This window comes from Ciceribacter azotifigens (genome assembly GCF_048159625.1).
Lineage (GTDB): Bacteria > Pseudomonadota > Alphaproteobacteria > Rhizobiales > Rhizobiaceae > Allorhizobium > Allorhizobium azotifigens.
This window is the reverse complement of the sequence record NZ_JBLQTA010000014.1, coordinates 56656-111665: the sequence shown is the minus strand read 5'-3', so window position 1 is coordinate 111665 and position 55010 is coordinate 56656. Positions and strand designations below refer to the sequence as shown.

Genomic DNA, 55010 nt, shown 5'->3' with positions numbered 1-55010 from the left:
ATCCGCGCGCAAACACGTTGCGCCAGATGCGTGTCGTTCGGCGGGCCGACAGGCGGGAGGCGAACATAGGCGCCGGTCTCGACGACACGGCCGGGCAGATGAGGGAGGCTGTCATAGCCGGGCTCGGAGCAGAGGTGCTTGACGACGTCGGCATCGTCCCTGCCGGTCAGCGGGTCCGGACGGCGACCGGTGAAGGTGCGGTCGTGTTCGACATCGCGCAGCATCGCCGCGCAAACCGTTCCCAGCACGGGGGCATCGGTCTCGTGCGTGACGCCGAGCGCTGCCGCCGCCGCCGTGAGCCGCTCTGCCGGCAACGAGAGATGCGTGCGGTCGACCTTGCCGGCCTTGACCTTCGCGATGATTTCCTGCGAAGCGGCAAGTGCATCGCGGAGATGCCTGCCGGCGGACGCAGCCAGCGCGACCGGCAGGGGCGCCGGCCACTGGAGAATGAGTGCTCGCAGGGTCTCGAATATGCGTTCGGCGAGCAGGCCCAACCCTGCGCCGATCCGCTCCTCGTCGCTCATCGAGCGATCCGTGGCGTTGAGGATGGCGAGGCGGGCGGCCACCGACTGGGCAAAGCCGCAGAGCGAAAAGACCTGGCCTGCAAGCAACGGCGCCTCGTCGGCCATGCGGCCTAGAAACATGCGCGTTAGGCCCTGCGGGCGGCTCGCCGCGACCGCGACCGAGCAGGCGAGGCCGCGCGACACCGCCACTTGGATCCTGATCGTACCGGCACCCAGAAGGAAGGTCATTCCGCCATCTCCTCACGCTTCCGGATCTGGCCGCGTAGCAGGTCGCGCCGATTTACCGCGACGGGCGGGGCCGGCGGAGGCTCGAGCGTGGAGGGATCGAAAAGGGCACGCATCGCCCCTTCGGCGGTGGCGAGCGCCGCCTCCATCGTGGTGAATTCGAAGACAGGCGAGAACAGGGAGCAGGAATCGATCCGGCCGATGCCGTCGAGTTCGCCGGTGATGAACTCGACCTCTCCGGCGGGCAGGCCAACCCGCAGCGTCGTGCCGGAAACGGCCGCGGTCGGCGGCGCGCCATCCGGCAGGTCGACCGCGACGAGGTTCATGAACCATGGCGTGGTGACGATGCCGAAGGCACGCCCGCCAAAGGTGCGGAAACCGGTCGCGGCGACGCCGAGCGCCGGGTTGCAGATTGGCACATCCGCCATGGCGGTCACATGGACTTGCCGATAGCAATCCTCGAGCCGCTGCCCGAGCTGATGGGCGGGGTCAGGCCCGACCGGTTCCGCAGGCTCAGCATCCATCACCGAGCCTCATGAACTTCGATTGCGGCGCGTCGCAGTTCGGACAGCGCCAGTCTTCCGGCAGGTCGGAGAACGCCGTGCCCGGCGGGATCTGCCAGACGGCGTCGCCCTCGGCGGGATCGTAGACATGCCAGCAGATGCCACATTCCATCCGGTCGTCGATAAGCGTCTCGCGCTTGCCGAAATTCTCGAAGGCGCTCATTTGAAATAGGCCTCCTCGATCTCGCGCAGCCGGGTCGCGGAATCGCGGAAATCCTCCTCGGCGGCGACGGCGACCGAGGGAATGTCGCAGATCTCCAGCGTGTCGAGGATGATCGTGTCCATGGCGTTGAAGAACTGCACCGACCAGACATTGCGCGCGCCGGTCGCCACGACGCGGCAGGTGCCGTAGCCGCGCGAGGTCAGCTGCACCGGCCCGGCGCCGAGGGTGGTCTGGAGGAAGGCCATGTCCTCGGGGCTCATCGGGAAGAGCGAGAAGGTGATGACATGGGCCGGATCGCCCTCGCGGTAACGGGCGACGCGGTCCTGGATCTCGGTGAGGACGGGCATGACGTTCATCGCGCCGGCGGGCGCCGGTCCGTGCTCGATCGCCGCGGGCAGGGCCGAACAGGCCTGGCGGACGGCAGCGGGTATGCTCGCGACCTCGACATAGTCGGCCACGAGGCGGTCCTCGGCGTCGGTGAAGCGGATGCGCCAGACGCCCGCCATCACGGCTTCCTGCATCTGGGCGGTGATGCCGTTGCCGAGCGCGGCGATGCCCGCGACCTCGCCCTCTCCGAGCGTTTCCGTGATCAGGGTCCGGTCGTCGTCGGGAAAATCGGTGATGTCGAACAGCCGGCCCGGCGCGTCCGCCCGCTGCACGTCGAGCGCGTCGGCGATCTCCGGCAGCAGCATCGCCGTGGCGCAACAGCGGCGGATCATCTCCTCGGCGCTGCTCGTGGCGAGGAAGTTGAGCTTGCGCGCGCGGAGCGGCGGCTCGGCGCCGATCGGCATCACGGTCATCGCCGCGTCCTCGCCCTCGGGGGCGACCCAGAAACCCGCCTTCATCGTGCGATCTCCTTGCCGGCATGGGTGATGGCAACCTTGGGTCCGCCCGAGGGCACCATGATCGGGGCGTCGGGCGCCAGCCAGGCGCCGATCTTCTGCATGTATTCCGACCAGTCGCGGATCTTGCCCAGCACGCCGACCGGCTGGTCGCGCCGCGTCACCACCAGGCTCGGCATCACCGCCACGTTGAAGCGGGCCTTGAGCTTGTCCTCGACCGAGCGCCGCACCACGGCGCCGCGGAGACGGCCCTGGAAGGCCTGCAGGATCTCGGGAAGAACGACCGCGACGTCGTCCGCTTCGGGCCGCTGCGCCGGATCGCCTGTGAAGAACAGCAACGTGTTGTCGGCCTCACCCGCCGCGGGTACCAGGAAGGCGTCGATATTGGTCTCGTCGACCACTGGCAGGTGTTGCCGCTCGCTCAGCGCGCGGACCAGATGAGATGGCATTGTCTCCTCCCCAATTCCCATGCAGACCATTGTCAAAAACAGGTTTGCAAGGGGCGTGCCAGATCGAGGAAAGTTGGATTCCATTGATCTGGAAGGGAAATTTTCGCCCGGGAGGATTATCGTCCGCAATTTGCCGGAAAGTCAATTTCCAGCATGGAAGTTTTCTTTTCACTCGCCGCGCAAATGGGCCGGCAGTTCCGGCTCGCGATCCAGGAGGTCGGCGAAGAGGGAATCGAAGTCGCGGCCTTCGACGGCTTCGGCGAGGCCGGCGAGCGCATCGTCGATCGCGCGCGCCTCCTCGTCGTCGAGCACGCGGATCGCCGAGCCGAGATGGGTGAGGACATGCGTGCCCGGCGGCTGGACCCCGACCAGCATCATCGAGATCGAGGCGATCGCGCCGTGGCGTTCGCACTGCGCGACGAAATCATTGCCTGTGACGACCCGCATCGGGATGCCTATGCACATGACGTCTTCTCCTCGATCCTTGATCCATGGCGGAGCCGCCGGACGCGGCGCCCGGCGGCTCCTCTGAGGCCTGAGCCCTGGGAGAGATCAGCCGGCCAGCAGCGCCGCGCCGGCAAGCGCGACAGCCGCGCCGGCGAGCCGTCCGACAACCTGTCCGGCCTTGCCGAAGCGCAGATAGGCGAGGCCGATGCCGATCAGGTGCAGGAGAATGGTCGCGGCCATGAAGCCCGCGACATAGCCCGCAGCGCTCGACATACCCGGCAGTTCGGTGCCGTGGGCGTGGCCGTGGAAGAGGGCGCAGACGCCGACGATCGCGGCGGCGACCGGTGTCGGCACCTTGATGTCGAAGGCGACCAGCAGGCCGAGCGCCGCCACGGTGAGCGCGATCCCGGTCTCGACCATCGGCAATCCGATTCCGTAGATCCCCATCACGCCACCGAGCGCCATGACGGCGACGAAGGCCGACGGCACGATCCAGCGCGCGCTGCCGCCGAGCGTCGATGCCCAGAAGCCAACCGCGACCATGGCGAGGATGTGGTCCAGCCCGCTGAAGGGATGGCCGAGGCCGGCGAGCGTGCCGTCGGCGTGAAGGCCGATATGGGCTTCGGCGATGCCCGGCAGCGCCAGGAGAGCGAGGGCGATCGCCGTTCTGCGATAATTCATGGTTTCCTCCTCAGAGATTGAGTGTGGCGGATTCGCTGCGCCGTTCGTAGTTTTCGAAATCGATGTCATTCTCCAGCAGAGGAGGAACTTCGGCCCCCTCCGATCTGGGCGTGACGGTGACGCCCCAGGCCCGAAGGATCCGGACCGCTGTTTCGACCGCCGCGGGTATGACCGCCTTGACCGGTTCGGTAAGCGGCCCGCCCCAGTCCTCGAGGTCGAGCGGCTGGCAGCCGATCAGCGCCAGGCGCTCGGGATAGTGGCCCATCAGGTCGGCGGCGCTCAGCACCTCCTGAAAGCCGGTCTGATGCAGGCTCATCTTCTTGGCGCCGGTGAATTTCGGCACCTCGTCGTCCTCGACGATCTTCATCGTGCCCGGCACAAGGCCGTAGTCGATGGCGTCGAAGACGATCAGCCGGTCATGATCGTTGACGAACTGCACGAGGTAGAGCCCCTGCGTGCCGCCATCGAGGATGGTGACGTTGTCGGGCACCTCGTAGGCCTTGTGAAAGGCCTCCACCGCGCGCACGCCAAAACCTTCGTCGGCCCAGAGGATGTTGCCGATGCCGAGCACGAGGATGCGCGGCGAAGGCGAGGACGGGATGGCCATCTAGTCCTCCCTGTCCTTGAACAGCCGCTCCCCCGAGATCATCGACGAGATGATGCTCTGCCGGCTCATGATGTCCTCGCGAACCGCCACATAGATGTGGATCATGACGAAGACGAGGATCACCCACATGCCGAGATGGTGGAAGGTGTGGATGTCCTGGCTGTTCGGCCAGATCGAGAACACCCAGCCGAACAACTGGTACTCCCAGCTGTCGCGCCCGGCGCCTTCGCTATAGAGCGCAAACCCGGTGATCACCATGAAGAACAGCGGCAGGGTGAACATCAGGAACATCGTGAACTGGGCGAGCGGATTGTGGCCGACATACTTCTTCGGCTGCCGCGCCAGGAACGTGTACCAGCGCACCTCGTGCAGCCATTCCTTCCAGAACCGCCCGCTCCAGAACGGCACGTAGAATATCTGCCGCGCATGGACGTTGCCGACGAAGATCCAGTAGACGCGCAGGATCAGGAACACGGCGAGGATCTGGCCCGCCGCGAAATGGGTGAAGCGGATATAGCCCATCAGGAAGTTGGCGCTCGCCTCGCCCGGCACCGAAGGCAGCGGCGAGCCGATGAAATAGCCGGTCAGCGCCAAGGTCAGGATCGCCAGGGCATTGACCCAGTGCCAGATGCGGACGGGCGCCTCGTAGACATAGACGCTCTGCCGTTCGATCGCCTTTTCGCCATGCGCGTCGGCGGCGGCGAAGGTTTCATGGACCGTCATGACCGTGCCTCCTCACCTGACCTGAACCTTGGCCATTTCCTGTCCGTCCGGGCTCATGACATGCGTCGAGCAGGCCAGGCACGGGTCGAAGGAATGGATGGTTCTGAGGATTTCGAGCGGCTGGGTTGGGTCGGACATCGGCGTGTCCATCAGCGACGCCTCGAAAGCGCCGATATTGCCGGCCGGATCGCGCGGGCTGCCGTTCCAGGTGGTGGGAACGACGCACTGGTAGTTGTCGATCTTGCCGTCCTTGATCTTGATCCAGTGGGCGAGCGCACCGCGCGGCGCCTCGGTGAAGCCGACGCCCTTGACCTCCTTCGGCCATGTCTCGGGCTTCCACTTGTCGACATGGGCGGTGGAGGAATCGCCGGCCTTGATGGTGGCGATCAGCTTGTTCTGGAAATGGCGCATCTGGTAGCCGGCCCATTGCGATTCCAGCGCCCGCGCCGCCGTGCGGCCGAGCGTCGAGAACAGCGCCGTGACCGGCAGGCCGAGATCCTTCAGCACCTTGTCGACGGGGTCCTTGAACTCCGCCTTGTTCTGGGCGTAGCCGACGACCCAGCGGGCGAGCGGGCCGACTTCCATGGCGTTGCCGCGCCAGCGCGGCGCCTTGATCCAGGAGTATTTTGCCGCCTCGTCGAGCTCGACGATATTGGTCTTGGTGCCCTTGGCGTTGGGGCCGAGCTCGTAATGCGGCTCGGTGACGCCGTCCCAGGGGTGGAGGCCCTTGGTCTCGTCGGGATACTTGTACCAGGAGTGGGTGACGAATTCCTGGATCTGCTCGGGATCGGCATGGTCGACGGGGAAGACTTCCGCGAGATTGCCGTTGATGATCGCGCCGCGCGGCAGCTTGAGGCTCGCCTCGGAATAGTCGTTGGCATGTTCGGGCACGTCGCCATAGGCAAGCACGTTCTTGCCCGACAGCCCGCCGCCATAGAGCCAGTCCTTGTAGAAGGAGCCGATGGCCATGATGTCGGGAATATAGACCTTGTCGTTGAACTCGATCAGCCGGTCGATGATCGAGGTGACCATGTTCAGCCGTTCCATGTTGATCGCACCGACGGCGCCGGTGCCGTCGATGTTGATCGGGCAGGGCACGCCGCCGACCAGCCAGTTCGGATGCGGGTTCTTGCCGCCGAAGATGGTGTGGATCTTGACGATATCCTTCTGGAAGTCGAGCGCCTCGAGATAGTGCGCCACCGCCATCAGGTTGGCTTCCGGCGGCAGCTTGTAGGAGGCGTTGCCCCAGTAGCCGTTCTTGAACGGGCCGAGCTGGCCGGACTCGACGAACTTCTTGAGCCGCGCCTGGATGTCCTTGAAATAGCCGGGCGACGAGAGCGGCCAGTCGGAGACCGACTGCGCCAGCGCCGAGGTCGCCTTCGGATCGGCCGAGAGCGCCGAGACGACGTCGACCCAGTCGAGGGCATGGAGGTGATAGAAGTGGACGATGTGGTCGTGCACCTGGAGCGCGAGCTGCATCAGGTTGCGGATCGAGTTGGCGTTCTCCGGAATGGTGATGCCGAGCGCGTTCTCGACGGCGCGAACCGAGGTCAGCGCATGGGTGCCGGTGCAGACGCCGCAGATCCGCTCGGTGAAGGCCCAGGCGTCGCGCGGATCGCGGTTCTTGAGGATGACCTCGATGCCGCGCCACATCGTGCCGGTCGACACCGCGTTGCGGATGATGTTGTTCTCGTCGACATTGACCTCGACCCGCATGTGTCCCTCGATGCGGGTGACGGGATCGACGACGATGCGCTTGCCGGAATTGTCGAGCGTGAAGCCGTTCGGAGTCTGGATGGTCATGATGGTGTTTCCTGCCCTGAAGGTTAAGCGTCGGCCTTTTCGCGCTTGGTGGTCACGCGCTTGACGGCGGTCACCGCCGCATGCGCGGCGATCGCGCCGCCGACGACGCCCGCGGCCGTCATGCCGGCCGTGTCGGCATTGGCCTCGATGCCGAACTGGTTGATCGTGGTCAGCCGGTCGTAGAAGCTGCCCTTGTCCCAGAAGCCCTCTTCCGAGCAGCCGATGCAGCCGTGACCCGACTGGATCGGGAAGGAGACGCCCTCGTTCCAGCGCACGGTGGAGCAGGCATTGTAGGTGGTCGGGCCCTTGCAGCCCATCTTGTAGAGGCAGTAGCCCTTGCGCGCGCCTTCGTCGTCCCATTCCTCGACGAACTGGCCGGCGTCGAAATGCGGACGGCGATAGCACTTGTCGTGGATGCGCTGGGAATAGAACATCTTCGGCCGGCCCTGCCGGTCGAGCTCGGGCAGCTTGCCGAAGGTGGTGATGAAGGTGACGACGCCGGTCATGACCTCGGCGATGGGGGGACAGCCCGGGACCTTGATGATCGGCTTGTCGAGGATGACCTTGTCGATCGGAGTGGCCTGGGTCGGGTTGGGCTTGGCCGCCTGCACGCAGCCCCAGGAGGCGCAGGCGCCCCAGGCGATGACGGCCATGGCGTCCTCGGCCATCCATTTCAGCTTCTCGACGAAGGGCTTGCCGCCGTCGATGCAGAACATGCCGTCCTCGTTGAGCGGCGGATTGCCCTCGACGGCGAGGATGTATTTGCCCTTGTACTTCTCCTTGGTCTCCTCGAGGATCGCCTCGGCCTGATGGCCGGCGGCGGCCATGATCGTGTCGTCATAGTCGAGCGAGATCATCGACAGCACGACGTCCTTGACCAGCGGATGGGCCGAGCGGATGAAGCTCTCCGAACAGCAGGTGCATTCGAGCCCGTGCATCCAGATCACGGGCACGCGCTCCTTGGTCTCGAGCGCCTCGGCCATCGCGGTCGCCGCACCCGGGCCGAAGCCGAGGCTCGCCGCCGTCAGGCTGCAGAACTTGGTGAAACTGCGCCGGGTAATCCCCTGGCGGCGAATGACGTCATAGAAGGTTTCGGCAGTTGCCATGTTGCTCCTCCAGCAATTTCCATCCCCATCGCATCGCCGGACGGAACACCGGCTCTGTGATGAACAGTGCTGCAAGAAGCGGACCAGTTCGGATTCCGGCGCCTACGTTCCTTCTACGTATCTGAAATCAATGATCTATCTTGGCTGCATCGACTGCCGGGCCATTCGGGCTGGGGACCGTGGGCGGAAAGCTGGCTTTCAGCGGTGACAACCGCCTGACCGCCATGGGAAGTCCGTCAATGGGCGGTGCAGACCATGCAGGGATCGAAGGAGCGGATCACGTGTTGCAGGGCCGCGGACTTCGCGCCCATTCCGCCGGTGTCGAGGCCGGCAAGGGCGGATTCCAGCGGTCCCGGCACGCCGGCCGCATCGCGCGGCGAGAAGTTCCAGGTGGTGGGCGCGATGATCTGGTAGCGCTCTATCCGGTCGTCGCGGATGCTCACCCAGTGGCCGAGCGCCCCTCGCGCCGCTTCGACGAGGCCGGCCCCCGAGGCGTTCTCAGGCAGGGCGAAGTGGCTGGAGAATTCATCCTTGAGCCGCAGCTCCCGCAGCCATCCGCGCATGGAATGGACGAGAAGCGCGGTCTCGACCAGCCGGGCGACGATGCGGGTGCGGACCGAGGTGCCGCCGTCGCGCGCGATGAGCGAGAGGATGAGCGGATGGCCGGCCACGGCGAGACGCGCGACCGCGCCTGCCTCGGCCGGAGCCTTGGCGAGACGCGGCGCCTTGGCCCAGGAATAGGCCTGTTCCTTCTCGGCGGTCGGCACGGTCTCGGCATTCCATGGGCGGTCGCCGGTCTCCATGAACCAGGAATGGGCCACGTCCTCCGATATGCCGCCGACATCGAGCGGCGCGATGCTGCCATCCGCCTGCGCGACGCCTGAGGGCAGGAGTGATCCTTCAGCCGTGTGATAGGCGCCGTAGGACAGCAGCCGGCCCGGACCTTTGCCGAGACGCGAGAGCGCAAGATCCTCGGCCAGCCGGAGGAAGAAACGGAAGTCGCCCGTCATGCCCTCGGCATAGGCCGCGAGTTCCTCCTCCGTCTCCATCGACAGGACCGTATCGAGCGAGGCGCCATAGAGCGCCTGCTCGAGGAAGACCTGGAAGTCGCCGAGCAGGGTCGCGAGCTGCACCCGCTCGCCGACATCGATGGCGCGCGTCGTGCCGCCGGGCTGGAAAGCGAGCGAATGCGGCCATTTGCCGGCGATCACGCCCATGACCTCGAGCAGCCGCTTGCGCATCGGCAGGAACTGGGCCGAGCCGCTGCCGCTGACGGCCTTGAAGCGTGGGACCGCCTCGCCGAACCAGGACCGCCCGGCATATTCGTCGCGGGCGAAATCCGGCATGAAGAACAGATAGAAATGGGTGAGGTGGTCGGCGATGTTCTCGGCGGCATGCGCCAGATTGGCGGCGATGTAACCGTTTGGCGCGGCGCGGCCGCCGGCCAGATTTCGCAGCGCCGTGGCGGCGGCGATCGATTGCGACACCGAACAGATGCCGCAGATGCGCGGCGCGACCACCAGCGCGTCGAGGCCCGGGCGGCCGCTCAGCATCTGCTCGAATCCGCGATAGAGCGTCGTGGTGACCTCGGCCCGCTCGATGATGCCATCCCTGATGTCGAGGGCGACTTCGAGATCCCCCTCCACCCGATTGAACGGCCCGGCGATGACGCGGTTCATTCGCCCGTGTTCCTGCTGCGTCTGATATCGAGGACGACGCGGTCGGAGGTGGCGTTCTCCCGCACGCGGTCCGGCGTCGCCGACTTTGACAAAGCGGCCAGCGCCACGAACCAGGCCTTGGGCATGTCGAGCGGCAGGCCGACGGGGATGCCGCCGACCTTGGTCGTCTCGAGGAAGCCGGTCGTGTCCTCGAAGCCCGGCTCGGTGCAGGCAACACAGGAAAAGCCGCCATGGGTGCAGGAGCCGCCGCCGTTCCAGCCGCGCTGGTTGCAATCGCCGGCGGCCTGGGTCGCCTTGCAGCCGAGATGCTCCATCATGCAGCCGAGGTCAGAGAACTTTTCCGCGCTGGCCTTGAACTCGTAATATTCGTTGCGCTCGCAGCCATGGTGGGCGAGCGTCTTGGCGTAGAACTTCGGCCGGCCGAGGCGATCGAGATCGCGCTGGTCGAAGTCACCCATCGAGAGCGCGACGATCGTTTCCATGATCCAGCCGGGATGCGGCGCGCAGCCCGCTACATTGATGACAGGGAGACCCGACAGCGAGCGATAGTCGCCGCCCAGCGCGCCACCCGCCTCGGAGCCCTCATATTGCAGGCCGCAGGCTTCCGTCGGATCGGGCGCCGCGGCATGGATGCCGCCATAGGACGCGCAGGTGCCGACCGCGAGACAGTGCCGCGCCCGGGGCGCCAGCCGCTTGACCCAGTCGAACATCGTCCGGCCCGTGCCGGCGAGCCGGTTGAACAGGCCGCTGCCATTCGGCCCGCGCAGGACGGAACCCTCGATACAGAGGAAATCGAGTGGGGTCCGCCCCTCGGCGACGGCCTCCAGGATATCGACGGCCTCGGCGCCGCTTTCCTCGCTGAGCGAAGGATGCCAGAGCAGTTCGATTCCGAAGGAGCCGAGCTCGCGCGCCCACCCCAGCGCACCATTTTCCAGCACCGACATGGTGCACCCGCCGCAACTGCCGGCCTGCATCCAGAGCAGTGTCATCGGTGGGTCGGATCTGGTCATGCCGCTGAACATCGTCGCCGAATCTCGCATCTTGGGACGAGGCGGTCAACCGGGCGGCGCGCTTTCCGTAGCCGGTTGCCGCCTGCCATTTCATGCGACCATCCCTGGCGATCGTCGCAATGTGATCATCCCTCTGGTCCGGTGGGCCTGTGTCGCCAGTTTCCACGGCGGTGCCCCGTGGCGGGATGATCACCTTCGCATTTTCGCTGTGTCGCAGCACCGCCCTGTAGGTCGGTTTGCCGTCATAGGCGCCGTCCGCGGTGAACTGTCCGATCCCGCCATCAATCTGGTCGAGCAGAGAAGCAACCTGTGAGGCATCGCCATCATCCTGACCGGTCAGGCATTGAGCGATGATCTCTCCGCTATCGGCATCCACAGCCAGATGCAGTTTGCGCCCAGGAACGTCTGGATTTCGCACCGTGCCTGTCTTCATGCCTGTCTTCCAGCCATTGGCCGGCGCCGAATATCTTCAGTCCGGTGCTGTCGATAATCACGTGCCGGGCTTCCTTCGGCAGAGACTTAAACTGCGGCTTCCATGACTGCGCCCTGCGGCTGAGAGTGGTGTGATCGGGAACGGGCAGATGGGCAAGGCCCATCAGATCGAATACGGACCTCACCAGTCCCTCGGTCTGGCCCAGCCGCAGGCCGAAGACGCAGCCCAGCGTCAGAACCGTCTCGATGGCAAGGTCGGAATATTTCGGCTGGCCACCACGTGACTTTCGGCGTGGTGCCCACCATGCCGCGAGCGTCTGGGGCGTTATCCATAATGTCATGCTGCCACGTCGTCTCAGGCCGGCTTCATATTCCGGCCAGTTCGTCACACGGTATTTCCGCTTCGGTATCCGCTGGCCACGGGGCGCGTTGTGCTTGAACGGCATCGGGTAAAGATCGAAATCGTTGCGGACCTACGTCACCTACCGACAGATCCTTAATATCGATCCATGCGCCAAAGCCCACATGAATGTCTCCCGACAGAGACCGGCAGTTCAAGTCAGGACTGATGTCCGGGTCAACGCGAACTTTGTATCGGACGGAGTTTTGGAGGTCGGCACGCCGATCGGCACTACACCGCCAGGGCATTGTCGATCCGGTATTCGGCGCCGACGCTTTCCTGTACGACGAAGCGGCCGTTGGGCAGGTCTACTTCCTCGATCTTGCGCCTCACCTCCGATGCCGGGAGACCATAAAACTCCCATCTCTTCGCCAGCCGTTGCCGCAGAATGGTCTCAGGTGTGAGCACCATGACGGTGTGATCGAAGAAGGGCCTCAACGCGGACCAAGGCGGCTGGCGGAGCAGCAGGTAATTGCCTTCGACCACAACGATCTCAACCGCCGCCGGAATGAGGCGCGCGCCCGCCCGCGCTGTCTCGATTTCGCGGTCAAAGACGGGGACGGCGATTGCTTCATCGGCGTTCTCCCGCAAGCGCCGAAGCATATGGCACAGTCCGTCGACGTCAAAGGTGTCCGGCGCTCCCTTCCGGGCGTGGCGACCAAGCTGCTTCAGCAGTGCATCGTCATAGTGATAGCCGTCCATCGGCAGGATAGCGGCGCGTCCCGGCTGGCTCTGCTCCAGCCTTTCTACCAGTTCCTCCGACAGTCTGGATTTGCCGGATGCCGGCGCCCCCGCCACCGCGACGAGCAGGCGCCGGCCGCGTGGACGCGAGGTGAGAAGATCGGCGAAGTCCGGCAAAGTTATCGTCTGCATGGATGCCCCGTGAGAAATGCCGCCGCGCGAGCCTGCAGCCAAACGTTCAGATCAGCCTGTACTGCCTGGCCTTGTTGCGGAGGAAGGGCAGCCCGTTCCCCATCACCTCCGCCTCGTCCCTGGCGACCGGCCGCCACACCGAAAGGCCGAACGCCAATTCCTGCGGCATGTTGATGAAACTCTCCATGGCCAGGCCACCCTTGAAGCCGATGGCCGCAAGCGTCGCGAAGATCTCGTCCCAGTCGCAGGTACCGCAACCGGGCGTGCCTCGGTCGCTCTCCGAAAGATGGATGTATCTCAGGTGGTCTCGCGCATCGAGAATCCCGTTTGCCGCGCCCTTTTCCTCGATGTTCATGTGGTAGGTATCGAGGTGGATGAAGATATTGTCCGCGCCGACCCGCTCGATCATCTCGACCGCCTGCCAGCCCGTGTTGATGAGATGGGTTTCGTAACGATTGACCGGCTCGATACCGAGATCGATGCCGAGAGACTTCGCGCGCCTGGCAGCGGCTCCGAGAACACGAGCAACATTGTCGAGTTCGGCCTTCGTCGGCGAGACGCCTGTCCTTTCTCCGATGCCGCCATAGGTCACGCCGGTCAACGCCAGCGCCCCCATTTCAGCGGTTTTCTCCATCGCCGCCTCCAGATGGGCAATGGCAGCCTCAGGGCGCTGCGAAGCCCAGGCCGGTTCAGGCAGACCGAGCGAACATACGGCCCGAAGACCATGCTTTTCCAGCAGCGCACGTGTGTGACCGGCGTCGACCGAAGGGGCGTCGAGAAGTGCAATCTCGATGAAGTCCATCTTGTAGTCGACCGCCGCAGCAATCGCCTTTTCAGCGCCAGCGCGATCCCAGTTCATGGTCCACATGCTGGTGTGCACACCAAATCCTTGCATGATCCTAGCCTTTCCTATTGCTGAAGAGTTTTGTTTTCCCGGCGAGCCAGCGCAGGACCATCACCGCGATCAGGAAGATGCCCCAGACCGCAGTCGACAGATGCTGGTTGGCGCCGAGCAGATTGAGACCGGACGACAGCACCTGGAGTATGACGAGGGCCAACACGACCGGGACTACGCGACCGAAGCCTCCGAAGGGGTCGACCCCGCCCAGGAAGCACGCAAGGACGGTGACGAGAAGCAGCGCTTCTCCGTGGCCAACCCGGACCGAATTGAACCGGGCCAGCATCAGGATACCGGCGACGGCGCACATGAGCCCCGACAAGGTATAGATCAGTGTCAATGTTCGCTTGGTATGGACGCCGGAATAGGCCGTCGCCCTGACGTTCGACCCGATCATGTAGACCGAGAAGCCGTGACGGGAACGACCGAGCAGTATGTGCCAGACAAGCGCCGCCAAGGCGAATATCAGGAGCGGAACTGGTATGCCGAGGACAAATCCGTGTCCGATGGGGTGCAGATAGGAGGGGAAGTTGGAGATATCGCCGCCCTTGGTCAGGAATTCGCCGAGCCCCCGCAGAAAGATCATCATGGCAAGGGACACGAGGATGGGGTGGGCACCGATATAGGCGATGACCAAGCCCATGAAGCATCCGGCAGCCGCACCGACGATGAGTGCCGCACCGCCCCCGAGAATGAAGGCCCACATCGGCGCATCCGGGCCGCCGTGGATCTGCAGCACATAGGCCAGCGTCAAGCCGCAGATATTGGCCGTGTAGATGATCGCCAGGTTGAAGCCGCCAGAAATGATCGGCATCAGCATCGCCAGGGTCAGCAGGCCCAGTTCCGGCAGCTGGAACGCGATGGATCCGAAATTTGCCATCGTCAGGAATTGCGGCGACGCCAGTCCGAAGATGACGATGACGGCGAACAGGAAGACGAAGAGCCCTGCAATCTCGGCACCGAGATGTTTGTTCAGCCATGCAACGAGCGTGTTCATGCTAGTCCTTGCGGTGTCTGCTTGCGGCAACGCCCGCAAGATTGAGATTCGAGGTCGAAATGGCGATCAAAATGATCGCGCCGACCACCATCTTGAAGGCGAAGGGTGAAATACCCAGCAGGTTCAGTCCGTTCTGGGTGACGGCGACCAGCAAGACACCGAGGACGCAGCCGAGCACCGATCCCCGTCCACCTCCAAGTCGCGCACCGCCCAGCACTACGGCCGCCAGGACATCCAGCTCGCGGCCTATCAGTGCGTTTGGCACGACTTCTTGGACGATGTGCGCCTGCATCAACCCGCCGATCCCCGCCATCAACCCGCACCAGCCAAAGGCAATGAACTGCATGAGGCCGATGTTGATGCCGAGCCGGCGCGCGCCCTCCGGGTTGTCGCCGAACGCATAGAGCTGACGCCCCGTGGTGGTGTGGCGGATCAGAACCCAGGTCGCCGCGAGCGCTGCCACCATGACGGCAACCGGAAGGGTGATTTCGGCCCAGGTCCCATCCGCCACCTGCCGTTCGAAGAGAACGACCCGTCCCGTCCACCAGTCGGGCAAATTGTAGAGGTACTTTCCGCTGGTGAAGAACATCAACAACCCGAAGAAGGCGTTGAACGTCGAGATGGTCACGACGATGGAGATGATGCGGAAATGATGAATGAGGGTGGCGTTTATGAAGCCAAGCCCGATCCCGAGCCCTCCGGCGACCAAGAACCCGATGAGCCAATTGCCGCCGCCGATCGCGGAAAATACGTAGATCGCCAGATACTGGACGATCGATGCGGCGACCGCGAACGAGATGTCGATCCCGCCCGCGATCAGTACCACGAGCAACCCGGCAGCCCAGATGAGATTGACCGCACTATTGTTCAAAAGTGCCGTGAGGTTCGGCAGCGTGAAGAAACTTCCCGATGCGAAAGACAGGCCGACGCAAAGCGAGATCAGCACGATCGACAGCCGTATTTCTGTCGGATGATTGCGGATGAACTTAGCCATAGACAGCCTCTTCCATCGCTCGGAGATCAATCCTGTTCGGATCGAATTCGTTGACGATGCGACCGGCAGCCATGTGCAGGACCCGGTCAGCATTCAGATAGACCTCGGGCACCTCGTCGGAGATCAGCAGGATAGCCAGGCCCTGTTCGGCCAGTCGCCGGACAATCGAGAAAATTCCCGCCCGCGCACCGACATCCACCCCGACCGTCGGCGCATCGAGGATGAGAACCTTCGGTTCGGTCGCCAGCCATTTGGCGAGCACGACCCGCTGCTGGTTGCCGCCGGACAACGTCGAAACGGGATCCGTCGGCTGCCCGATCTTGATCGCCAGGTCCGCCAGCCATTTCGACACCAGTTGCTGTTTCCGACGCCGCGAGATCAGCCCATCCGGGCCTGAAATCCGCGGCAGGACCGCCAGTGCGATGTTGTCTGCGATCGACTGCTGCTGCACCAGCCCCAGCGACAGGCGATCTTCCGACACGTAGGCGATGCCTGCAGCGACGGCATCACGGTTGGACCTGAGATCGAGGGTCTTGCCGTTCAGGCGGATCACGCCGCTGTCAGGCCTCGTCATGCCGAACAAGGTGTGCCCGAGTTCGGTGCGTCCGGCTCCGATGAGCCCGGTCAGGCCGACGATCTCGCCTGCACGAATCTTGAGACTGACGTCGTCGAACTCGCTGCGACGGCTGAGGTTCTCAACCTCCAGAACATCGCGTTCACCCGCCTTGTCCCGTGCGGTTACCTTGGTCTCGAACATCTTGCCGGTCATCAATTCGGTCAGGCGTGACTGGCTCATGCCTTCGGTCGGATAGACGCCGACCAGACGTCCATCGCGCAGGACCGTCACGCGGCTCGAAATCGCAAGAACTTCTGCGAGACGATGGCTCACAAAGACGATGGCCACGCCACGCGCCGACAAGGTGCGGACGATTTCGAGCAGCCGGTTTGTCTCCGATTGGGTGAGCGATGCCGTCGGCTCGTCCATGAATATGAGCCGGGCATCTCCGACCAACGCGCGGGCAATCGCCACCACCTGCCGGCCGGCAATCGGCAGTGTATTCAACCGGGCGTCGAGGTCCAGTTCCACTCCCAGCTGTGCCAGGGCCGCGGCGGCCTTTTCCTTCACGGCGCGGTGGTTGACGAGACGTGGACGCGAACCCAGAAGCGTCTCGAACGCGATGTTCTCTGCAACGCTCATCTCCGGGAAAAGCGCCAGATCCTGCCAGATCACGGCAATGCCGCGATTGCGGGCGATGCCCGGCGAGACGGCCGTTTCCACCTCGCCGAAATACTCCATCCGGGCCCCGGGTTCGGGCGTGTAGGCGCCTGCGATAATCTTGATCAGCGTGCTCTTTCCGCAGCCGTTTTCTCCGGCGAGGCAATGCACCTCGCCCTGATTGACGGTGAAGGAGACATCATCCAGGGCCTGTACGCCGCCGAATGTCTTCGAGACGTGCTCGAGGCGGATCGCCGCAGGCTTTGAAGTGGTTGTTTCAACCAAGGTCATCGGTGCCAGCTATTCGAGATTGGTGTGGTTGGCGCGCATCGCCTCCGGGGTGATGCCGAGCGTGTCGATCAACTTGAGGACCATCACCTCGAACAGGATGAAGAGAGCGCCTTCGTAAAGCGAGCCCATCGGCAGAACAGAGGTCTTCTTCTCCCCTTGGTCATCGGCCATCGTCTGAGCCGGAAGATGCAGGACGAAATCCGCGTATTTGGCGGCACGTCCCTGAGGCTGGGCCGTCAGCACGAGAATGCTCGCACCCGCCGCCTTCGCTACACCGAGAAGCGCGAGCGCAGTCGAGATTTCGCCGGGGCCGACACTGACGATGAAGAGATCGCCCTTGCCGACCGGCGGCGTAGTCATGTCTCCTTCGACCGCGACGGCCAGCCCCATATGAAAGAGACGCATTGCGAAGCCCATGATCTGGAGTTTCTCGCGTCCTCCTGCGAAGACCACGATCTTTCGGGCAGCGGCGATCATCCCGACCGCCTTGTCGACCTCGGCGTCATCCAGACGATTGAACGTATTCTCAAGTTCGGACAAGGCCGCCTTGTACAAGGTGCTCATGGTAAAACCCTGATTGTGATTTGGACACGGCCAAACGGAAAGGTCTGGCGAGGTAAGGAGGGGCACTTTTGCGGCCCCTCCCTGCGCAACTGCGGTCAGAGTCCGAGGTCTGCCAGGCCCTGAACCGTCTCTGCATTGATCGGAATCAGGTTGTCGGTGATGATGTCGTGACCTTCGACGTCCGGCTTCACCACACCCAGGCCCTCGATCTCGGTGCCGTCCTTGATCTCCGTACCGTCCACGAGCATCTTGCCCATGCTCACGAAAACCCTACCGGCCTCGGCGGGGTTCCACATGAAGCCGCCAGTGATCGCTCCCTCTTTCACGAGCTTCAGTCCCTGGCCGGGCGAGAACGGCCCGAGGACATGCACCTTGCCGATCAGCCGGCGCTCCTCGAAGGCACGCCCCGCGCCGATCGGACCCTGGCTGCCGAAGGCCAGGATACCGGTCATGTTGGGATGCGCCGCCAGCAGGTCGAGTGTCGTCTTGCGGCTGTCGTCAACGCTTTCGGCGACCCCGTAGCGCTCGCCGACGAGCGTCATCTCCGGGTATTTTTCCTTGAGGTAGGCGATCGCAGCGTCGGCCCAGGCGTTATGCAACGGCACGGTGAGCGACCCGACATAGACCGCATACTCGCCCTTGCCGCCCATCTTCTGCGCCAGCAACTCGGCATGGGTCTCGCCGAAGCCCTTGACCGAAGCCAGCTCGAAATCCCAGTCGACATTCTTGAGGCCGGGCCCTTCATGGGCAACAACCTTGATCCCTGCCGCGCGCGCCTTCTCGAGCACAGGCTCGAGCGCCGCCTCGTCGTTGGGAACAACGCCGATGACATCCACCCCCTTGGCGATCAGGTCTTCGATCGCGCGAACCTGAAGCGCCGGATCGGCGCTGGTCGGTCCGACCATTGTAGCATCCACACCGAGCTTCTCGCCCCGTTCCTTGATGCCCATTTCCATCGCGTTGAACCAGGGGATACCGCCGATCTTCACGACGATCCCCATGGTTGGCTTGTCCTGCGCATGCGCACCGGCCGCCAGTAATGCGGCGAATGCAACGCCCGCCAGAGCTGCGGTTACTGCCTTGATCATGTCACTCCTCCCAGAGCGCCGCCCCAATGGGCGAACTTGTTTGAGCAATCGATTGTGCAGAGCGGCAACTTGAAGCCGCCTTGAGCCCCTGTGGAGACAGAACATCAAAGCCGCATTCACGCGAACTGCCGGAATAGCGCTTGCACAATCGATCGTGCTATGACATCAAGAAACGAGCTCCTCGTCAAGAGCAATTGTCAGCCCCGTCCATCGAGACCGTTTCGCCCCATGCCCGATACCAGGCAAAAACTCACGATCTACGACATCGCGCAGCTCAGCGGATCCTCGCCTTCGACCGTCAGTGCGGTGCTGAATGGGACGTGGAAGAAGCGTCGGGTCGGGGAGGCAACCGCGCGGAAGATCCAGGAAATCGCAGCCGAGCACGGGTACACGACGAACCTGCAGGCGCGGGGGTTGAGGCGCGCGCAATCCGGTCTCGTCGGTCTCATTCTTCCGGTCCACGACAACCGCTTCTTTGCGTCGATGAGCCAGAGTTTCGAGGCGCAGGCACGTGAGCGCGGCTGGTGTCCGGTGATCGTATCCACCTTGCGCAATCCGGTCGAGGAGATCCGAACGGTCGAAACGCTGATTTCTTACGCCGTCGACTATCTGTTCATTGCGGGCGTGACCGATCCGGCCGCCCTCAGCGAAATCTGCAGAGCGGCACAAGTGCCGCATATCTATGTCGACCTTCCGGGAAAGGATGCCCCCTCTGTCGTCAGCAACAACTATCTCGGCGCCGAGTTGTTGACGCGGAAGCTCCTGGAGCTCATGCCACAGGTCGACGACCCAACCAGGGCAAAGCCGTATCTGATCGGCGGCCTGGAAACCGACTTTGCCTCTGCGCATCGAATTTCGGCCTTCCGATCGACGGTTCTGGAGCTTCGCGGATCGTTCGATGAGGACCAGATCATTACCTGCGGATACGCACCCGGGAGCGCCGCTCGCGAGGTATCGGCACTCTGCGACCGAATCGGCGGATTGCCGGCCGGATTGTTTATCAACTCGATAAGGGCGTTCGAGGGTATCGTCAGCGAATTTGTCCACCTTCCCTCGGAATCATTCGAGCAAAGTGTCTTCGGGTGCTACGACTATGATCCATTTGCGGCGTTCCTGCAGTTTCCCGTGCACATGGTGCGGCAGAACTCGAACCAACTCATCGCTACCGCTTTCGAACTGGTCGACCGTGGTGTTACCGACCCGGTGCTGATCCAGGTGGATCCGGAATTAATCCCACCCCGAACCGTCTATAGCGGCCCGTTCAGTCAGCTGGGGTAAGCTTGAACGACAAGCCATCAATGAAGGTCGTCCGCCGATTGCGGGATGCGATCGTGCGATGAGAGCGCCGAGAAGGGCGCACATTCTCTGCGTCTCTGGACGACGCGGAATAGGAGGTCACCATGTCTTCTGAAGGTCGGAGGCCTTGTCAGGGCCTCCCCGCAGACCGTACCGAGATATCTTTTCGTTGAGGGTGCGGTGAGGAATGCCGAGGCGCGCGGCCGCGCGCGCCGTGTTGCCGTCATGCGCGTCGATCGCCGCCCGGATCAATTGTACCTCATAGGCGGCAAGGCGGTCCGGAAGGGTCATATCGCTGTCAAGGGCTTCCGGCACCGCGGTGCCGGAATTCATCTCGTCAAGGCCGAGGGCGAATCGCTCCGCCCGTGCCTTGAGTTCGCGAACATTCCCTCTCCACTCCTCCTGCTGCAATCTTGCCAGGAGATCAGCAGGGACGGTCCGCTCGGCGCGGCCATAGCGATGGGCGGCCAGCGAGGCGAAATGGCTGAACAGAAGCCCGATATCCTCACGGCGCTGACGTAACGGCGGAATCCGGACGTCGGCGGTCGCAAGCCGGTAGAACAGGTCTTCGCGGAACCGCCCGGCGGCGATCTCGCCCGAAAGATCGCTCTTGGCGGCCGCGATGATCCGTACGTCGACCGGCCGCAGCCTGTTTTCGCCGAGCCGCTCGATCACTCGCTCCTGCAACACACGCAGGATTTTCGCCTGCAGTGCGAGGGGCATGGATTCGATCTCGTCGAGGAAGACGGTCCCGCCCGCGGCATGTTCGAACTTGCCTTCCCTGTCCGAAAGGGCGCCGGTGAAGGCACCTTTCGCATGGCCGAAGACCTCGCTCTCGAAAATGCTCTCGGGCAGCGCGGCACAATTGATCGCGACAAAGGGGCCGGCACGGCGCCGACCTTGCCGATGCAAAGCCTGCGCGACAAGCTCCTTGCCGGAGCCGGTTTCGCCAACGATCAGCACGTCGATGTCGACATCGGCCAGCATCGCCACGCGGCTGCGAAGCGCGCGCATGCCTGCACTGTCTCCGACGATTTGCGGGCCGCCGCTCCCCTCCTGAACCAGGCCCTGCAGACGGGCGATCTCTCGTTTCATGCGGTGCTTCTCGACGGCTTTGTCGAGAACGGACAGGAGATGTTCCGCGTCGTATGGCTTCTCGATGAAGTCCTCCGCTCCCTGCTTCATCGCCTTGACTGCGAGCGTCACGTCGCCGTGGCCGGTCATCAGGATGACCGGCACGTCACTGCGCGCCTTGATGGCGGAATTCAGGAGCGTCATGCCATCGATGCCCGGCATGCGGATGTCGCTCACCACGACATCCGGCTCCGTGCTCAGGAGTTGCTGATAGGCTTCTTCGGGCCGATGGAAGGCGGTCACGGAGAAGCCGCTGACCTCCAGCCAGCCGGTTGCCGCCTTCAGGAGATCGCGGTCATCGTCAACGAGGAGAACGTGTCCGCGGCTCATTGTGCTGCCTCGAGTGGACGTGCCGATCGCTTGCCCGCAGGCATCGACATCGTGGCCATGGTACCGCCGCCCGCCGCCTCCGCAAAGGTGATTTCGCCACCAAACTCCCGCACGATCTCGGTAGCAATGGAAAGGCCGAGACCGAGCCCCTCGCCGGTGAGCTTGGTTGTAAAGAACGGCTCCGCAATGCGGCCGCGATGTTCCGGTGCAATGCCCGTCCCGTTGTCGATCACAGTGACACGCACCGACCCGGCATCCGCGGTCCGCCGGACCATGACCGAAGGAGCCGGACGACCCTCGACAGCGTCGAGGGCATTCAGAAGCAGGTTGAGCATCACCTGCTCGAGCTTGACCCCGACGGCAACGATGAGCGGAGCGGTTCCCTGTGCCTCGACGGCCGGCACGACGCCGACGGCCTTTGCTCTCGGCGCGGCGAGATCGATCGCGTTGCGAATGACAACGTCGATGTCGACCGCTTCGAGATCGGAGACACCCTTCCGGCCGAAGGTCTTCAGGTGCTTGACGGTACGCTGCATACGCTTGACGAGCGCACGCGCATCCAGAAGCCGCTCGCCGACCTTCGCCACCGCCTCCTTTTCCGCCAGGACGCCGGCCGTCGCCAGTGTCGCTTCGAGCGCCGCGAGCGGCTGGCTGACCTCATGCACGATCGCCGTCGACATCCGTCCGAGTGCCGCCATCTTCTCGGAATGGATAAGCCCTTCCTGCGCGCGGCGCAGCTCGTCCTCGGTCCGTCTGCGCATGTCGATCTCGCGTGCGAGATCCTGCGTTCGTTCGGCGACCTTGAGTTCCAGGATCTCGCCTTGGCGCAGACGCATGCGGATCAGCAGCGCCCGCTGATGGAGAAAATAGAGCGAGCCCGTTGCGACGAGGCCGGCGATGAGAGCGGCGAGCGCCCAGAAGCCGGCGAGCTTGGCGATATCCTCGGTGCTTGTTGCCGCAAGCACGACCCAGCTGTCCGGTTCGATGGCGGAAAACCTCGCCAGAAGCTGCTGTCCTTCGCCGTCGACCCGAAGCGCGGGCATGTCGGCCGCATTGGCGGGCGGCACGACGCCCGCAGGCAGGATCGGCCTGGCCTCGGCAAGGTTGGCACCGTCGTAGGTTCTCTCCGCCGCGACCCGCTTTGCGGCCTCTCCTGAAAGCGGCGCAAGCGGTCGGTATTTCCAGTCGGGATTGCCGGAAAGGAAGACGACGCCCCAGCGATCGGCGATCGCTGTCTGGACGCCGGCGGCTTCCCAGGTCACCTCGAGCGGTTGCAGATCGGCCTTGACGACCACGATGATCGGCGGTCGGTCGGAAATGTCGATCCGGGAACTCAGGAAATAGCCCGGCTTCCTTGTCGTGACGCCGATCGCGTAATAGCGGCCCTCGCCGTTGCGAATAGCGTCCTGAAAATAGGGACGGAAACTGTAATCGTGGCCAATGAAGCTCTCGGCGGTCCCGAAATTGCTGGCTGCAAGCGTGACGCCACGATTGTCGAGCACGTAGAGTTCGGCCGCACCCGCCTGCCGCACGACCGTCTGGAGATAGAGGTTCGCCGCATCGAGAGCGGCGGCGCTGCGCTCATTTCCGGCAAGGGCACGGATGCGCGCATCCTCACCGATCACAAGCGGCAGGTAGCGGAACCGTTCGACCTCGGTGGCAATCGCCCTGTTGGTAAGCACCAGGCTTCGCTGAAGCTGCCCCTCCAGTGCACTGACCGCCGCCCCGCTCGCCACATGGTAGGCGGCAAAGGGCGCCGTGAAAGTCACCACCAGCATGAAGGCAGTCATCCTGCCGATGTTACGCGCCATCACCGAACCGACGAGACTGGGTTTGATCTTCTGCATCGAGTGTAGCGTCTCCTCGGTCAAGAGAGAACAGTCGCCGCGCCTATCCTTTATCACCCGCCCGTCGCGTGGGGGTCTCCTCCGACTGTTGTCGGTTGCACGGCCGCAGCACGAGCGGTTCCTGGGCCTGTCGTCCGAGCTCGCGGCATCCGTCGGCATCGCAAAGTCTCCAGCCGGAGACGGTTGCCCCCGACGCGGCAAGGACCAGCTCGGGAACTGGCACGAGGCTTGGTGTCCAGACCCACCACTTCCCTTCCCGGCGGGCGCCGTCGCCAGGCTCCATCCCCGCGCCGGAACCCTGAACGCGGGCCTCCTGGAGAACCAGCCCCTTTGCCGTCGGTGACCAGCGCTCCTGCCACTCGGTCTTCTCGACCGAGTGTGTCCAACCGAGCGTGAAGACGCCGGCGGCAACGGCCATCGCCTTGCCGCCGGCAATGATGCAGACCGCCATGGTCACGCGGCACCCGGTACCGACGTGCTGCCCAGCTGCCGTCCCCGACGCCAGATCCAGCCGGCGAAGACTATCGAGAGCGCGAAGCCGATCTCGTCCGTCAGCGGCAGCGCTGCGAGCAGAGTGAAGGCCGCAGCGGCGGCCACGAGCCGTTCCGCGACCGAAAGACGAACGACCAGGAAGCCGATGACCGCCGCGCCCCAGAGCCCGATCGCAAGCCCGGTCTTGACGACGACGTATGCGACCGCCGCCGGATAGCCGACCGCGGCAGCCATGGCCCCGCCATCCTGCAGCATCAGCGCCGGTGAATAGACCGCCATGAACGGAATGACGAAACCGGCCGCCGCCACCTTGATCGCCTGGATCGCGATCTTTAGTCCGCTTTCGCGCGCAATCGGCGCCGCTGCAAAGCAGGCGAGCGCAACCGGCGGCGTCAGATCGGCAAGGATGCCGAAATAGAAGACGAACATGTGGCTGACGATGAGGGGAACACCCAGTTCCAGAAGAGCCGGGCCGGCGATCGACGAGGTGATGATGTAGTTCGGGATCGTCGGTATGCCCATGCCGAGAACAAGGCAGGTCACCATTGTGAGCAGCAGCGAAAGGAACAAGCTCTTGTCGCCGACCGACACGATGAACTGGCCGAAGGTGTTGGCCGCTCCCGTCAGCGTCATCGTGCCGATAATGATGCCGACGAGCGCGCAGGCGGTCGCCACCGGCAAAGCCGTCCTTGCTCCTTCCACAAGCGCGTCCCGGCAGGTGACGAGTGTCTCCCGGCCGCCTCTGGAGAAGGCGTTGACCGCAATCAGCGCCGCCAGCGCCGCAAGGACCACACCGATACCGAACTGGAAGAAGGCTGCCGCCACGAGGCCGAGGCCCACCCAGAAGATAATCCGGATCACAGTGGAGGGAAGGCCGAGCGCCACGGAACTGCCGAGGATCAGCAACGTGGTGAATGCGAGACCGACTGTGCCCGCAAACAGCGGCGTATAGCCGGAGAACAGCAACCAGACGAGCGCCGCCAGCGGCAGGATCAGGTACCATTGCTCGACGATCGCAGCCTTGGCCGAAGGCAGCTCCTCCTTCGACAGGCCGAGCAGTCCATGCTTGCCGGCCTCAAGATGAACCGTCCAGAAGGCCGAAGCAAAATAGAGGATAGCCGGGATGATCGCCGCCTTGACGATCTCATGATACTCGACACCCAGCGTTTCTGCCATGATGAAGGCAACCGCCCCCATCACCGGCGGCATGATCTGTCCGCCCATCGAGGCCGTCGCCTCGACACCGCCAGCAAAGGCCGCCCGATAGCCGAACTTCTTCATCAGCGGAATGGTGAACTGGCCGGTGGTGACGACATTTGCCACGCCCGAGCCCGAGATCGTTCCCATCAGCCCGGAAGAGATGATCGCGACCTTCGCCGCACCGCCGCGCTTGTCGCCGACGAAGCTCAGCGAGACATCGTTGAAGAGCTTGATCATGCCCGCCCTTTCGAGGAAGGCGCCGAAGAGGATGAACAGGAAGATGTAGGTGGACGAGACGAAGGTCGGAATGCCGTAGATTCCTTCGGTGCCGTAGGCCATGTGGTCGATCACCTGCGTGAAATCGTAGCCGCGATGGTCGAGCGGCGGCGGCAGGTATTCGCCGAACAGGCTGTATGCGAGGAAGAGACCCGTGATGATCGGCAAGGCCGGCCCCATGAGCGCCCAGGCTGCTGCAAATACAACCCCGATCGCAATGACGCCGACGGCAACGTCCCGCGGAAGGGGGTCCCCGGCGCGCACAAGCAGCTCGCTGTATTCATAACACTGGTAGAAGGCAACGGCCGCTCCCACAAGGGCGATCCCCCAGCTGGCGGCCTTGGCGAACCCGCCGCGCTTCGAAAAGACGGCAAGCAGGGGAAACACCAGCACCGTGACGAAGCCGACATGCACGGCTCTCACCATCTGGCTCGGCAGGTCGACGAGATGCGCGGCGGTCGCGATCTGGAAAACGGAAAAGGCAAGCGCGATGGCAAACAGAAGCCGCCCGTCCCATGTTTTCGGCAACGCCTGCGTCGTGGCGGCATGCCCGTGTAGTTCCACCGGCGCTGCCGGGTCTTGTAGAATCGTTGTGTCGTGCATGGATTCCTCCCGTAAACCCGAGCATGCGTGGGCGGCGGCGCCTACCAACACCGGATAAGCCGGTTATCGTGGTCGCGGCCGCCGCCCGGCGCTGTCAGAGCAGACCCTTTTCCTTGTAGTAGCGCTCGGCACCCGGATGCAGCGGCACCGGCATGCCCTGCAACGCCTTCTCGAGCTTGATCTGGGCCGCCGCCTTGTGCGCAGCTTCCATCTCCGGGAGGTTCTCGAAGAGCTGCTTCGTCATCTGGTAGGCCGTTTCGTCGGACACTTCGGAATGGGTGACGAGGAAATTGACCACCGCAACCGTCGGGACGTCGGCGTCCTGTCCCTGATAGGTGCCGGCCGGAACAGTGGCGGCGATGTAGGGCGCACCAAGCTTATCGGCGATTTCTTTCGGCACCGCGACCATCTGCACATCGACCGAAGTCGCCAGATCCTTGAAAGAGGAAACACCGAGACCAGCCGACTGCAAGGTCGCATCCAACTGTCGGTTCTTCATCAGTTCGACCGACTCCGCAAAGGGCAGATATTCGGTCTTCGCGAGATCCTCGTAGCTCATGCCGGCGGCGGCGAGAATGGCCCGGGCATTCAGCTCGGTGCCGGATTTCGGCGCGCCGACGGAAAGACTCTTGCCCTTGAAATCGGCGATCGTCTTTACGCCCGACTCCTTCGAGGCCATGATCTGGATGTAGTTCGGATAAATGGCTGCAATGCCGCGCAGCTTGTCGAGCGGCGCCTTGAAGCCGGCATCCGCATTGCCTTCCCATGCGAGCTTGACGCTGTCGCCGAGCGCAAAGGCGATCTCGCCGCGACCCTGCTGCAGAAGATTGAGGTTTTCGACCGATGCCTTGGTCGCCTGAACCTGCGTGCGTGCACCCTCGATCTTCTCGCCGTAGATCTTCGAGAGAGCAACGCCGAGCGGGTAATAGACGCCCGACGTGCCTCCCGTCAGAATGTTGATGAATTCGCTCGCGCCGGCCGATACCGCGGAAAACATGATGGACGTGCCGGCGATCGCCGCAAAGGCGGCGCGTTTAAGTCTAAGGTTCACCTGAAAATCCTCCCGTTCAAGTTTCACATCGATGCAGCCGTCCTCCTCAGAACCAAGCCGCATATGGCTCCGTAGCAATTGACGGGCCATTTCCAACCAATTGAAATTGTTGACGCAGCCCGCGAAGGCACAGCGACGGCAGGCGAATTTCTGCCGGGCCTGATCGGACCTCTGGCAAGAAATTGCCGGCCTCGCCCCCCGGGCCTACCCCTTGATGCCGGTCGAGGCGACGCTCGCGATAAAGAAGCGCTGCAGGAGCAGATAGAAGACCAAAACCGGGACGCTGATCAACGTCAGATACGCCATCACTTCTCCCCAGGGCGTTTGCAGCTGGAAGAAGTATTGCAGGCCGACCATCACGGGCCTGTAAGTCTCCGACTGCGTCACCAGAAGCGGCCAGAGATATTGCTGGCTGTACATCACCAGGAATTTGAGGATCGCCGCCGTCGCGATGACCGGACCGGAGAGAGGCATGACCACCCTTGAATAGATCTGCAGCCAGTTCGCCCCGTCGATCCGCGCCGCCTCAATCAGGTCATGCGGCAGGTCCTTGAAATACTGGACGAAGAGAAAGATCGTCAGGCCATCGGCGATCCAGGGAATGATCTGAACCCGCCACGAATTCAGCCATCCCCATAGCAGCCCATCCGCGCCGATCCAAGGCAGGTTGTTCACCTCGAGCAGGAGCGGCACGGCGATCGTCTCGAAGGGAATGATCAGCGTCGCGAGGATTACCGAAAAGACAACGTCGCGACCGCGCCAGTTCAAAAAGACGAAGGCAAACCCGGCAAGAGAACAGAGGACGAGCGCCAGAAACACGGTGGTGGCGGTAACGATCACGGAGTTGAAGACGAAGGTCGCGATGGGCGCACGCGCAAATGCGGCCGCATAATTGTCGAACGAGATGTCGCCGACGGGCAGGAAGGCCCTGACGGAGGCTGCATCACGCAACAGCTGGTCGTCCGGCTTCATCGACGAGAAGACCATGAAGAGCAGCGGCAGCACGAAGACGGCCGCGATCGCGATCAGCAACAGGTAGTCGAGAGCAACCAGCAACCGGTTCTTCTGTCTGCCTGCTGTCATGGTGAGCGCTCCCGGGTCAGGTATCTCTGTACGAGGGTGATGCAGAGGACGATGACAAACAGGATGACGGAAATCGCCGAACCGGCAGCGATATCCTGCTGACGATATCCTCGCTCCACGGCTTGAAAGACCAGGGTTTGCGTAGCGTCCAGCGGGCCCCCGCGGGTCATGACGTCGATCTGGGCGAAGAGAGCAAAGCCCTGCATGGTGATCACGACGAAGATGAGCACAGCGGTATTACGTAGCATCGGCCAGGTGACCATGGCAAACTTCTGCCAGGAATTGGCGCCCTCGATGTCCGCCGCCTCGTAAAGAGTCGGGGGAATGGTCTGAAGGCCCGAAAGCCAGATGACCATGTGGAATCCGACACCCTGCCAGACCGACATGACGAGGATCGCCCAGAGCGCGGTGTCGGTGCGCCCCAGCCAGTCGATCGGGCGGAAGAGACCGAAGCTCAAATAGCCGAGGAGACTGTTCAACAGGCCGTGGTCCGGCGCATAGATGAAGCGCCAGAGCAAGGCCACCACGACCACGGAGAGAACCACCGGCATGAAATAGATCGCCCGGAAGATGCCGATACCGGGCCGTCTCTGGTTGACGAGAAGTGCAAGCGCCAGGGCAAGGGAAGCCTGCACCGGCGTCACCACGAGCACGAAAAGAAAGGTGTTGGCGAGCGCCTTCAGGAAGACCGGGTCGCGGGCCAGCACAACGTAACGTGCGTCACCCCATTCAAAACCCAGGACCTCCCGCATGCCGCGGTATTGCGGGTAGTCCGGGTTGTTGCGCGTAAAACTGCGCACGGTCGGATATTGACGTGCACCGTCAGGGTTGTGGCGGATATCTCCTTCCGGCGTTCGTTCGGGCTCGAGGCGAAGAACACCAACGCCGAGCAGCTTCGAGAAATTGGCAAGTCCGACGAATTCTGTCGGGTTGGGAGAAGTCAGGCGCTGATTGGTGAAGGACAGCCCAAAGCCGAGCAGAAAGGGCGCGACCAGAAAGAAGCCGATCAAAACCAGTGCAGGGCCGGCCATCAGCCAGCCCGCCAGGTTCTGTCGGTTCAGCTTACCTGCTCGCGGCTGTTGCCTCATCCCGGGGCCCACACACTACTTCGCCTTGTATCCGCCATTGCGCTCAATGTTCGCATTGATCTCGTCGGTCGCGTTGTCGAGCGTCGCCGCGACGTCGGCGCCATTTGCGATATCGGCGAGTACCTTCTGGAAGACAGGTGAGATGAACGCGTAGGCCGGTGTCACGGGCCTCAGCGTCGCCTGCTTCTCCGAAAGCGAGAAGAAGACTGAAAGCGGCCCGCCCTCTTTGTAGCTCTTCGTCATCCCGGCTGCCGTCGAAGTGGCGGGAACGAGGCCGATCGCATCGGAGAACTGCGCGAGATACTTGTCCTGGACCGCAAACTCGATGAAGGCAGACGCACCTTCCGGATGTTCGCTCGTCGCGGAAACGCCGAACTGCCAGGAGGCGGCTCCGATTTTCGGACCTTTGCCGAAATCCGGCGCCGGCAGGAAAAGGAGATCGTCGCCGTACTTTTCGAGGGCCTTGACCGCAACCCAGTTGCCCATCCACTGGAGTGCATAGCGTCCGTCGAGGAAGCCCGTCTCATGATCGGCGGGGGACTGAGACGTACCCGGCGCGAGCTGCTTTTCGAACAGGGACTGCCACCATTCACCAAAACGGATGGCCGCGTCTCCGTTCAGCACTCCCTCCGCGGTCTCGTAGGTCTTGGCGTCGATCAGACCACCGCCGAAACTCTCCAGGAACGGCGTGAAGGCGTAGCTGTACCATTCCGTCTTGTCCGCCATGCCGAGGTCGATTGCATACTCGAATTTCCCGCTCGCCTTCAGCTTCTCGAGGATGGCCGTGAACTCGTCACCCGTCCAGGGTTTATCCAGTGTGGGGATACGTATGGCATTCGCCTCCAGCACCGATTTTCGCGCAAAGACTGCAAGCGCCGCATCCCACAAACCGACCGAATAGAGTTTGCCGTTCCACTTTCCGATCGCACCGGGAAGGAAGTTTTTCAGCTTCTCTTCCGACATCTGCAACGGTTGGAGATAGCCGGCCCAGGCCCAGTTCGGCATGTTCGGGCCGTCGACGTCGAGTATGTCAGGCAGTTTGTTCGAAAGCGCGGCGGCCGTCACTGACTCGTTGTAGGCTGCCTGAGGAAATTCCTGAAGGCTGACCCGCCACGCCTTCTGGGAAGCGTTGAAGTCGTCAATGATGCCGGTCAGGATCCTCCGTTCCTCGGCATTGCCCGCACCATGGTACCAGAGAGAGAGTTCAGTCTGAGCTTGGACGGAGCCAGCAAACAGCGCGGCTGCGACGCCGGTCAGCACTGAGACAAATGCAGATTTGTTCATGTTTGATCCTCCTCCGGTTCGGAGAACCGGAACGAGCGGGATTTGTTCCCGCGCCGCGTGCATGCATGATGATCGTCACAGCGATGCCGCCATCCGGGCGTGAAGCGGCCTGATTGCCGAAACGAACATCCTCCACGGGAAGAGTGACCCATCGCAGGTGGGACTCACTGGCTCGCAAACTTCTGTTAGCTCTTGCCCCGACAAGTCATAGCTTAATTGGCGAAACTGCCCTTCACTGCAACCATGAGGGGCATTGATGAGGAGACAGCCGACGACTTGACGCCTCCCGACGGCGGGACTGGCGCGGTAAAGACACTTGTTTTCACAACCGCCGGCACCAGCGATCCGTTTGGCGCATGGAAATCGGTCCTGGATCTGCTCTTCGAATGCGCTGCGCCGCGACCGACAGCACCGCTTTCGTTCGACGCCAGCCTTGTCGTGCATCACTTCGGCACATTCCTGCTGTGCAGGAGCAAAGCCGCGGCCAGTCGCTACCAGCGAAGCCAGGTCGGGCTCGTTGGCAACGAACTCGACCATATCGTCATCTCCTGCCTGCTGAGCGGCGAGATTGCTCTCGCCGATCCTGCCGCCAAGCGGCTTCGCCCAGGTGACGTTGCTATCATCGACCTGTCGGCACCATTCGCCTTCGCAACGACCGAGATGGACGCGCTTCATCTCATTATGCCGAGATGGGCGCTGCCGGCCTCCATTGCGGATCAGCAGCCCGCGTCACCCCGCTTCCTTGTCGGCGGAAGCGCCATGGGTATCATCGTCCGAGGCGTGCTGGAGGCGCTGGCAGTGGCCGCACACCACCTGGCCACCGGAGAGACCCTGGCCCTGTCGGGCGCCATACCTGAACTGCTGGCGTACTGTCTCGCCTCGACCGTACGGCCCTCCCATACCGGCCCAAGGCCAAGCATCGGGCAACGCCTGCGTCGCCACATCGAAGAGAACCTCCATCGGGACGATCTCACGCCGATCGCGATCGCTCGGGAAATGGGCGTCTCGCGGAGCCAACTCTACAGACAGTTCGAGAATGTCGGCGGCGTGCGGACCTACATTCGCCGCAGGCGACTTCGCCGAAGCCTGAGCGCCTTGTGCGATCCGAGACATGCTGATCGCCGGATCGGCGAGATAGCCTATGACGCCGGCTTCGCCGACGAGGCCCACTTCAGTCGGCTCTTTCGACAGAGGTTCGGGATATCCCCGCGGGAGGCCCGCGCCTCCGTGCGCGCCGGCCGCCAACCGGGACTCTCGCCGGCGGCTGCCACCGAGCCATCCCTTTCCGACTGGCTGCTTGCACTGATCAGCGGTTGAGTTTCGGGACGCACGTCCAAGTCTTTGGGACGCCCATCCAAGGACAACCAGAGCGGACAGTCATAGGATTTCCACACACAATACGAGAAAGCCGAAGGAAGTCGCAGCCAGTCCATCATCCCCCGTTCGCCGAAAGGAGACCCTAGAATGTCGACACAGGTGGCCAGTACCGACTCCAATATTGCCGCTAACGACCCACCCGCGACCGGGGCCATTTCCTTTCAGTTGACGGCGACGAACGCATCGAGCGTTCCCGGCTCCGTCTATTTCAACATCTTTCCGCCGGCGCTCAAGAATCTCCCGGCGAGCGTACAAACCATCACCGCACTCGTCTCCCCCGCGACGACCAATACATCCCCACCGGTGAACCTAACCTGGAACGGCGGAGCCGGTGCCTTGAGCATGCTCGTGCTCGCCGCGGGTGCGGATCCGGCACATGCGGAGAAGACCCCGGTTGCGCTCGGCGACACCGTCGCGGTGGCCTGGACGAATGGGGCATTCACGATCACACCCTCGCCCGGTGGACCCGAAGGTGTCCTCACGGTGACCTTCGCTCCGGGTATTCCGGCGGGCGGTTCGGTCGGCCTTGTGGTAGGCCCCGCCCCGATCCTCGTGCCGATCCCGGTCAGCCTGTCGCCCGTGACGCTCGAGCCGGACCTCTCGCCCACCGTCACGGTCATGTTCGGCACCGCTTTCCAACTCCCGGCGCCCGACATCTCGGACGAGAGCCACGCACAGACCGTCACCTTCAAGACGGATGCGACGAGCACCAGTCCGACGGCAACCGCAAGCATCACGGTCGGCTTGGACAACCAGATCGTCGAGACCAGCTGACGACGAACCAGCTTGCCCGGCGCTCGCCTCCTGCCGGGCAGATCCTCGTCACTCCCGATTCTCCGCCTGATCCACGAGCGGCGAGGCAATGGCCGGTATCGTTTCAGCCCCCGAGGCGGTACCGGCCCCTTCAAACCGGGGGATATTCCTCGAAGAAAGGCAAGACCAATGACCAGCTACTCTCTGACGTGCGTCAACAACTCCCAGCTTTCCGGAAGCTTCGCCGTGTTCCAGAAGGCACCGCCGATGACCATTCCGGGCAATGTGTTCTCTCTCGCCTGGTTTGCCCGGCCGACCGCTCCGAAAAGCAAGGTGACCTTCACCTGGAATCTCGAATACAGCTTCGTCTGGTCTGAGACCGGGCTGCTCCAGCCGGGGATCAACTTCTCGGCGTCGCAGACCATGCCGGCAGATCCGAACGGGCAGAACCTCATCCAGCTGACCCAGGACAACTACGGTGCGACGACCTTTGCGAACCCGAACGCCAGTGGAGCCATCGGCTCCCTGACGATTCAGCAGCTCCCGAATGTCGCGCCGAACCGGACCTCCGTCGGCGTCGGCATGTCCGGTTCGGGCACATTTGCCGTACAGGCGGCACCGAACATGACGGCCGTGTTCACGCCGCACCCGAACTACTGGGTCATCTTCGGCAATTTCGTAACCGGGGATGTCATCGACATCGAAGATGTCACCAATGCCGTCGAAGTCACCTATGGCGGCGCCCTGACGACGCGCAGTGCCACTCTCGGCATCGACAACCTGATCACCGTCTCCTGACGTCCTCAGGCGGCGCTCCTCCCCGCCGTCGGTCAACGTCAGACGCCAGGAGAGGCGATGCCGGGGGACGCCGCCCTCGGCATCGTCGGCAATGAAGCCGCGCAGCGGCAAATCGGTCGGGTACTGGCAACGTTCAGCATCGCCTGACGCTTCCAATCCCGAGACCCGGACGGCCTGACGCCGTCCCCACAGCACCCACAGACGTGGCCCTCCCGAGGGCCTCCACCACCGCCGGCGAGAGGCCTCGCCGGTCAGCGCTCCTCGCATGGTGCGGGGAACGCCCATCCTCCCTGCGCAAAAAAGGAATGCAGTCATGAGAACCAAGAGACTTCGTTTCCGCCGCCATCTCGCCGTCGTCTTTGCCGCACTTGCGGCACTCGGGCTCGCCAGTCCCGCGATGGCCTACTCGGTCTACCGCGCCGTCGATGCGGACGCCAACACCGGCGCCGTCACCTGGAATGCCGCAAACTTCGGCGTGAGCGGCAACCCTACTCCTACACTCTCATTCTTCTACTTCGCCAACGACGCTGCGGCACAGGCGGCATTCCCGACCAAGCAGTGCTTCGTGAAGGTCGACCTCCCGAACACGGTCGCTCCGGCTCCGGGCAACCAAGATCTGGTCGGCAATGCGGGGATCCCCGTCGGAGCAAATCCGGCCGACCAGCCTAAGGCGTTCCCCTGGCAGATTGATTTTGACAACAACCCCGCCGGCCACTGGAGCATCCCAAGGACCCAGATCACGGGTACAACGTCGAACAATGCGGCCAGCCGGGTTGCTGCTGCCGGGTTTCACTCCCTCGCGACAACTCCGGCTTCCGGCGTAACAATCGTCAACGGAACCTTGGGCAATTGCGGTCCGTGAGGTGGTGCCGGTAAGATTGCGCTGAGCATAACGCAGCGATCTATGCCCTCGCCGTCGGGCCTCCGGCCCGGCGGCCCTTGCCAGAGGAGCGTCTAAGACATGGCCGTACTGCATCACGCCTTTCGTTGTCCCATCACATCGGCCTTTGAAGAGGTTGTCCAAGAGGTACTATCGGCATGGGATGCCGGCGAGCGTGACAAGCTCTCCGCGATGGCGCTGCAAGGTCTTCCCGCAATCGCGGGGCGTGCAGATATCCAGGCGGCGTTCCGCCTCGATCCGGACGGCGCGGTGGCATCGTGGCTGCAGCCGGAATTCGTGAGCCCCGGGCTCGCTGCCTTGGTTCTGCTTGCCGAGAGGCTCGTGCCGATCCCATCCCTCAGCGCCAGCAGGGACACCAACCATTACCTGCTCGCAACCCATCTGCCCGTGCTCGGCTGGAATGCGAGAGAAGTACAACTTCTGGTCCGCGGGGACCCGATCGAACTCATGTTCGCCCGGTATTCACTACCTTCCCGAGAGTACGACGCAAGCAAGTTTCGAGAGACAGGCGGCTGGACCCTCGGAACAGCCCTAAGGGCAATTGAAACCAAACTCACACGTCTCACGACAGCGCCCGGCCCAGAGGTGTCTCCAGCCGTTCGAGAGAGCCGCAAAGCCCTTCGCGAGAGCGGAGCGATCGACGACGCACGGGCCATGCTCGCGGCGGTCGGCGACGCCGACTGGCTCGTAACCAGTATTACCCACTAGGGCATGTGACTATCAGTTCTGCCGATCAGAGATGAGCTTTGGACGCCTTCTCCCAAGGACAAATGCCGGGGCGGCTGTTGAACAACACATCTCTTGACAACATACCAACTAGTCGGTATGCGTTCTCTTAGTGGAGGAAAGAATGTCCAAGTCAGCGATCAAACCGGATGCCAGAGCCAAGCTGCTGGATGCCGCCCTGACGGTGATCCGCACCAAGGGCTATTCCGCCACCACGGTGGATGAGCTCTGTGCAGCCGCGGGCGTGACCAAGGGCGCCTTCTTCCATCACTTCAAGAGCAAGGACGAACTCGGCGTCGCGGCGGCAAACCACTGGTCTGAAACGACCGCGGCACTGTTCGCCGGCGCACCCTATCACAGTTTCGCCGCCCCTCTCGACCGCATCCTCGGCTATCTCGAATTCCGCAAGGCGCTTCTCAAGGGCGGTGTGCCGGACTTCACCTGTCTCGTCGGCACCATGGTGCAGGAAACCTACGAGACACTACCGAACATCCGCGACGCCTGCGCACGCAGTATCACCGGCCATGCGGCGACCCTCGAGGTCGACATCGAAGCGGCACTACGCGAGCGCGACATGGCGCCCGACTGGACGGCGAAATCACTCGCGCTCCACACCCAGGCCGTCATCCAGGGCGCGTTCATTCTGGCCAAGGCCACGGGTGGCGCCGACGTTGCCGCAGACAGCATCGATCACCTCAGCCGCTATATCCGGATGCTCTTCAGCGCCGGCGCAGAGCGGAAAGAGGTTTAAACAAGGCAGCCCCGAAATCAGGCGATCAGCATTCTTCGAGGAGATCCGGAGAAGCCGACACGCGAAAGGAAGGAGCTTTTCGATGACACCGACCATCACCGCCTTCCAACGCTCCCCGGACGGGGGACAGGGGCTCGCACGTGACACGCGCGTCCGCTGGGCTTTCGAAGAAGTGGGACAGCCCTACAATGTCCACCTCGTTTCGTTCAGCGCGATGAAGGAGCCAGACCATAAGGCTCGCCATCCTTTCGGACAGATTCCGACCTATGAAGAGGATGATCTCGTCCTCTTCGAGTCCGGAGCGATCGTCTTTCATATCGCCGAGCGCCATGCAGGCCTGCTGCCGGCGGAGGCAAAGGCTCGTGCCCGCGCGATTGCCTGGATGTTCGCGGCATTGAACACGGTGGAACCACCGATCCTCGACCGCGCGACGACGTGGATTGCCGAGAGAAAAGAGCCTTGGTGCGCGCAGCGGCTGCGCCTCGTCGATGACCGCATCCGCGATCGGCTCGGCGACCTTTGCGCCCGCCTCGGCACTGCCGACTGGCTCGACGGTCCGTTCAGTGCGGGCGATCTGATGATGGTGTCGGTCCTCATCAGATTGAGATCGTCGGGGATCCTCGACGAGTATCCGAACCTTTCGGCCTATGTCGCCCGCGGTGAAGCGCGGCCCGCCTACCAACGCGCTTTCGCCGCGCAACTGGCGATCAATGCCGGCAAGCAGCCGGCCTGACGACCACGGCCGCACCGAGCGGTGCCACCCAACAACACCTGAAACCCAAAGGAGGATGGAAATGACCGAACTCGTTACCTGCCTGTGGTATGACCATGGTGAAGCAAGCAAGGCCGCAAAGTTCTATGCAGCGACATTTCCCGACAGCCGCGTCGACAAGGTGAACAGCGCCCCCGGAGATTTCCCCGGTGGCCACGCGGGAGCCGAACTGACTGTCGAATTCACCGTCCTCGGCCGGCGCTTTCTCGGCCTGAACGGCGGGCCCATTTTCACGCCGAACGAAGCGGTGAGTTTCGTCGTCCTCACCGAAAACCAGGAGGAGACGGACCGCTACTGGAATGCAATCACCAGGGACGGAGGTGCGGAAAGCGAATGCGGCTGGTGCAAGGACCGCTGGGGCTTCTCATGGCAGATCACACCACGGCGGCTGATCGAACTGACGACGAGTTCGGACCCCGGCGAGGCAAAGCGCGCCTTCGACGCGATGATGACGATGAAGAAGATCGACATCGCGACGCTTGAAGCCGCGGCCGCGAACCGGTCATGAGCACTCGGTCCGGTCGGGTTCTCCCGGCCGGACCGACGGAACAAAGGGCAGGCGAACCCTACCCCGTCAGACGATCTTTCCACGCGCGACGATCGGCCATTTCTCCGGGGTCGTCCGACCGTCGGCCGTCACCCACACTGCATCGACCATGTTGGTCACCACGCAGGCGTGGTTCGGTACGATCCGGACTTTTTCGCCGACCGTCAGTCCGATAGCCCCCTCGCTCACCAACCTGCCATGCTCCTCGGAAAGCTGGTCAATCGCGATGTCGTTGCGGCCGAGCACGTGACCATAGCCCGTGAGCCCGAGAAGGTCGGAGGTCAGGGTCTTTGAGCCCGCATCAATGATCGCCCGGTTCGGCGCGGGCACCGAAACGACGGTTGCGAGCACGTTCAAGGCGCAGTCGTCCCACCCGCAAACCCCGCGCGATACCAGCGACCGATCGTTATAGACGTAGGTTCCGGGCCGGTATTCGGTCGTCACGGGCGCTTCCGCCGCATGCATCATCGAGGGCGTGCCTCCGGACGTGATGACGGGGACGGCAATGCCATGAGTTTCGATTCGGCTCTTCGCCTCCTCCATGAACCGTTCGACGGCCGCCTCGCCGCCCGCCGGCGGATAGGTCATGAGGCCACCGAAGACGAGTCCGGGCGACGCATGGATATGCGCCGCAAGCGCCTCCGCGGCTTCAGGTGTCAGGACGCCACAGCGGTTCGCGCCGGTATCGCATTCCACCAGGACGGTGAGGGGTTGCGGCTCGCCGCGGAACGCCCCGGACAGTCCGTCCACGACGGCTCGGCTGTCTGCAACAACCGACAGCTTCACCTTCCTGGCGAGCGCCTTCAGGTGCTCGAGTTTTTCGGACCCGACGATGTTGTAGGTGATCAGGACGTCGGTGATGGCACCGCTTCCCGCGACCATGGCCTCGGCCTCGGAGACCTTCTGGCAGGTTATGCCGACCGCGCCGGCCGCAAGCTGCATCTCGGCGACCGCCGGAAGCTTGTGCGTCTTGATATGCGGTCGGACACGAAGCCCGTGTTGATCCGCATAGTGCTGGAAACGTTCGACGTTGCGCCTGGCGATGTCCAGGTCGACTAGAACGGCCGGCGTGTCGATCGCCGCCAGGTCTTCGGGAGAAAAGGGCATGAGAACCTCGATACCGATGGACGCAGCGCAGCAGGAACGATGCCACTGCTCAGCGCTGCATCGCAATGGCTATTGACAAGACATCCTCCATGGGCGTTGATATGTCAATCCGGTAAAACAGACATATGTCCGCTATATTGGATTAGAAAGAAGCACTCGATTCCCAGGGGAACGCCATGACCATTTCCTTCCGTGCCGGCCTGATGTCGCTGGTCGCCGCAACCTTCCTTTCCACCCCGGTTCTCGCCGAAGGCAGCAAGCTCGATGAAGTCCTTGCCCGCGGCCACCTCGTGCTCGGCACCGGCAGCACGAACGCGCCATGGCACTTCAAGAGCGCCGACGACAAGCTGCAGGGCTTCGACGTCGACATGGGCCGTATCGTTGCCAAGGCCCTGTTCGGCGATCCCGACAAGATCGAGTACGTCAACCAGTCCTCCGACGCGCGCATCCCCAACATCACCACTGACAAAGTCGACCTGACCTGCCAGTTCATGACCGTCACCGGCGAGCGCGCCCAGCAGATCGCCTTCACCATTCCCTATTATCGCGAAGGCGTCGGCCTGATGCTGAAGGCGGACGGCAAATACGCCGACTACGCCGCCCTGAAGGCCGCCGGGTCCTCGGTTACCATCTCGGTCCTGCAGAATGTCTATGCCGAGGACATGGTGCACGCCGCGCTCCCCGAGGCGACTGTCGACCAGTATGAATCCGTCGACCTCATCTATCAGGCGCTCGAATCCGGCCGTGCCGATGCCGCGGCAACCGACCAGTCGTCGCTTGCCTGGTACATGACGCAGAATGCCGGGCGCTATAAGGATGCCGGCTACGGCTGGAACCCGCAGACCTATGCCTGCGGCGTCAAGCGCGGTGACCAGGATTGGTTGAACTTCGTCAACACGGCACTGCACGAGGCGATGACTGGCGTCGAATTCGACTTCTACGCCAAGTCCTACAAGACCTGGTTCGGCAAGGACCTGACGCCGCCCCAGATCGGCTTCCCGGTCGAGTTCAAGTAAGACGCGAGCACTGTCATCGGGACGGAGGGCCATCGCCCTTCGTCCTTCGTTTTCTTTCTTGGCAGGACCCCGCCATGGGTTATTCGCTCAATTTCGCCGCCGTCTGGCGTAGCTTCGACCAGCTCCTGGAAGGATTGCTTCTCAGCCTCGGGCTGGCTTTCGTTTCCATTCTGATCGGCGCGGTGATCGGACTGATGGTCGCATTTGCACTGGTCTCGAAAAGCGCGTGGCTGAAGATGCCGGCCGCGACCTACGTGACGATCATTCGCAATCTACCCATCCTCGTCCTCGTGCTGTTTACCTATTTCGCGCTGCCGCAGATGGGTGTGCGGCTCGGCAAGATCGAAAGTTTCGTCGCGGTCCTCTCCATCTACTCCGGCGCCTATCTGGCCGAAGTCTTCCGCGCCGGCCTTCTGTCGATCCCCAGGGGTCTGACCGAAGCCGGTCTCGCCATCGGTCTCACGCCGATGCAGATCCGTACCTCGATCATCACACCGCTCATGTTCCGCAACGTGCTGCCCTCGCTGTCTTCGACCGTGATCTCGCTGTTCAAGGATACGTCGCTCGCCGCGGCGATCGCCGTGCCGGAACTCACCTTCGAGGCACGCAAGATCAACGTCGAAACTTTCCGCGTGATCGAGACCTGGATCGTCACCTCGGGCCTCTACGTCGCCACCTGTACCCTGCTCGCCGCCCTTATGCGCGTCGCCGAGCGGCGGCTGGCCGTTCCAAGATAGGTGGAAGTCATGATGGATCTCTCAGCCTTCCTCGATCAGCTCTGGCTCGCGCGCTACGTGATCCTCAACGGTCTCGGTGTCACAGTCTCGATCTCGCTGTTGTCGATCATCACCGGCTCACTGCTCGGCGTGCTCGTCGGCCTGTCGCTGGTCTACGGCAACCGTGCGCTGCGTCTCGTGGTACGCGCCTATACCGACGTCATCCGCGGAACACCGGTGCTCGTCCTGGTTCTGGCGAGCTATTATGTGCTCTCCACCGTCGGCATCGAGCTCGGGCCGTTCCAGGCCGGCGTGCTTGCGCTGGCGATCTTCTGCTCGTCGCATGTCGGCGAAATCGTCCGCGGCGGATTGCAGGCGATCCCTAAGGGACAAACGGAGGCCGCAAAGGCGATCGGCCTGACCTTCGGCCAGACGTTTGCCTACGTGCTCTGGCCGCAGGCCCTTCGGCAATTGCTGCCAGCCTGGGTCAATACGGCCGCGGAGATGGTCAAGGCCTCGACGCTCCTATCCGTGATCGGTGTGGCAGAGCTCCTGCTCCGCACACAGGAAATCATCTCCCGCAATTTCATGAGCCTGCAGTTCTATTTCTTCGCCGGGCTTCTCTACTTCGTCATCAATTACGGCATCGAGCGCTTCGGCAAATACGTCGAGCGCAAGACGGCCGTCCCGTCCTGAGGTCGCACATCATGAGCAAGATACTTCTCGAGATCGAAGGTTTGCGCAAACAATACGGGACACTGGAAGTGCTGAAGGGGGTGGACTGCACCATGCGCGAAGGCGAGGTGATCTCGATCATCGGCTCATCCGGATCCGGCAAGACCACGATGCTTCGCTGCATCAACATGCTGGAGGACTTCCAGGGCGGGCATATCCGTCTCGCCGGTGAGGAGATCGGCTACGATCACGCCGGTGGCGTCCGGAAACGCAAGAGCGAAAAGGAAATCGCCCGGCAGCGGGCGATGACCGGCATGGCCTTCCAGCAGTTCAATCTCTTTCCGCACATGACCGCGCTGCAAAACATCATGCTCGGGCTCGTCAAGGTGAAGAAGATGAGCCGCGACGAAGCGCGCGCCATCGCCGAGAAATGGCTGGACCGTGTCGGGCTGGCGAGCCGCGGCGATCATTATCCCGGCCAGCTGTCCGGCGGCCAGCAGCAGCGCGTCGCCATCGCTCGCGCTATCGCCATGGCGCCGCAGCTGATGCTGTTCGACGAAGTGACATCGGCGCTCGATCCGGAACTCGTCGGCGAAGTCCTGCAGGTCATCAAGGGTCTGGCCGCCGACGGCATGAGCATGCTGCTCGTCACCCACGAGATGCGCTTCGCCTACGAAGTGTCCACCCGCGTGATCTTCATGAACCAGGGCGTCATCTGCGAGGAAGGCGACCCGAAGGAGATGTTCGTCAAGCCGAAGACCGAGCGGCTTGCCGAATTCCTGAAGACATCCAGTTTCAACTGAAAGAAGAAGAGAGATTTCTATGACGATCAAACGTTACGGTGCAGGCGAAACCGGCGCAGGCGGCCAGCCACTTCCCTTTGCTCGCGCCGTCGAGGCGAACGGATGGCTCTACGTCTCCGGACAGGTGCCGATGGAGAAGGGCGAGATCGTCCGTGGTGGCATCGTGGCCGAGACCCGCAAGGCGATCGAAAACCTCATTGCCATCCTGCATGAAGCTGGTTACGGCGTCGAAGACGTGGTGCGCGTCGGCGTCTGGCTCGACGACCCGCGCGACTTCTGGAGTTTCAACGGCGTTTATACCGAGTACTTCGGTGAGCATCCGCCGGCACGTGCTTGTGTTCAGTCGCGTATGATGGTCGATTGCAAGGTAGAGGTCGATTGCGTGGCTTATCGCGCTGATCGCGCCTGACAACAATTGGAGAAGAGCATGGCCGAGGCCGCAGGCGATATGGTGTCGCGACGCACCCGGGGACTGGATCGCGCCTTCGAGATCCTCGAATTCCTGCGTGTGACGCGGCAGCCCATGCGGCCGAACGAGATCGCATCCGAAATCGGGGCGCCCCGGTCGTCGGTCTATGAACTGGTCAATCTCCTCCTGAGCCACGGCATGCTGGATTACCAGGGCGGTGACGGCCGCGTCTATCTCGGCCGTCGTCTCTACTTCCTCGGCACCGCCTATGCCGAGCAATTCGACCTGATGCGCGAATGCGACCGCATGCTGGTCAGGCTCGCGGAAGAGACCCGCGAGACGGCGCAGATGTGCCTGCTCGAAGGGAAAAAATACACGGTCGCGATGATGCGCGAGGGGATCCGGCCGTTCCGGATTTCGTCGAGCGTCGGCGAACTGGTTTCAATCCCCTGGACCGCGTCCGGCCGCCTGCTGGTCTCGCATCTGAGCGACCAGGAGATCATTGATTTCATTCCGCCGGAGGATTTCGTCCTTCCCGATGGACGACAGATGCAGCCGTCCGACTTCATTGCCCAGGTGCGGCAGGCGAGCCGCGACGGCTACTTCACGTTCAACAGCGAAGTCGAGAATTTCACCCATTGCTTCGCCGTACCCATTTATCAGGCCGACGGCACCTGTATCGCGACACTCTGCCTCGTCACGCCACGCGAGGACGGGCTGCGCAATCGGCGCACTTATCTCGAGAGCCTGCTGAAGGCAGCAAACGAGATTTCCGAGAAACTGGGTTTCCATCCCCAAAGCAGGACAGCCGCCGCAAGCTGAGGCACTCCACGCTCGGGCGGCGGCCTAGCGTCGCTTCGCCAGCATAGACCGCGACAGGACGACGACGAGACCGATCAGGATTGTCGCCGCAATGAAGAGGAAGGCGGCAGCGGCAATCGCCGGGCTGATATTCTCGCGGATCGAGGAGAACATCTGCCGCGCCAGCGTTCGCTGGTTCGGGCCGGCGACGAAGAGCGTCAGGACCACCTCGTCGAGCGAGGTCGCGAAGGCCAGAACGGCGCCCGACAGCACGCCGGGCATCGCAAGCGGCAGGGTGATGCGGCGAAAGACCGTCGTCGGCGAGGCACCGAGGCTCTGGGCGGCGCGCTCCACCCGCTCATCGATTCCGGCAAGCGCTCCCGTGACGCTCACCACCACGAATGGCACGGCGACGACCGTGTGGGCGATGATCACGCCCAGATAGCTGTTGGTAAGGCCAAATCCCGACAGAAGCACCTGCAGACCGACACCAAGGACGACCGCCGGCACGACCATCGGCAAAAGAAAGAGCGTGCGCATCGAGCCGCGGAAAAAGAGCAGCCGGTTACGAAGGCCGAGCGACGCGGCGGTGCCGAGCGCGGTTGCGAGCAGCGTCGTGCCCGTGCCGATGATCAGGCTGTTGACGATCGCCCGTCGCCACGCGTCGGCAAAGAACAATTCCTCGAACCAGCGCACTGACCAGGAGGGGATCGGATAGGTCAGGATGACGCTCGAGGTGAAGGCGAGCGGCAGGATGGCAATCAGCGGCGCGACGAGGAAGAGAATCGTCAGCGTGGCGAAGCTGGCCTTGGCGATTTTGATCGGCATCGTCAGTTCCTTCCCACTTCGTCACTCGAGAGCCGCGCATAGACGCTGTAGAGCAGCAACGTCGCGACGAGCAGCACGACGCCGAGCGCGCCGGCCATGCCCCAGTTTGCCGAGCCTGTCGCATAGAAGGCGATGATGGACGAGATCATCTGGTCGCCCGGCCCGCCGATCAGTGCCGGGGTGATATAGTAGCCGATCGCCGAGATGAAGACGAGCAAGCCACCGGAGGCGACCCCGCGCAGGCTGAGCGGCAAGAGCACGCGCAGGAAGGCGCGCAACGGATGGGCGCCGAGCGAGGCGGCGGCCGGCATCAGGTTCTTCGGGATGGTGATCAGTACTGAGTAGATCGGCAGCACCATGAAGGGCAGCAGCACATGAGTCATCGCGATGATGACGCCGGTCCGGTTGAAGATCAGCGCGAGCGGCGCATCGATGATCCCGAGCATCAACAGGAGATCATTGATCAGCCCCTTTTCCTGCAACAGGATGAACCAGGCCGCCGTGCGCACCAGGAGCGAGGTCCACAGCGGCAGCAGCACGGCGGCAAGCATCAGGTCACGCTTCCAGCCTGAAAGCGAAGCGGCGATGATGGCGTAAGGGTATCCGATGCAGGCGCAGGCGAAGGTGACCAGTGCGGCGATCCAGAAGGTGCGCAGGAGGATCACGCTGTTGACCGACTGGTCCGGCGGCAGATGCTCGATCTCGCCGGCGGCATTACGCCCGAAATCCACGGCGGCAAGAAGGTTGCGGTCCGTATAGGGCGAGAGTGCATTGGCGACCGCCAGCCAGAATTCCGGCTTTTCCCAGCGCTTGTCGATAGAAACGAGGTCGGCGGGCGGGTTCGTGCTATCCTCGACCGCACTGGTGGTCTTGCCCATCAGCGTGCGAAAGCCGGGGCGGGCGCTGTTGAGGCGGCGCACCATGTCGCCGAGCGCCTGGTCGTCATCGACCGCCTTCAGATCCTCCATCATGGCGATCTGCATCGGCATGGTCGGGGGCGACTTGCGGTCCCAGTCGGCGAGAACCTCCGCGCTGCGTGGCAGAAGCCGCAACACGGCCGGATCCGATACGGCCTGCGACATCATGCTGAAAAGCGGCCAGACGAAGAAGCCTGTGAGGAAGAGCATGAGCGGCGCCAGCAGGAGAAGCGACCGCCCCGTGTGGGAGGGAGCCGCGCTCATGGCGTGATGACCCGACAGTCGCCGGCGGAAAAGGCCGCAAAGACCCTGGTGCCCGGCGGAAACTCGCGCGACCTTCGGCCAAGCTTGGCGATCAATGGATGGCCGACATTCTGCAGTTGCACGCGCAGGTGGTCACCTTGATAAACGGAATCAGTGACCTCCGTTTCGAGCACATTGCGCGCCTCGCCCGGCGTCTCGCTGAGATCGACTCGCTCCGGGCGGATGGACAGGAGGACGGACTGGCCGGAAGCGACGCTGCCGGAGACGGCCGACACAATCTGCGCGCCCGAGGCGAGCCGCACGGTCGCTTCCCCACCGTGTACGGCTTCCACGACACCCTCGAAGAGGTTTGTCTCCCCGATGAACTCGGCAACGAAGCGCGTCGCCGGCTCGTCGTAGACCTCGCGCGGCGTGCCGATCTGTTCGATCTTGCCGCGGTTGAAGACGGCGACGCGGTCCGACATGGTGAGGGCTTCGGACTGGTCGTGCGTGACGAAGACGATCGTGAGGCCGAGACGGCGATGCAGGTCGCGGATATCGAGTTGCATCTGCTCGCGCAGCTGCTTGTCGAGTGCGCCGAGCGGCTCGTCCATCAGCACGACGCGCGGCTCGAAGACCAACGCGCGCGCGAGCGCCACCCGCTGCTGCTGGCCGCCCGAAAGCTGCACGGGATAGCGGTCGGAAAGCGCAGAAAGCTGGACCATGTCGAGCGCCCGCTTGACGCGCTCGCCGATCTCCGCCTTGCCGACGCCGCGCATCTGCAGCGGAAAGGCAATGTTATCGCCGACGGACATGTGAGGGAAAAGCGCATAGCTCTGGAAGACGACGCCCATGTCCCGCTTGTGCGTGGGCACCGCATTGATGGCCGTTCCGTCGAGGAGGATACTGCCGGACGTCGGTTGTTCGAAGCCGGCGAGCATCATCAGTAGCGTCGTCTTGCCGGAGCCGGAGGGCCCGAGCAGGCTGACGAACTCGCCCTTCCCGATGTCGAGATTGAGGTTTTCGACCACGCAGAGCGGGCCGTAGAATTTCGTGATGCGGTCAAATCGAATGAACTCGGCCACGGAAGACTCCATCGCTAGAGGCGAAGGGGCGCCTTGCAAAACGCACCCGGCCATGCGGCGGGGGCGCCCCGCAGGGCGCCCCTCACCACGGATGTCCTTACTGGGCGAGCCAGGCGTTGAAGCGCTCAGTCAGCGTTTCGGCATTGTCGATCCAGAAATCCACGTTGAGCGGAATTGCATCTGTCATGTTGGTCGGATCGGTCGGCAGATCCTTGGCAAACTCAGCCGGCACCATCGCGGCCGCTTCCTTGTTCGGCAGGCCGTAAGCCACAAACTCCGGCAGCTTTGCCTGGTTTTCCGGAAGGCTCGCAAAGGCGATGAAGTCCTGAGCGACGTCCTTGTTCTCGGCATCCTTCAGCACGACCCAGCTGTCGACGGCATAGATGCTGCCAGGGAAGACGACCTTGAGGTTTTTCCCTTCGGAGCGGTTGATACCGGTGATGCGACCATTGTAGGCAGAGGCCATGGCGACTTCGCCCGAAGCGAGGAACTGCAACGGCTGGGCGCCGGACTCCCACCAGACGATGTTCGGCTTCAATTCATCGAGCTTCTTGAACGCGCGTGCGACACCCTCTTCCGTGCTCAGCACATCATAGAGCTCGTCCTTGGAGACGCCGTCGGCGAGCAGCGCGAATTCCAGCGTGTATTTCGGACCCTTGCGCAGCGAGCGCTTGCCAGGAAATTTTTCGACATTCCAGAAATCCGCCCAGGAGGTCGGGCCTTCCGCGAGCTTGTCGCCGTCGTAGGCGATCGCCGTCGACCAGACGATGGCGCCGACACCACAGTCATTGACGGCGCTGTCGAGGAACTTGTCCTTGCCGCCCATCTTGTCCCAGTCGATCTTCTCGTAGAGACCGTCGGCACAGCCAAGCGCCAGTTCTTCGGCTTCGACCTGCACGACATCCCAGTTCGGCGCGCCGGCCTTGACCTTCGACTGGATGACACCGATACCGCCGTCCCAGGCCTCATCAAGCACAGGCTTCCCCAGTTTTTCCGAGAACGGCTTGAAGTAGATGTTGCGCTGCGCGTCCTGGTAGTTGCCGCCCCAGGAAACGACCGTCAGATCCCGCGCCAGAACCGGCGCAGCAAGGCCGGCCGAAAGAACGACGGCAGCCGCCGCCAGGATACCCGATTTCAAGATAGTCTTCATGGCACTCCCCTTTTTCTTCGTTGTGTCAAGGAGCCGTGGCGACTCCGATGACGCTCTCATGCGGACCGCCCACCTGTCCTTTGCGGCTTCGGCGGCGGCCCCTCCGGTCGTCACGCCCTTTCCCCCGGGCGCTCGGCCGATTGATGCATTCCGGTCATTGCCGGTCAACGGGTAACTTCCCCCGCTTGACCGTTGTCAAACGTGCTGCCCTCCATTGATGTGGATCTCCGCTCCATTAATGTAGGAGGAGTGGTCGGTGCACAGGAAATAGATGGTCTCCGCGACTTCGCGCGGTTCGCCCAGCCTTGCCATCGGCACCTCTGCGGCAACCAGGGCATCGGTTCCCGGAGAAAGGATCGAGGTTTCGATCTCGCCCGGCGCAATCGCGTTGGCGCGGACGCCGCGCCGGCCGAACTCATGCGCCATTTCGCGCGTCAATGCCGCAAGGCCCGCCTTCGAGGCGGCATAGGCGACGCCGGCGAACGGATGTACGCGCGAACCGGCGATCGAGGTGACGTTGACGATCGAGCCTTTCGCCGCCTCCAGCTCCGGCATCATCGTACGGGCGAGCAGCGCCGTCGAGACGAGATTGACGTTGAGCACCTGCGCCCAGACGCTCGCATCCGTATTCATGACGCCGAGCCGGCTCCTGCCGGGCCCCTTCGGAGAAATCCCCGCATTGTTGACCAGCGCATGCAACTTGCCGTGCGGCAGACGTTCACGCACCGTCGCCGCAAGAAGGTCGATCTGCGAAAGGTCGGCGAGATCGGCCTGGATGTGGCTTTCCCGGGCGGATGGCCAGGCGCATTCCTCGGAAAACGGTTGGCGAGACACGGTGAGGATTCGCCAGCCTTTCGATTGAAAAAGCTTCACCGTCGCATGCCCTATGCCGCGGCTTGCTCCCGTCAGCAACATGTAGCGGCATTCTTCGGTCATGCGAAACTCCCCTTGATGCTTGATACATCGTAATCGGCGGCGGACGAATTGCAAGCCCTCTGTTGTTGCTGATCTCAGGCTCGGTCTGCCCCGCTTTCGATGCGGTCAAGGATGGGTTTTCCACCCAGCAGGATATCATCGACGATCGCCATGGAGGCCGCAGCCGGATCGTGCCGCTTCAACGCCTCGATGACGGGATAGTGATGGTCGATCATCGCCCGGCCGCCCGCGAGATAGGCGCCGGAAATATGCGGCCCCATCTGCAGCCACAATCGGCGCAGGATGCTGGTGAGCACAGGAAGCCCGGCAATCTTGGGCAGCATGAAGTGGAAGGCCTGGTTAAGCTGTGTCCCTCTCAACCGGTCCCCGTCCGAGATAGCGGCCTCATTCTCGCGAACGATCTGCTCCAGAGCCTGGATATCCGCGCTTGTTGCCATCTGCGCGGCAGTTTCCGCGGCAAGCCCCTCGAGGCGAATGCGAATGGCGCGGATCTCACGGTAGCGTTCTTCGCTGAGGCCAGCGATGCGGATGTCGCGCGGCGAACGGAAGGTGACCGCCTCGTCGTTGGCGAGACGCAGGATGGCATCGCGGATCGGCGTGACGCTGGTGCCGAACTGTTCGGCAAGATCGCGGATCTTCAAGCGGTCACCGGGCTGGAACCGCCCCTGCATCAACGCATCGCAAAGCGCGCCGTAGACGACGCTGTTGAGGTTCGCATATTCCAATGTCGAAAACTCGGCCATCGAACTCATCCGGCAAATTAAAAGTAATAAGATACTTGATGCATCTTTTTTTGCGTGTTTCAAGTATGCATGAGGCGTCGTGGCGATCAGCGGGGCAGTACCCTCGCCCGGCCAGCGCAAGCGTTCGCCTCGCAGAACCGTCAAGAGACGGGAAGCCGTATGCAATGGGAGCAAGTATGACCGATCCATCGGCTGCCAGAAAGACCGATTCAATGTCGGCAACATGGGAACCGACCTCGCTCGACGCTGCCCAGCAGGCCGTGGCGGCCGTCTACGGCCTTGGGGGTGCGGTCAGGCGTCTGTCCAGCGAGCGCGACGAGACCTTTCTCTTCACTCGAGCCGACGGCACACCCTTCGTCCTGAAGATCGCCAATCCAGCCGAAGACCCCGCCGCCCTCGTTTTCCAGGATGGCGCGCTGCTCCACCTCGAGGCCGCAGCACCCGCCGTGCCCGTCCCCCGGCTTGTGCCGACCCTTGAGGGCAAGCCCAGCGAAACGCTGTCCACGGCGGAAGGTCCGCGTATCATGCGCCTCCTCACTTTCCTCGACGGGGAACTGCAATATCGCACGCCGGCCTCCGAAGCACAGAGCCGCAATGTCGGGCGCGCGCTTGCCGAACTCGGCCTCGGCCTGGAAGGTTATGCCGGGCGGGCGCCCGAGGGAAAGCTGATGTGGGACATCTCGCATACGCTCGATCTCGCCGCCGTCGTCGACCATGTGGCGCCGGAGCGTCGGCCCCACGTTGAAGCCGTGCTCGCCGAGTTCGATCGGTCGTTCCCTGCAATCGGCGCGCTCACGCGCCGGCAGATCATCCACAACGACTTCAATCCGCACAACATCCTGCTCGATCCGGCCGAGCCGACGCGAGTGGTCGGCATCATCGATTTCGGCGACATGGTGCATGCGCCGCTCGTCAACGATCTCGCGGTCGCCCTCTCCTATCACGTGGCGACCGACAACTGGGCCGCTCGCATCGGCGCTTTCCTCCAGGGCTACCAGTCGGCGCGCACGCTCGAAGAGGCGGAGATCGAACTTCTGCCGCTTCTCACCCGGGCGCGCCTGGCCATGTCGATCATCATCGCCGAATGGCGCTCGGCCCGTTTCCCGGAAAACAGCGCCTACATCATGCGAAACCACGCGACCGCCTGGCGCGGTCTGCAAAATACCGCCGATCTTACTGCGGCCGGGCTCAAAAGGCTCGTGCCCAACCTGTCCGAGGCCTGATCATGTCGATGGTAAATGCTTTTTCGCGCGAGGATTTCGAACGGCTGAGCGAAAGCGAGCGGGAGCTCATCGCCCGGCGTGAAAAGGTGCTCGGCCCAGCCTACCGCCTGTTCTACGAGAAGCCGCTGCATCTCGTGCGTGGCGAAGGCGTCTTCCTCTATGACGCGGCCGGTCAACGCTATCTCGACGCCTACAACAACGTCGCTTCGCTCGGCCATTGCCATCCGCGCGTCGTGGAGGCGATCACCAAACAGACCGCCATCCTCAATACCCATACGCGCTATCTGCATGAAGGTATCGTCGACTATGCTGAAACCCTGACGGGAACCTTCCCCCAAGGCCTGAGCCAGGCCATGTTCACCTGCACCGGCAGCGAGGCAAACGACCTTGCGGTGCGCATCGCCCGCTTCGTCACCGGCGGCACCGGCATCATCGCCACTGATCTCGCCTATCATGGCCTCACCAGCGCGGTTGCCGAATTCTCGCCCTCGCTCGGCGAATCCGTAACGCTTGGTCCGCATGTGCGCACCGTGCCGGCACCCGACAGCTACCGCCATTCGCCCGAGGAAATGATGGAGAAGTTCGGCCGCGACGTCCGCGCCGCCATCGCCGACCTGAAGCGCCACGGCATCAAGCCGGCCATGCTGATCGTGGACACGATCTTTTCCAGCGACGGCATCTTCGGCGGCCCGAAAGGTTTCCTGAAATCCGCGGTGGATGCCATTCACGAGGCAGGCGGCCTGTTCGTCGCCGACGAGGTCCAGCCGGGCTTCGGCCGGACGGGCGAGGCGATGTGGGGCTTCGAGCGTCACGGGCTTTCACCCGACATGGTGACGATCGGCAAGCCTATGGGCAACGGCTATCCGATGGCGGGCATCGTGCTGCGGCCCGAGGTGATTGCCGATTTCGGCCCCAAGGCGCGCTATTTCAACACCTTCGGCGGAAATCCGGTCGCCGCTGCCGCCGGCAAGGCGGTGCTCGACACGATCCGCATCGAGGGATTGCAACAGAATGCCCTCGACGTCGGCCGCTACCTGATGGACGGCCTGAAGGACCTGGCCGGCCGCCACTCGGCCATCGGCGACGTGCGCGGCTCCGGCCTCTTCATCGGCGTCGAGATTGTCGCCGATCGTGCTGACCAGAGCCCGGACGCAGCGCTCACCACGCGCATCGTCAATGGCCTCCGCGAACGCCGCATCCTCATCAGTGCTTCCGGCCCGCGCGCCAACGTGCTGAAGATCCGCCCGCCGCTCGTCTTCTCGCGCGAGAATGCCAATATGCTGGTGGAGGCGCTCGGAGACGTCATGAAGGCGCAGTGACCGATGGCAAATGACCGCTCGAACGCGGCTCGCATAGGGTCCCCGGCATGATGGCGTGAACGGTCACGCCTTGGCACCTGTTGTTCGGGAGAGGTCGAGCGCTTCGCTGATGACCCAGCGGTCGCCTGGTTCATCAGGATCAGGCGCGCGTTCATGGCGTGGTTGTCGGCTTTCGAAGTGTTCGAAACACCGGCGTACGTTCCGGAAGGCGATGCGTTGAAACCTCAGGTCGGCATAGGGAATGGCCGGAGCGATGATACGCCTGGCCAGTCCGCTGAAGGTAAGAAGCAGTACCAGAAGCGCGGCGACGGTCATGCCGTATCGCGGCAGGTCGAGCGGAGCGAAAAGAACAGGTCCTGGACTAGAAGACCCAGCGCCAGCCCGATCGGCGCCGATCCGCCCCAAAGACAAGGAACAGTGTTGAATCGAGGATAAGGTGCACCTCGGAAACGCTGACCGGATCGTGCGGAAGCACCTCGAACAAGCAGAACACGAGTGCCGTCGTCACCACGCTACGCACCAAGAGCGGCAGCAAGCCGCTCTCCTTTGCCGCCTACCATACGAGCATTTGGGAATAGTCCCCCGCACCTGCCGCCGTTACCTAACTCAGCCAGATCTGGCGCATTTCTCACCAGTCCGGGTACGCTATGCGCCGTTCCCACCTGAGGAAGGTAATCGGGAGACGGCGTGCAGCGAGTTTTGAGGGCACAGGCATCCGCCTGTGCCTTCGTTTGCCCTCGGTCGGCGAGCCGTTCCGAGGATTCTCGACATAGGCTAGGCGCCGACCGGCTGCGCCCCGGCCTCCTTCCAGCTTTTGGGCAGCAGGAAGTCGATGATCGCGAAGGCGACGATGACGACACCCGTGAGCGGGAAGAGCACCGAGATCGCCAGCGCAATCACCACGATGGCGGCCGGCGTTCGATGGTTCCTCGGATAGAGCGGTGCGCCGACCCGTCCCGTGGGACGGCGCTTCCACCACATGACGACACCCGACAGCGCCAGGATCATGACGGACAGACAGAACAGCACATTGAGAGCCGTGTTCCACCAGCCGAGCGTCGCCTCATGTAGCGCGATGCCGACCGCCATCGCCTTGCCGGCGAGCCCGTAATCGGCGAAGCGGACGTCGGCTAGCACCTTGCCGGTGTAGCGGTCGATATGGATGGTACGGTCGCCGAACGGGTTGTGGGTATCAGCATCCATGGAATCTGCGGAGATGGTGTAAACCCCACCCTCATCCTGCGGCACGTTGATGCGGAACTGTTCAGTGAAGCCGTTGGCGCGTGCGTAGGCGGCGACAGAGTCCAGATCGACGGCAGTTCCCATCGCCAGGCCGGCCGCGCCGGCGTCGGACCCCGACATCGGCATCGGCGTCTGCTCCAGCGTCCACGGCACTTCCTTCAGCGCGCCATGGTTCATGCTGGCGTGGGTCTTGTCGGAGAGCGGCACGTTGTCCCACTTCGCGGACGGGAAAGTGCTCCAGGCCTGCATGATCTTGGTGCCCCAGATTCCGGTCCATGACAGGCCCGAGAGCAGGAAGAAGAACAGCACCACGGAAATGTAGAAGCCGAGCGAAACGTGCAGGTCCTTCCAGAAGGCGCGCCCTCCGATGCCCAAATTGGGCAACAGCGCACGGCCGAGCGAGCGGCCGTTGCGCGGCCACCACATGTAGAAACCGGTCAAAATCAACACGATGCCGAGGCCGGCGGCGACCTCGATCAGCCGGTCGCCGATATCGCCGAGTAGCAGCGTGCCGTGGATATTGTCCGCCCAGTAGAACCACGTGTCGTCCTTGACGATGACGTCGAGCGCCTTCGGCCCGTCCGGATCGACGGCGACGACATTGTCCTTGCCGTTGCCGCTAACGATGAAGACGGTGGCGCGGCCGTCCTCCTTCGGCACGACCATGAGCTTCAGCGTACCGCCGGGAATGGCGGCGACGGCCGCCTGCGACTGCGCCTCATAGGAGGCTCGCTCGCCGCCCGGCGCGACATAGTGCTTAGCGCCGAGGAAGGTCTCGATCGAGTTGCCGTAGACCATGACCAGGCCAGTGCAGGCGAGCATCAGCAGGAACGGGATGACGTAGAGGCCGGCATAGAAATGCCAGCGCCAGACGGCGCGGTAGAGCCGTGTGCTGGTAAGCGCGTTGGGCTCGGGTACAACGATTGCAGTGGACATAGAAACCTCTCCATGAAGGCGATCCGCATGGCGGGCACCAGTTGCTTCAATTGACGAGGAAGCGGCCGCGCATCAACGCGGCCGCATGTTGTGGATGCGCTATGCCGTGCCGCTACTCAGGCACCGGAGCTTCTGAAGCCGCGTGGACATGTCCTCGCCGTAGCTAATCGTCGCGGTGTGGTTCATGGCGTAATCGCCGTCGTCGGTCGGCACTGTCGCGTGGTAGATGCGGTATTCCATGGCGACGCTGGCGATCTCGATCGCCGTGCCCGGCAGACCGGTGACGTGCGGGCCGAAGGTCGGCAGATAGCGCGCCAGGAACTCGGGCGTGCTGCGAGTCGGATCGACCGAGATGAACAGAATCTTGGGCTGGTCGGGATCGGGGCCGAGCTTCTTGAACGTCTGCGTCATCTCCCACAGGGTCCTCGGACAGACCGCCGGACAGCGGGTGAAGCCGAAGGCGACCGCGAAAGACTTGCCTTTAGGGTCGGTGTCCGAGAGCTCCGTCTGCGTCGCCAGCGTGGACGGCCCGTCGATTGGCGAGACGGCCTTGACCGCCACCTGCACCCTGCCCGGCGAAGCCAGCATAAAGGTGATGCCGGCAACGCCGAGGACCAAGAACGCCAGAATGGCGATCCTCGCGATGCGCGTCGTGGTGGCACAATGACCGTCAGCCTCCATTGTTGTCATCGCCGCCTCCCATGTTCATGGAGTGGTCCTTCATGGCGTCAATGCCGCTGCCCATGGCCTCGACGGAATACTCCACGTCGACCGTGCCGGCGTTCTCGAAGGTCAGCGTACCCTTGAAGGTCTCGCCTTCCTTGATCGGACGCTTGAGCTTCATGAACATGATGTGGAACGAGCCGGGGTTCAGCGTGACCTCGCCGTCGGCCGGGATCTCCAGCCCGTCGACAAGCTGCTTCATGGTCATAACGCCGTGCGCGTCAATCGCCATCTCGTGCACCTGCGTCACGCCGGCGATCTCGCCGGTCGCGGAGACGAGGCGATCCACCGTCGATCCATGGTTCTTCAGCGTGAAGAAGCCGGCCGCGACCGCGGCGCCTTCGGGCGTTGCCCGCGACCATGGATGAACGATCTCGATGTCGCCCGCTTTGAACTCATGCGCGCGCAGCACAGGAGCCATGGCGAACAGCAAAGCGAGCGTGAAAGCAACCAGCCCGAGCCTCTCCTTGAAGGAGCGGACGCGGTTGAGTGGATAGGCGAGCGAACGCGCTCGCGAGAACGCGTGGTCAATTCCCTGCATTGAAATAACTCCCGAAAACCGCCCTGCCCGTCGTGGGCATGGGGCCGGCCTATGTGACTGCTGGACGGACGCCGACCGGCCTTCCGGCGCGGCGGCGTTGCTCGGTCAGACTGTCAGCGGGGGAGCTCTGGGATTGCCGGGCTCGTAGGTCCGGTCGCTGCGCGGAGTCGTCCTGTGGCTGAAATAGACGATGCCGGACACGACCTGGATACTGGGCGTGATCGACGCAAGACCGACCGACGCGGGCATGCCCGGCCAGAACATGCTGCAGGCGAACGTGCAGCAGGGTGGAAGCTTGGAATGGTCCGGCGCACCGGAGCCGGAGCCGTCATGGCCAGGGCCGTTCAGGCAGAGCGGGTTGCCGAAGGAATCGAGCTGCGGCGTGTCATTCGCCACGCCGAGCGCATAAGCGCTGACAACGGACTGCATGCTCAGCACCAGCGCAAACGCCAGGGCCGCAATCAGCCGTGTTGTCATGGCGCGTTTGATCACGCACGCCCCTCCGATCTTCCTCTTGGCTAGCATTTAAGCTGATTGGTGCAAAGACCTAATCCACATCGCCACATAGGAGTCGACCCTCATCGAGTAGTCTGACATGGGCCGATCAATCTATTCTCAAAACCGCCAAAAGAGTTCGGACGCTATCTCTCGATTCATTCTCTGGCCTCCGCCGAATCGGCATCCTCCAAAATCGCATGCCTGAGCTTCGGCCC

Annotated in this window: 57 protein-coding genes and 2 pseudogenes (2 of these 59 only partly in view); 17 read left to right on the top strand and 42 right to left on the bottom strand. The window is 63.1% G+C overall.

Going from position 1 to position 55010, the window contains the following annotated elements:
* From ACM6UT_RS18135 to ACM6UT_RS18035, 21 genes and pseudogenes are all read right to left on the bottom strand, one after another.
* Positions 1 to 752, bottom strand: partial view of a hydrogenase assembly protein HupF gene (locus tag ACM6UT_RS18135; RefSeq protein WP_416798749.1) — the 5' portion only. Its footprint begins 361 nt before the window's first position; the window shows 752 of its 1113 coding nt (coding positions 1-752); the start codon lies at positions 750 to 752; its stop codon lies beyond the left edge, outside the window.
* Entirely contained in the window at positions 749 to 1273 is a 525-nt protein-coding gene (gene hybE, locus ACM6UT_RS18130; protein ID WP_416798748.1) for a [NiFe]-hydrogenase assembly chaperone HybE, read from the bottom strand. The genes ACM6UT_RS18135 and hybE overlap by 4 nt, the downstream gene beginning before the upstream one ends.
* Positions 1263 to 1475, bottom strand: a complete 213-nt coding sequence (locus ACM6UT_RS18125; RefSeq protein ID WP_416798747.1) for a rubredoxin — start codon at positions 1473 to 1475, stop codon at positions 1263 to 1265. The genes hybE and ACM6UT_RS18125 overlap by 11 nt, the downstream gene beginning before the upstream one ends.
* Positions 1472 to 2320, bottom strand: coding sequence for a hydrogenase expression/formation protein (locus tag ACM6UT_RS18120; protein WP_416798746.1), 849 nt, complete (start codon positions 2318 to 2320; stop codon positions 1472 to 1474). Before ACM6UT_RS18120 ends, ACM6UT_RS18125 begins: the two co-directional genes overlap by 4 nt.
* Positions 2317 to 2766, bottom strand: coding sequence for a thioredoxin domain-containing protein (locus tag ACM6UT_RS18115; RefSeq protein WP_416798745.1), 450 nt, complete (start codon positions 2764 to 2766; stop codon positions 2317 to 2319). The genes ACM6UT_RS18120 and ACM6UT_RS18115 overlap by 4 nt, the downstream gene beginning before the upstream one ends.
* A gap of 168 nt (positions 2767 to 2934) precedes the next feature.
* Positions 2935 to 3231 carry a HypC/HybG/HupF family hydrogenase formation chaperone gene (locus tag ACM6UT_RS18110; protein WP_416798744.1) on the bottom strand — a complete coding sequence of 99 codons (297 nt, stop codon included), beginning with the start codon at positions 3229 to 3231 and terminating at the stop codon, positions 2935 to 2937.
* Between the two features lie 87 nt (positions 3232 to 3318).
* On the bottom strand, positions 3319 to 3894 hold the full coding sequence (hupE, locus tag ACM6UT_RS18105) for a nickel permease HupE (RefSeq protein WP_416798743.1): 576 nt from the start codon (positions 3892 to 3894) through the stop codon (positions 3319 to 3321).
* A 10-nt stretch (positions 3895 to 3904) separates the two neighbouring features.
* Positions 3905 to 4501 (bottom strand): HyaD/HybD family hydrogenase maturation endopeptidase, encoded by a 597-nt coding sequence (locus ACM6UT_RS18100; protein WP_416798742.1) that lies wholly within the window; start codon positions 4499 to 4501, stop codon positions 3905 to 3907.
* The gene (cybH, locus tag ACM6UT_RS18095; protein ID WP_416798741.1) at positions 4502 to 5224 is read right to left on the bottom strand and encodes a Ni/Fe-hydrogenase, b-type cytochrome subunit; all 723 of its coding nucleotides are present in this window, start codon (positions 5222 to 5224) and stop codon (positions 4502 to 4504) included.
* 12 nt (positions 5225 to 5236) lie between these two features.
* Positions 5237 to 7027 (bottom strand): nickel-dependent hydrogenase large subunit, encoded by a 1791-nt coding sequence (locus tag ACM6UT_RS18090; RefSeq protein WP_416798740.1) that lies wholly within the window; start codon positions 7025 to 7027, stop codon positions 5237 to 5239.
* A gap of 23 nt (positions 7028 to 7050) precedes the next feature.
* Entirely contained in the window at positions 7051 to 8133 is a 1083-nt protein-coding gene (locus tag ACM6UT_RS18085) for a hydrogenase small subunit (protein WP_416798739.1), read from the bottom strand.
* Between the two features lie 236 nt (positions 8134 to 8369).
* On the bottom strand, positions 8370 to 9812 hold the full coding sequence (locus ACM6UT_RS18080; protein WP_416798738.1) for a nickel-dependent hydrogenase large subunit: 1443 nt from the start codon (positions 9810 to 9812) through the stop codon (positions 8370 to 8372).
* Positions 9809 to 10822 (bottom strand): NADH-quinone oxidoreductase subunit B family protein, encoded by a 1014-nt coding sequence (locus ACM6UT_RS18075; protein ID WP_416798737.1) that lies wholly within the window; start codon positions 10820 to 10822, stop codon positions 9809 to 9811. Before ACM6UT_RS18075 ends, ACM6UT_RS18080 begins: the two co-directional genes overlap by 4 nt.
* 40 nt (positions 10823 to 10862) lie before the next feature.
* A pseudogene (locus ACM6UT_RS18070) lies at positions 10863 to 11700 on the bottom strand (IS5 family transposase); the annotation flags it as partial.
* A gap of 185 nt (positions 11701 to 11885) precedes the next feature.
* Positions 11886 to 12527 carry a nucleoside/nucleotide kinase family protein gene (locus ACM6UT_RS18065; protein ID WP_416798736.1) on the bottom strand — a complete coding sequence of 214 codons (642 nt, stop codon included), beginning with the start codon at positions 12525 to 12527 and terminating at the stop codon, positions 11886 to 11888.
* Positions 12528 to 12573: 46 nt separating this feature from the next.
* Positions 12574 to 13422, bottom strand: coding sequence for a sugar phosphate isomerase/epimerase family protein (locus tag ACM6UT_RS18060; RefSeq protein WP_416798735.1), 849 nt, complete (start codon positions 13420 to 13422; stop codon positions 12574 to 12576).
* 4 nt (positions 13423 to 13426) lie between these two features.
* On the bottom strand, positions 13427 to 14422 hold the full coding sequence (locus ACM6UT_RS18055) for an ABC transporter permease (protein ID WP_416798734.1): 996 nt from the start codon (positions 14420 to 14422) through the stop codon (positions 13427 to 13429).
* Position 14423: 1 nt separating this feature from the next.
* Positions 14424 to 15416 (bottom strand): ABC transporter permease, encoded by a 993-nt coding sequence (locus ACM6UT_RS18050; protein ID WP_416798733.1) that lies wholly within the window; start codon positions 15414 to 15416, stop codon positions 14424 to 14426.
* On the bottom strand, positions 15409 to 16923 hold the full coding sequence (locus tag ACM6UT_RS18045) for a sugar ABC transporter ATP-binding protein (RefSeq protein WP_416798732.1): 1515 nt from the start codon (positions 16921 to 16923) through the stop codon (positions 15409 to 15411). The genes ACM6UT_RS18050 and ACM6UT_RS18045 overlap by 8 nt, the downstream gene beginning before the upstream one ends.
* A 9-nt stretch (positions 16924 to 16932) precedes the next feature.
* Positions 16933 to 17487 carry an SIS domain-containing protein gene (locus ACM6UT_RS18040; RefSeq protein WP_416798731.1) on the bottom strand — a complete coding sequence of 185 codons (555 nt, stop codon included), beginning with the start codon at positions 17485 to 17487 and terminating at the stop codon, positions 16933 to 16935.
* A 95-nt stretch (positions 17488 to 17582) separates the two neighbouring features.
* Positions 17583 to 18575: a substrate-binding domain-containing protein gene (locus tag ACM6UT_RS18035; RefSeq protein WP_416798730.1), complete on the bottom strand. Its 993-nt coding sequence runs from the start codon at positions 18573 to 18575 to the stop codon at positions 17583 to 17585.
* 90 nt (positions 18576 to 18665) lie between these two features.
* Between ACM6UT_RS18035 and ACM6UT_RS18030 the strand changes: the two genes are divergently transcribed.
* Complete coding sequence (locus tag ACM6UT_RS18030; protein ID WP_416798729.1) at positions 18666 to 19853, top strand: LacI family DNA-binding transcriptional regulator; 1188 nt, start codon at positions 18666 to 18668, stop codon at positions 19851 to 19853.
* A gap of 117 nt (positions 19854 to 19970) precedes the next feature.
* On the opposite strand, the gene ACM6UT_RS18025 is transcribed toward ACM6UT_RS18030, so the two are convergent.
* The 8 genes from ACM6UT_RS18025 to ACM6UT_RS17990 all read right to left on the bottom strand — a co-directional run bounded on the left by ACM6UT_RS18025 (position 19971) and on the right by ACM6UT_RS17990 (position 30259).
* Positions 19971 to 21335, bottom strand: a complete 1365-nt coding sequence (locus ACM6UT_RS18025) for a sigma-54-dependent transcriptional regulator (RefSeq protein ID WP_416798728.1) — start codon at positions 21333 to 21335, stop codon at positions 19971 to 19973.
* A complete protein-coding gene (locus ACM6UT_RS18020) occupies positions 21332 to 23182 on the bottom strand; it encodes a sensor histidine kinase (protein WP_416798727.1) in 1851 nt (616 codons plus the stop codon). Before ACM6UT_RS18020 ends, ACM6UT_RS18025 begins: the two co-directional genes overlap by 4 nt.
* A gap of 43 nt (positions 23183 to 23225) precedes the next feature.
* A complete protein-coding gene (locus ACM6UT_RS18015; RefSeq protein ID WP_416798726.1) occupies positions 23226 to 23633 on the bottom strand; it encodes a DUF1850 domain-containing protein in 408 nt (135 codons plus the stop codon).
* A gap of 2 nt (positions 23634 to 23635) precedes the next feature.
* Entirely contained in the window at positions 23636 to 25753 is a 2118-nt protein-coding gene (locus ACM6UT_RS18010; RefSeq protein WP_416798725.1) for a TRAP transporter permease, read from the bottom strand.
* Between the two features lie 94 nt (positions 25754 to 25847).
* The gene (locus tag ACM6UT_RS18005; protein WP_416798724.1) at positions 25848 to 26804 is read right to left on the bottom strand and encodes a TAXI family TRAP transporter solute-binding subunit; all 957 of its coding nucleotides are present in this window, start codon (positions 26802 to 26804) and stop codon (positions 25848 to 25850) included.
* Between the two features lie 204 nt (positions 26805 to 27008).
* Positions 27009 to 27887, bottom strand: coding sequence for a carbohydrate ABC transporter permease (locus ACM6UT_RS18000; RefSeq protein WP_416798723.1), 879 nt, complete (start codon positions 27885 to 27887; stop codon positions 27009 to 27011).
* Complete coding sequence (locus ACM6UT_RS17995; protein WP_416798722.1) at positions 27884 to 28918, bottom strand: carbohydrate ABC transporter permease; 1035 nt, start codon at positions 28916 to 28918, stop codon at positions 27884 to 27886. Before ACM6UT_RS17995 ends, ACM6UT_RS18000 begins: the two co-directional genes overlap by 4 nt.
* A 72-nt stretch (positions 28919 to 28990) precedes the next feature.
* On the bottom strand, positions 28991 to 30259 hold the full coding sequence (locus ACM6UT_RS17990; protein ID WP_416798721.1) for a sugar ABC transporter substrate-binding protein: 1269 nt from the start codon (positions 30257 to 30259) through the stop codon (positions 28991 to 28993).
* A 276-nt stretch (positions 30260 to 30535) separates the two neighbouring features.
* Here ACM6UT_RS17990 and ACM6UT_RS17985 point away from each other — a divergent pair, with 276 nt between their 5' ends.
* From ACM6UT_RS17985 to ACM6UT_RS17950, 8 genes are all read left to right on the top strand, one after another.
* Entirely contained in the window at positions 30536 to 31576 is a 1041-nt protein-coding gene (locus ACM6UT_RS17985; RefSeq protein WP_416798720.1) for a helix-turn-helix domain-containing protein, read from the top strand.
* 147 nt (positions 31577 to 31723) lie between these two features.
* Positions 31724 to 32410, top strand: coding sequence for a hypothetical protein (locus ACM6UT_RS17980; protein WP_416798719.1), 687 nt, complete (start codon positions 31724 to 31726; stop codon positions 32408 to 32410).
* A 168-nt stretch (positions 32411 to 32578) separates the two neighbouring features.
* Positions 32579 to 33187, top strand: a complete 609-nt coding sequence (locus ACM6UT_RS17975) for a protein rhiA (protein ID WP_416798718.1) — start codon at positions 32579 to 32581, stop codon at positions 33185 to 33187.
* Between the two features lie 313 nt (positions 33188 to 33500).
* Complete coding sequence (locus ACM6UT_RS17970) at positions 33501 to 34049, top strand: hypothetical protein (RefSeq protein ID WP_416798717.1); 549 nt, start codon at positions 33501 to 33503, stop codon at positions 34047 to 34049.
* 99 nt (positions 34050 to 34148) lie between these two features.
* Complete coding sequence (locus ACM6UT_RS17965) at positions 34149 to 34796, top strand: hypothetical protein (RefSeq protein WP_416798716.1); 648 nt, start codon at positions 34149 to 34151, stop codon at positions 34794 to 34796.
* 142 nt (positions 34797 to 34938) lie between these two features.
* A complete protein-coding gene (locus tag ACM6UT_RS17960; protein ID WP_416798715.1) occupies positions 34939 to 35565 on the top strand; it encodes a TetR/AcrR family transcriptional regulator in 627 nt (208 codons plus the stop codon).
* Between the two features lie 82 nt (positions 35566 to 35647).
* Positions 35648 to 36298 (top strand): glutathione S-transferase family protein, encoded by a 651-nt coding sequence (locus ACM6UT_RS17955; protein ID WP_416798714.1) that lies wholly within the window; start codon positions 35648 to 35650, stop codon positions 36296 to 36298.
* A gap of 61 nt (positions 36299 to 36359) precedes the next feature.
* Positions 36360 to 36845 carry a VOC family protein gene (locus tag ACM6UT_RS17950; RefSeq protein ID WP_416798713.1) on the top strand — a complete coding sequence of 162 codons (486 nt, stop codon included), beginning with the start codon at positions 36360 to 36362 and terminating at the stop codon, positions 36843 to 36845.
* Positions 36846 to 36911: 66 nt separating this feature from the next.
* Here ACM6UT_RS17950 and ACM6UT_RS17945 read toward each other — a convergent pair whose 3' ends face one another.
* Positions 36912 to 37991 carry a D-TA family PLP-dependent enzyme gene (locus ACM6UT_RS17945; protein ID WP_416798712.1) on the bottom strand — a complete coding sequence of 360 codons (1080 nt, stop codon included), beginning with the start codon at positions 37989 to 37991 and terminating at the stop codon, positions 36912 to 36914.
* A gap of 176 nt (positions 37992 to 38167) precedes the next feature.
* Here ACM6UT_RS17945 and ACM6UT_RS17940 point away from each other — a divergent pair, with 176 nt between their 5' ends.
* The 6 genes from ACM6UT_RS17940 to ACM6UT_RS17915 all read left to right on the top strand — a co-directional run bounded on the left by ACM6UT_RS17940 (position 38168) and on the right by ACM6UT_RS17915 (position 42432).
* On the top strand, positions 38168 to 39007 hold the full coding sequence (locus ACM6UT_RS17940) for a transporter substrate-binding domain-containing protein (RefSeq protein WP_416798711.1): 840 nt from the start codon (positions 38168 to 38170) through the stop codon (positions 39005 to 39007).
* 74 nt (positions 39008 to 39081) lie between these two features.
* A complete protein-coding gene (locus ACM6UT_RS17935; RefSeq protein ID WP_416798710.1) occupies positions 39082 to 39744 on the top strand; it encodes an amino acid ABC transporter permease in 663 nt (220 codons plus the stop codon).
* A 9-nt stretch (positions 39745 to 39753) separates the two neighbouring features.
* On the top strand, positions 39754 to 40419 hold the full coding sequence (locus ACM6UT_RS17930; protein ID WP_416798709.1) for an amino acid ABC transporter permease: 666 nt from the start codon (positions 39754 to 39756) through the stop codon (positions 40417 to 40419).
* A gap of 11 nt (positions 40420 to 40430) precedes the next feature.
* Positions 40431 to 41201, top strand: a complete 771-nt coding sequence (locus ACM6UT_RS17925; RefSeq protein ID WP_416798708.1) for an amino acid ABC transporter ATP-binding protein — start codon at positions 40431 to 40433, stop codon at positions 41199 to 41201.
* A 19-nt stretch (positions 41202 to 41220) separates the two neighbouring features.
* Positions 41221 to 41610, top strand: a complete 390-nt coding sequence (locus ACM6UT_RS17920; RefSeq protein ID WP_416798707.1) for a RidA family protein — start codon at positions 41221 to 41223, stop codon at positions 41608 to 41610.
* Positions 41611 to 41628: 18 nt separating this feature from the next.
* Positions 41629 to 42432 carry an IclR family transcriptional regulator gene (locus tag ACM6UT_RS17915; RefSeq protein ID WP_416798706.1) on the top strand — a complete coding sequence of 268 codons (804 nt, stop codon included), beginning with the start codon at positions 41629 to 41631 and terminating at the stop codon, positions 42430 to 42432.
* 24 nt (positions 42433 to 42456) lie between these two features.
* Here the strand turns inward: ACM6UT_RS17915 and ACM6UT_RS17910 are convergent, their stop codons facing one another.
* From ACM6UT_RS17910 to ACM6UT_RS17885, 6 genes are all read right to left on the bottom strand, one after another.
* Positions 42457 to 43239, bottom strand: a complete 783-nt coding sequence (locus ACM6UT_RS17910; RefSeq protein WP_416798705.1) for an ABC transporter permease — start codon at positions 43237 to 43239, stop codon at positions 42457 to 42459.
* Between the two features lie 2 nt (positions 43240 to 43241).
* Positions 43242 to 44420 (bottom strand): ABC transporter permease, encoded by a 1179-nt coding sequence (locus ACM6UT_RS17905; RefSeq protein WP_416798704.1) that lies wholly within the window; start codon positions 44418 to 44420, stop codon positions 43242 to 43244.
* Positions 44417 to 45496: an ABC transporter ATP-binding protein gene (locus ACM6UT_RS17900; RefSeq protein ID WP_416798703.1), complete on the bottom strand. Its 1080-nt coding sequence runs from the start codon at positions 45494 to 45496 to the stop codon at positions 44417 to 44419. Before ACM6UT_RS17900 ends, ACM6UT_RS17905 begins: the two co-directional genes overlap by 4 nt.
* An 85-nt stretch (positions 45497 to 45581) precedes the next feature.
* Positions 45582 to 46634: an ABC transporter substrate-binding protein gene (locus ACM6UT_RS17895; protein WP_416798702.1), complete on the bottom strand. Its 1053-nt coding sequence runs from the start codon at positions 46632 to 46634 to the stop codon at positions 45582 to 45584.
* A 195-nt stretch (positions 46635 to 46829) separates the two neighbouring features.
* On the bottom strand, positions 46830 to 47570 hold the full coding sequence (locus ACM6UT_RS17890; protein WP_416798701.1) for an SDR family NAD(P)-dependent oxidoreductase: 741 nt from the start codon (positions 47568 to 47570) through the stop codon (positions 46830 to 46832).
* Between the two features lie 74 nt (positions 47571 to 47644).
* Complete coding sequence (locus tag ACM6UT_RS17885) at positions 47645 to 48313, bottom strand: GntR family transcriptional regulator (RefSeq protein WP_416798766.1); 669 nt, start codon at positions 48311 to 48313, stop codon at positions 47645 to 47647.
* Between the two features lie 176 nt (positions 48314 to 48489).
* On the opposite strand from ACM6UT_RS17885, the gene ACM6UT_RS17880 reads away from it, so the two are divergent.
* Both ACM6UT_RS17880 and ACM6UT_RS17875 read left to right on the top strand, forming a co-directional pair.
* Entirely contained in the window at positions 48490 to 49536 is a 1047-nt protein-coding gene (locus tag ACM6UT_RS17880; RefSeq protein ID WP_416798700.1) for a phosphotransferase, read from the top strand.
* Positions 49537 to 49538: 2 nt separating this feature from the next.
* Positions 49539 to 50855 carry an aspartate aminotransferase family protein gene (locus ACM6UT_RS17875; protein WP_416798699.1) on the top strand — a complete coding sequence of 439 codons (1317 nt, stop codon included), beginning with the start codon at positions 49539 to 49541 and terminating at the stop codon, positions 50853 to 50855.
* Positions 50856 to 51068: 213 nt separating this feature from the next.
* On the opposite strand, the pseudogene ACM6UT_RS17870 reads toward ACM6UT_RS17875, so the two are convergent.
* The 6 genes and pseudogenes from ACM6UT_RS17870 to ACM6UT_RS17845 all read right to left on the bottom strand — a co-directional run.
* Positions 51069 to 51399: pseudogene (locus ACM6UT_RS17870) on the bottom strand (energy-coupling factor ABC transporter permease); the annotation flags it as partial.
* A gap of 230 nt (positions 51400 to 51629) precedes the next feature.
* Positions 51630 to 53033 (bottom strand): PepSY-associated TM helix domain-containing protein, encoded by a 1404-nt coding sequence (locus ACM6UT_RS17865; protein ID WP_416798698.1) that lies wholly within the window; start codon positions 53031 to 53033, stop codon positions 51630 to 51632.
* Positions 53034 to 53132: 99 nt separating this feature from the next.
* Positions 53133 to 53723 (bottom strand): SCO family protein, encoded by a 591-nt coding sequence (locus ACM6UT_RS17860; RefSeq protein ID WP_416798697.1) that lies wholly within the window; start codon positions 53721 to 53723, stop codon positions 53133 to 53135.
* Positions 53704 to 54297: a copper chaperone PCu(A)C gene (locus ACM6UT_RS17855; protein ID WP_416798696.1), complete on the bottom strand. Its 594-nt coding sequence runs from the start codon at positions 54295 to 54297 to the stop codon at positions 53704 to 53706. Before ACM6UT_RS17855 ends, ACM6UT_RS17860 begins: the two co-directional genes overlap by 20 nt.
* A gap of 105 nt (positions 54298 to 54402) precedes the next feature.
* A complete protein-coding gene (locus ACM6UT_RS17850; RefSeq protein WP_416798695.1) occupies positions 54403 to 54789 on the bottom strand; it encodes a hypothetical protein in 387 nt (128 codons plus the stop codon).
* Positions 54790 to 54950: 161 nt separating this feature from the next.
* A protein-coding gene (locus ACM6UT_RS17845; protein WP_416798694.1) for a hypothetical protein crosses the window boundary here: on the bottom strand, positions 54951 to 55010 show its end. Its footprint extends 156 nt past the window's final position; 60 of the gene's 216 nt are visible here — the last part of the coding sequence; its start codon lies beyond the right edge, outside the window; the stop codon is at positions 54951 to 54953.

Coding starts and splice junctions, on each gene's coding strand:
- hybE (WP_416798748.1), bottom strand. CDS start 1,273: ATGGATGCTGAGCCTGCGGAACCGGTCGGGCCTGACCCCGCCCATCAG.
- ACM6UT_RS18125 (WP_416798747.1), bottom strand. CDS start 1,475: ATGAGCGCCTTCGAGAATTTCGGCAAGCGCGAGACGCTTATCGACGAC.
- ACM6UT_RS18120 (WP_416798746.1), bottom strand. CDS start 2,320: ATGAAGGCGGGTTTCTGGGTCGCCCCCGAGGGCGAGGACGCGGCGATG.
- ACM6UT_RS18115 (WP_416798745.1), bottom strand. CDS start 2,766: ATGCCATCTCATCTGGTCCGCGCGCTGAGCGAGCGGCAACACCTGCCA.
- ACM6UT_RS18110 (WP_416798744.1), bottom strand. CDS start 3,231: ATGTGCATAGGCATCCCGATGCGGGTCGTCACAGGCAATGATTTCGTC.
- hupE (WP_416798743.1), bottom strand. CDS start 3,894: ATGAATTATCGCAGAACGGCGATCGCCCTCGCTCTCCTGGCGCTGCCG.
- ACM6UT_RS18100 (WP_416798742.1), bottom strand. CDS start 4,501: ATGGCCATCCCGTCCTCGCCTTCGCCGCGCATCCTCGTGCTCGGCATC.
- cybH (WP_416798741.1), bottom strand. CDS start 5,224: ATGACGGTCCATGAAACCTTCGCCGCCGCCGACGCGCATGGCGAAAAG.
- ACM6UT_RS18090 (WP_416798740.1), bottom strand. CDS start 7,027: ATGACCATCCAGACTCCGAACGGCTTCACGCTCGACAATTCCGGCAAG.
- ACM6UT_RS18085 (WP_416798739.1), bottom strand. CDS start 8,133: ATGGCAACTGCCGAAACCTTCTATGACGTCATTCGCCGCCAGGGGATT.
- ACM6UT_RS18080 (WP_416798738.1), bottom strand. CDS start 9,812: ATGAACCGCGTCATCGCCGGGCCGTTCAATCGGGTGGAGGGGGATCTC.
- ACM6UT_RS18075 (WP_416798737.1), bottom strand. CDS start 10,822: ATGACCAGATCCGACCCACCGATGACACTGCTCTGGATGCAGGCCGGC.
- ACM6UT_RS18065 (WP_416798736.1), bottom strand. CDS start 12,527: ATGCAGACGATAACTTTGCCGGACTTCGCCGATCTTCTCACCTCGCGT.
- ACM6UT_RS18060 (WP_416798735.1), bottom strand. CDS start 13,422: ATGCAAGGATTTGGTGTGCACACCAGCATGTGGACCATGAACTGGGAT.
- ACM6UT_RS18055 (WP_416798734.1), bottom strand. CDS start 14,422: ATGAACACGCTCGTTGCATGGCTGAACAAACATCTCGGTGCCGAGATT.
- ACM6UT_RS18050 (WP_416798733.1), bottom strand. CDS start 15,416: ATGGCTAAGTTCATCCGCAATCATCCGACAGAAATACGGCTGTCGATC.
- ACM6UT_RS18045 (WP_416798732.1), bottom strand. CDS start 16,923: ATGACCTTGGTTGAAACAACCACTTCAAAGCCTGCGGCGATCCGCCTC.
- ACM6UT_RS18040 (WP_416798731.1), bottom strand. CDS start 17,487: ATGAGCACCTTGTACAAGGCGGCCTTGTCCGAACTTGAGAATACGTTC.
- ACM6UT_RS18035 (WP_416798730.1), bottom strand. CDS start 18,575: ATGATCAAGGCAGTAACCGCAGCTCTGGCGGGCGTTGCATTCGCCGCA.
- ACM6UT_RS18025 (WP_416798728.1), bottom strand. CDS start 21,335: ATGAGCCGCGGACACGTTCTCCTCGTTGACGATGACCGCGATCTCCTG.
- ACM6UT_RS18020 (WP_416798727.1), bottom strand. CDS start 23,182: ATGCAGAAGATCAAACCCAGTCTCGTCGGTTCGGTGATGGCGCGTAAC.
- ACM6UT_RS18015 (WP_416798726.1), bottom strand. CDS start 23,633: ATGGCGGTCTGCATCATTGCCGGCGGCAAGGCGATGGCCGTTGCCGCC.
- ACM6UT_RS18010 (WP_416798725.1), bottom strand. CDS start 25,753: ATGCACGACACAACGATTCTACAAGACCCGGCAGCGCCGGTGGAACTA.
- ACM6UT_RS18000 (WP_416798723.1), bottom strand. CDS start 27,887: ATGACAGCAGGCAGACAGAAGAACCGGTTGCTGGTTGCTCTCGACTAC.
- ACM6UT_RS17995 (WP_416798722.1), bottom strand. CDS start 28,918: ATGGCCGGCCCTGCACTGGTTTTGATCGGCTTCTTTCTGGTCGCGCCC.
- ACM6UT_RS17990 (WP_416798721.1), bottom strand. CDS start 30,259: ATGAACAAATCTGCATTTGTCTCAGTGCTGACCGGCGTCGCAGCCGCG.
- ACM6UT_RS17980 (WP_416798719.1), top strand. CDS start 31,724: ATGTCGACACAGGTGGCCAGTACCGACTCCAATATTGCCGCTAACGAC.
- ACM6UT_RS17975 (WP_416798718.1), top strand. CDS start 32,579: ATGACCAGCTACTCTCTGACGTGCGTCAACAACTCCCAGCTTTCCGGA.
- ACM6UT_RS17970 (WP_416798717.1), top strand. CDS start 33,501: ATGAGAACCAAGAGACTTCGTTTCCGCCGCCATCTCGCCGTCGTCTTT.
- ACM6UT_RS17965 (WP_416798716.1), top strand. CDS start 34,149: ATGGCCGTACTGCATCACGCCTTTCGTTGTCCCATCACATCGGCCTTT.
- ACM6UT_RS17960 (WP_416798715.1), top strand. CDS start 34,939: ATGTCCAAGTCAGCGATCAAACCGGATGCCAGAGCCAAGCTGCTGGAT.
- ACM6UT_RS17955 (WP_416798714.1), top strand. CDS start 35,648: ATGACACCGACCATCACCGCCTTCCAACGCTCCCCGGACGGGGGACAG.
- ACM6UT_RS17950 (WP_416798713.1), top strand. CDS start 36,360: ATGACCGAACTCGTTACCTGCCTGTGGTATGACCATGGTGAAGCAAGC.
- ACM6UT_RS17945 (WP_416798712.1), bottom strand. CDS start 37,991: ATGCCCTTTTCTCCCGAAGACCTGGCGGCGATCGACACGCCGGCCGTT.
- ACM6UT_RS17940 (WP_416798711.1), top strand. CDS start 38,168: ATGACCATTTCCTTCCGTGCCGGCCTGATGTCGCTGGTCGCCGCAACC.
- ACM6UT_RS17935 (WP_416798710.1), top strand. CDS start 39,082: ATGGGTTATTCGCTCAATTTCGCCGCCGTCTGGCGTAGCTTCGACCAG.
- ACM6UT_RS17930 (WP_416798709.1), top strand. CDS start 39,754: ATGATGGATCTCTCAGCCTTCCTCGATCAGCTCTGGCTCGCGCGCTAC.
- ACM6UT_RS17925 (WP_416798708.1), top strand. CDS start 40,431: ATGAGCAAGATACTTCTCGAGATCGAAGGTTTGCGCAAACAATACGGG.
- ACM6UT_RS17920 (WP_416798707.1), top strand. CDS start 41,221: ATGACGATCAAACGTTACGGTGCAGGCGAAACCGGCGCAGGCGGCCAG.
- ACM6UT_RS17915 (WP_416798706.1), top strand. CDS start 41,629: ATGGCCGAGGCCGCAGGCGATATGGTGTCGCGACGCACCCGGGGACTG.
- ACM6UT_RS17910 (WP_416798705.1), bottom strand. CDS start 43,239: ATGCCGATCAAAATCGCCAAGGCCAGCTTCGCCACGCTGACGATTCTC.
- ACM6UT_RS17905 (WP_416798704.1), bottom strand. CDS start 44,420: ATGAGCGCGGCTCCCTCCCACACGGGGCGGTCGCTTCTCCTGCTGGCG.
- ACM6UT_RS17900 (WP_416798703.1), bottom strand. CDS start 45,496: ATGGAGTCTTCCGTGGCCGAGTTCATTCGATTTGACCGCATCACGAAA.
- ACM6UT_RS17895 (WP_416798702.1), bottom strand. CDS start 46,634: ATGAAGACTATCTTGAAATCGGGTATCCTGGCGGCGGCTGCCGTCGTT.
- ACM6UT_RS17890 (WP_416798701.1), bottom strand. CDS start 47,570: ATGACCGAAGAATGCCGCTACATGTTGCTGACGGGAGCAAGCCGCGGC.
- ACM6UT_RS17885 (WP_416798766.1), bottom strand. CDS start 48,313: ATGGCCGAGTTTTCGACATTGGAATATGCGAACCTCAACAGCGTCGTC.
- ACM6UT_RS17880 (WP_416798700.1), top strand. CDS start 48,490: ATGACCGATCCATCGGCTGCCAGAAAGACCGATTCAATGTCGGCAACA.
- ACM6UT_RS17875 (WP_416798699.1), top strand. CDS start 49,539: ATGTCGATGGTAAATGCTTTTTCGCGCGAGGATTTCGAACGGCTGAGC.
- ACM6UT_RS17865 (WP_416798698.1), bottom strand. CDS start 53,033: ATGTCCACTGCAATCGTTGTACCCGAGCCCAACGCGCTTACCAGCACA.
- ACM6UT_RS17860 (WP_416798697.1), bottom strand. CDS start 53,723: ATGACAACAATGGAGGCTGACGGTCATTGTGCCACCACGACGCGCATC.
- ACM6UT_RS17855 (WP_416798696.1), bottom strand. CDS start 54,297: ATGCAGGGAATTGACCACGCGTTCTCGCGAGCGCGTTCGCTCGCCTAT.